This window comes from Crocosphaera sp. XPORK-15E (genome assembly GCF_034931425.1).
GTDB lineage: Bacteria > Cyanobacteriota > Cyanobacteriia > Cyanobacteriales > Microcystaceae > UHCC-0190.
The window spans coordinates 186,432-241,324 of sequence record NZ_JAYGHQ010000003.1 but is presented as its reverse complement, the minus strand read 5'-3'; the positions used below and the strand labels follow the sequence as shown (position 1 = coordinate 241,324).

The following is a 54,893-nucleotide window of genomic DNA, read 5'->3' as shown; positions in this document are numbered from 1 at the left end:
CTCTTGTTTCAATAGAGAACTTTTGGTTGTTTTATTTTCAAAATGAGAATTGCTGCCAGTCTGGGGGCAAGTATTACTGATGGAGGTAGTAATGGTGTAAGTATCACACCGGGTGCACCGGGTGGATTCACAAGTGTAACTACCCTCTATGACCAACTTGGTAATGCCTTGGCTAGCATGGGCGGCCCTAACAGTATTGGCCTTGGTGGTCCTTTTAGTGGGTCTGGTTCGGGTCCAGCAGCAACTTATACCTACGGCCCTTTCAACGCCTTCCCGCCTCTCATGGTAGACTGCTTCCAGTTTGGTTCTGAGTGTGGCGAAGTAAGAACCCGAGTCACCTTTACTGCTTCAGGTGGGTCGGATCGCTTTGCTTTTACTGGTGGTGCTGATATAACCGCTAAGGAAGCTACTCCTGAGCCCGTACCTGAACCTGGTACCACTGCTGCTCTAGTTGGTGTTGGTCTTTTAGGTTTGGCTTCTCGGAAACGTAAGGATTCATAGAAACTGTCAGTAACAGAATCAAAATCACTTAATATAATTGAATAAATCCGGTTCTATATCTAGGCTATGTGGCCAAGGTAATTATAGCAACCGGATTTTATATTATGAGATCTTGCACCTGAACCAAAAATCCGATTTTTTGCCTAAATTTCAAGAAAAAAATCAGGGTTTCACGGTTCAAAAATCGGATTTTTTGAGCTTTTCGGTGTTGGTGCAAGATCGGAGTTAATGAAAAATTGTGTCTAAGAGGCTGTTCACAATCCCATGACCACTATATTAGCAATTGAAACCAGTTGTGATGAAACCGCTGTCGCTATCGTCAATAATCGTGAGGTTTATAGTAGTGTGGTTGCCTCACAAATTGAACTTCATCGGATGTATGGGGGAGTAGTTCCCGAAGAAGCATCTCGTCAACATTTACTGACCATTAATCCTTGTATTGATCAAGCTTTAGAGGAAGCAAAATTAAGCTGGAATGAGATTGATGGCATTGCCGCAACCGTTGCCCCTGGCTTAGTTGGGGCTTTAATGGTAGGAGAAACTGCCGCGAAAACCCTTTCAATTGTACATCAAAAACCCTTTATTGGGGTGCATCATTTAGAAGGTCATATTTATGCGACTTATTTGAGTGAACCTAACTGGAAATCGCCTTTTTTATGTCTTTTAGTATCTGGGGGTCATACCAGTTTGATTTATGTGAAAGATTGCGGGATTTATGAACAATTAGGAACTACCCATGATGATGCTGCGGGGGAAGCTTTTGATAAGGTAGCAAGATTATTAAAATTAGGTTATCCAGGGGGGCCAATTATTGATAGTTTAGCCAAAACAGGCAACCCTGAAAGGTTTATTTTACCAGAGGGAAGGGTATCCTTACCAGAGGGAGGTTATCACCCTTATGATTCTAGTTTTAGTGGCTTAAAAACGGCAGTATTAAGATTAGTTGAACGGTTAAAAAAAGAGGGACATGAACCCTTACCTATTGCAGATTTAGCGGCAAGTTTTCAAGCAACTGTTGCTCGTTCATTAACTAAAAAAACCATTGCCTGTGCCTTAGATTATGGTATCACTCATATTGCGGTTGGGGGAGGAGTTGCGGCCAATAGTGGACTAAGAAAACAGTTACAAGAAGCAGCAAAAGAACACAATTTAATTGTGCATTTTCCGCCGATTAAACTATGTACAGATAATGCAGCAATGATCGGTTGTGCTGCCTGTGATCATTTTAACAAAGGTCATCTTTCTTCCCTCAAATTAGGGGTAAAATCTCGATTAGGAATTACTGAAGTAATGCAGCTTTATTCTGTCAATAATTAGTTAATGCCTGTTCCCTGTTTCCTAAAACTATTAAGTGTCAGTTAATGAGGAATGTTGGGAACAAGACGAAAAAGCAAAGTCAACAAAGCGGTTGCTACAGCCACAACAACAGGAACAATCAGGGAACGGAAGCCTTGTAAATCGGAAATAGCCTTAACCATCGTAGCTTGTTCATTTTCTACCTTTTCGAGTCGCTTGTCCATGCCACCGACTTTCTCGGTTAAAGTCGCCTGTCCTACTTCTAAATTGGTGAGGCGTTCGTTAATCTTGTCTAATTTCTGGTTAACTTCCTTAAACTTCTCATTAGTCTCTTTTTGGTTGCTGTCTAGCTTGTCGTCAATGCGTTTAAGGACTTCTGCTATTGAATAGGTGACGGTAGCAGGTTCATTCATAAGTTAAACTCCTAACCTAACCAGGAATAATTTTTCTGTTTAAGGCAATTTCTTGTTGCTGATTTGTCTATCTTAACTTGAGTCTTACACAAACATAAAATCCCCTGATCAAAGCGAATTTGTTACCCTAAAATAAGTAACTACCCTCTATCCCATCTAAAGCTCTCAGATGTTGTCAAAAACCGCGAAAATCTCATCCTCAGTTACCACCAAGATCACGCCCCTCTTAGTCTCTCCTGCTCAAATTATCAAAGGACATGGTATTCTATCCCAAGCAGGAAGTGGGATCGCTCGCTTAGGTAAGCGTCCCTTAGTCGTGGGCGGAAATAATACCCTTTCTGTGATTTCCCCCCATTTAGACCCTATTTTTCAACAATTTAAACTTATTGCTGCCCAAGCAACTTATAGCCCAGACTGTTCCGAAAATTCCCTAGAAAGCCTCACCACAGCCACCAGGGAACATCAAGCCGATTTTGTCATGGGAGTAGGGGGAGGAAAAGCTCTTGATACCGCTAAATTACTCGCTCATCAGCAACAAATTCCTATCGTTACTATTCCCACCTCTGGGGCAACTTGTGCCGCTTGGACAGCTTTATCTAATATTTATTCTAACGAGGGAGCCTTTCAATATGATGTTCCTTTATTGCGTTGTCCTGACTTATTAATTTTAGACTACAAGCTGATCAAAACCGCCCCCAAACGGACATTAATTGCCGGAATTGGAGATGCGATCGCAAAATGGTATGAAGCGTCTGTTAGTAGTGGTAATTCTACCGCAACATTAACTATTGCGGCAGTGCAACAGGCCAGAATTTTACGAGATATTTTATTGCAAAAATCAGCAGCGGCCTTAGAAAACCCTGGTGGGGAAGACTGGTGTGAAGTGGTAGATGCAACAGTATTATTAGCAGGAGTAATTGGAGGTTTAGGGGGTGCAAATTGTCGCACAGTAGCGGCCCATGCTGTCCATAATGGTTTAACCCATATTCCGGCGGCCCATGAAGCATTACATGGGGAAAAAGTAGCCTATGGTATTCTGGTTCAATTACGTTTAGAGGAGATGATACAAGGGAACCAATTAGCAGCATCTTCTCGACAACAATTATTGAAATTTTATGGAGAAATTGGCCTACCCAAAACCCTAGAAGATTTAGGGTTAGGTGAGGTAACATTAGCCCAATTACGTCAAGGGGCCAAAATTAGCTGTCATTCTAATTCAGATATTCATCGTTTACCCTTCTCTGTATCTCCCGAACAATTATTAGGGGCCATGGTGTCAACAAAGGCGGAAATTGTGGTGAATAAAACTCAAGTTAACTCTTGAGCCAAAAATTAGGGGTTAGGGGTTAGGGGTTAGGGGTTAGCTCCCCACTCCCTCACCCCATCACTGTCATTTAAGAGTAGCGTAACCCATAGTAGCATCAGCCATACGACACCAGATAACCACTGATTTAAAGCCTGAAGTTTGAATAGCACTAGGAATAGGATAACGTTGCGCTCCTTTTGCGCTGTGTAACTTCCCTAAATTGATAAAACGATTCATATTAGAGTTAGAGTAAGATTTAGGAGGGGTGGCATCGGGATCAAGTAGTACGTGCAGATCAGGAGCTTGATCGGTTGTACTGAAGGCTGAGTCTAGCTCCAAATAGGTTTGTCCATTTTCCCTGACAATTTTGGCCATTCCAGTTGTGGGAGCTTCAGCTTTAACGAAGGTTCCCATCTTAACGACGGGAGTGTTTTGAGCCATGAGGATAGGAAGATTAACTTGAAATTCTTCAGCCGCATTAACAGGCGTTGTGGTTGTAGATAAACTGCTGCCAAAGATCAAGGCAGAAACTAAACCAGTAGCGAGAAGAAGTTGAGTTTTTGGGGAGAAGATCATGACTTGAAATCCTGCTTTTGAGCTTTGAGTTGGTTTTCAATTCTAAGTATCTTTCTCTATCCTGAGAATTGAAGGGGAAAATTCTGAAAAACCCCTAAACTTTGGCTGATAAAACTGAGAATTTGTGAACTTGTACAGGAGGAAAAGGAAAAAGACTAACCCTTTACCCTTTCCCTGTTAATGTTTACAGCCTCGATAGCACTTCTTTTGCTGCCGTTAAGGTGCGTTCAATATCCTCATCTGTATGAGCTAAAGACGTAAATCCCGCCTCAAATTGAGAAGGAGCAAGATAAACACCCCTTTCTAACATTCCCCGATGGAAACGCCCAAATTTAGCGAGATCTGACTTTTTCGCATCGTCATAGTTACGAACCGGCCCTTCCGTAAAGAATAAGCCAAACATTGCCCCAAGATAGCCGCCACAAACTTTATGGCCAGTCTCCTTGGCAACCTTTAACAACCCTTCACTTAATTTCTGGGTAATGCGGTCTAAATAGTCATAAGTTCCTGGTTTTTGCAACAATTCCAGAGTTTTAATTCCTGCTGTCATGGCCAAAGGGTTTCCCGATAAGGTTCCCGCTTGATACATGGGGCCCGCAGGAGCCACCATAGACATAATATCTTTGCGTCCCCCATAAGCACCCACAGGCAACCCACCGCCGATCACTTTGCCGAGGGTAGTTAAATCAGGAGTAATGCCAAATTTTTGTTGGGCCCCACCATAAGCAAGACGAAAACCCGTCATCACTTCATCAAATACCAGTAAAGCTCCATATTCTTGGGTTAATTCCCGTAATCCTTCTAAAAAGCCCGCATCAGGGATGATAAAACCAGAATTACCGACAACAGGCTCTAAGATGACTCCAGCGATCTGATCTGGATTTTCAGCAAAGAGGGTTTTAACCGCTTCTAAATCATTATAGGGGGCGTTGAGGGTGTTGCTGGTAGTGCTTTTAGGAACCCCAGGAGAGTCCGGTAAACCGAGGGTTGCAACCCCTGAACCGGCCTTAACCAAAAACATATCAGCGTGGCCGTGATAACAGCCTTCAAACTTGATAATTTTATCCCGTCCCGTAAAGGCTCTAATCAAGCGCAGAACGGACATACAAGCTTCCGTACCTGAATTGACAAAACGCACCATTTCAATGCTCGGAACAGCATCTATGACCATTTCTGCTAGGACATTTTCTAACACAGAAGGGGCCCCGAAACTGGTTCCCTTTTCTAGTGCTTCATGTAGCGCAGTAATGACATCAGGATGAGCATGGCCACAAATGGCGGGGCCCCAGGTTCCTACATAATCAATGTACTGATTGCCGTCTACATCCCAAATATAAGCCCCTTTGACCCGATCAAAGACGATGGGTTGTCCACCGACAGACTTAAACGCTCTTACCGGAGAACTAACCCCTCCTGGCATTAATTTTTGAGCAGCGGCAAATATTTCTTCCGATTTTGTGGTTTTCAATGATGTTGTGCTAACCAATCTAATCTCCTTTACATCCTAGTAGAATTCTGTTTCGTGACAATTAGGATCTTTGTCTTCTGCTAAACATTGTCTGATTTTATCAGAAATTTTGGGTTTAAAACCCCGTCCCTTTGGCAAGCTCCCTTATGAATCCATCCCTGAGCAACGAACCGTTACACTCTTATCTTGACGGCAACGCCGGAAAAATCGATAGGATTCGCTGTAAGCACATACTGTAGATATTGAGACTATATTAATTTCATCGGATTTCTTACATTCACACTATAGTTTGTAGACTTATCTGGCTTTTTATTTTAGAGTTTTCTGCTGATGGAACAACACCAAAAAGCAGATAAGTTACAAAAAAACTTTGGTCAAGTAATTCGTAATCGCCGTCTAGCATTAGGCATTTCTCAAGAGAATTTAGCTGAAAACTGCGATTTACACCGAAATTACATCAGTGAGATTGAAAGAGGTATTAAATCCCCTTCACTAAAAACCATTACTTTACTGGCGATCGCTTTGGGGTGTCTTCCTCATATTTTGCTTCAAGAAGCAGAAGAATTATTAAATGATGATACTTTTACTTCTTAATTTTAATTAATGAGTAATTTAGATTAATAATGCCAAGAAGAAAACCTTATACCAAAGTCAAAAAATCTAATCAAATTAGAGAAAACCATGTTAAAAGAATGGGAGATGTTACTTTTAAAGGTTTTCAATGTCTTAATAGCAAATGTACTGAGTTTATTCTGGTTAAGAAAAGTGAGATTGGAATTGATTTTGAAATAAAATGTCCAAAATGTGAATATTTTCATGTCTCTGGAAACGAATCAAAATTTTATGACTATGAACTTCTAAGGCTTGATCAAGACAAAAATCCTATTGAAACCATAGAAACTGGAGAATTTACTATTCTTCATGATGATTATATCAATGAATCTCAAGACTATAAATATTGTATAGTCTGTAATACAATTAAGCCAGTTGTTCTTTTTGACCAACATCAAAGTCGTAATTCAAGTAGACAAGGTGAATGTAGATTATGCAAAAAAGTTTATAACAGTATCAAAAATCAAACTAGAATAAGCGATCAGCATCGAGAAGCATCTCAAAATCGTAGATTGTATTCAATAATTTCTGGTAGTCAAAAAATAAATAGTGAAGAAATTTTTGAAAAATATAAACATAAATGCTTTAATTGTGAAAAAGATTTACATAAAGTAGAATCTGAGAAAGAAAGACCCCTTGACCATTCTATTCCTGTTTATTATTTATATCCTTTAACCACAGAAACAGCAACTTTATTATGTCAAGAATGTAACAGCAAAAAAACGAATAAATGGCCTTCTGCTTTTTATTCAGATCAAAAACTTAAACAGCTATCTATTCAGACAGGTCTTAGTTATGAACTTTTATCAGGAGAGCCTCAATATAATTCTGATGCACTTGAGAAACTAAAAACACCTAAAAAGGTAGATGAACTATTAAATAAATATAGTAGATATATAGATAGAATAATAAAATTACGAAATAGAATCTTAAAAGATTGTGATTTCGATTTTTTGGAAAATTCTACAGCCATTTCTCAAGATTGGATAGATAAAGCAAATAAAGAATTTAATCAATCATAATAATCTTAAAGTTTAAAGTTTTTGAAAAAATAAATATTGATGTGATTGAGTTGCACCTTGAGCTTTAATCCCAAATTTTTCACTGCCGACAACATCTTCATCAAAAGAATATATTAATTCAAAGTATTGATCAGAACGTTTAATTAATTCTTCTGCCATATTACAAGATTTAGTTTTACCCACGTGCATAATCAATTTTCCTTGAGGTTTTAACCAGGTGGCACAACTTTTAAAAAAATCAAAATAAATATCCATTGATTTCTTTTGTTGATATTCTAAAAATTGTTCTTGACGAGATGTAAAATCGTCTTTTTCCCAACCAGCCAACCAAAGTCTCATCCAGTTAGTAATAAAAAATCTTGTTGAAGCTACAAAAGGAGGAGAAGTAATCACTACATCTACCTGATTTTTGTATAAATCATTTAACTTAGAAAATGGAAGTTGTGTCGCCATTCCACAAAGTAATTTTTGAGGATATTCTATTTCTAGCATTCTTTTTATTTTATCAGTAAGACGAGGTGCTAAAGGTCGATATTCAAAGCTTCCAGTCGGTTTAAAAGGTGTTACTGGATGTGATCGCCTAGAAAGGGCATAAGGACGATTACCATGAAGAATATGTAACAAACAAGAGTAAACCAACGCTTGACCCCAAGAAGTACAAGGATTTAATTTAAGATAATTACGAGCAGTTAATATTTCTTTAAAGGTTTCTTCATTAAAATATTCAGGAAGTTTACCATTGAAACCAAAATCTTCATAGATAGATAAGTCTTGATTATTTTTATTGGTTTCAATATACTTTAATAAATCATCAAGAATTAAATAAACTTCTTCATTTGCTCCTCTATCTATTTTTGTTTTAGTTAAAATATAACCAAGCTCTTGTAAATCATTCCCTAAAGGATAACGACCTTGTAAAAAAGCCTCTAAAGGAATAGTTCCACAGCCAGACATAGGATCTAATACTACATCTTTAGGTGAAGTAAATTGACTAATCAAAAAATGAGCAATCGCTGGTTTTAATTTACCTTGGTATGAACATAAAGAATGTAATTTATTTCCCCAATTTCTACTACTATATGGTTGCTCTAAATAAGGTAAAGATTTAGAAAAATTTTCTGCTTGGGTTTTATAGTCTTGAGCATTTTGACGATCATTTAAGCCAACAAAAAGAACATTTGTATTTGATTTTTCAAAAATCAGTAATACTTGCTTAAGTTCTGTTCCATCTTTTGATTTTCTTTCTCTTACTAATCTTTCTTCTATACAAACTAAACCAAGATTTGAAGCAAGTATTTTTAATATTTTATCGGTAGGTACATGAACACCAGCAAAACGAGAATCACCAATATCAACGACTAATCTACCTTCCATCCTTAAGATATCATAAGATTTTTTTAACCACATATATGAATCTGAGAAATAGCGTCTCACTAACTCAGGTATTCTAGAATCATACGCTACTTTATCTAAATCGGAAGCAATTAGTTCAACTTCAGGAATAACCATAGGTTGACGACCCTTATTAGAAATGTTATTAATTCCTGCTGCCATTGCTTGAGAACGAAACAAACTCAACTCTTTTTCATGTTTTAGAAAGCCTGTAAGCCATAGTTCTAATTTAGTATTTCTGAAATAATTAGTTCCATTTAGATAAGGCGGAGAGGTTAAAATAAAATCTAGTTTTGTATTTATAGACGATTCAAATAAAGCTGATTCTCCTAAACAAGAAACTTCTGGAAAATCAATGTTTATTTGAGATATATCTAAACATATTTGTTGTGATTTGTGCTTAAATTGTTGTAATACTGAAAATTTTGCTGGTAATTTTTCATTAGGTTTTCGACATCTTAAATCAGAAGCACGTTTCATTTCACTACATAAAACTGCAATTGCTCCTAAAGCTAACTTAGCAAAATCTTTAAATTTTAATACTGGTGTTTCACATTTTTCGATAGCTTCTTTTATAGCAATGATTTCAATTAACCTAGAATTAACAAAATAGTTACGATTTAAAAAACATTGATTAATTTTATTTTGTGCTTCTTCTAATGATCTTAGATTATTTTTTGCATATATGAATATTGATTCTAAATATTCTTTAAGCAAATCTAAATTATTATAGGCATCTTTTAAGTTGTTAGTCTTACACTCAATTACTAATCTCATGAAAGGGTTTATTTCTGAATAGTAACTAACCATGTTTTTATTGGTAGCTACAGTAACAGTCGTTCCCGTTCCAGCAAAAGGATCATAAATACAATTACCATCACAAAATTCTTCAATAATACTTTCAACAAATTCGCAAGAAAATCCCTCAATATATGGATACCAACGATGTACTAATTGTTTATGATTAGGAGAAAAAGTTCCATGTTTTCCTGATTTTATGTTTGTATCAGAATCAGAAAAGGATAGTTTATCTACATCAAAAAGAGAGAGTTGAGTAGATTTTTGAGGAGAGATAATGTAATTATTTTTAGGCACGACTAAGTTTAAACTTTTAACTTGGGTGGATATTTTAATTTTATCATTTACACTTCTCAGAAATCCCCAAAAATGATGATTCCTGATGCTTAAGGGCTAAGAAAACCTCCATATCTTTACTTTTGGAACTTTGATGACACTAATTTGCCCCCGATCCCAATTAATGTATCACTGTATAAGATAAGATGGAGAATAGGGGATTCGAACCCCTGACCTCTGCGGTGCGATCGCAGCACTCTACCAGCTGAGCTAATTCCCCATTCGTCTTCAGACCTCCTATTCTAACATTGAATGCTGCTGTTTGTAATTCTTTTTAACTTAGTTCTTACCCTGATCAATTTTTATCTGGTTTGGCAACTGGGAAAATTGAGTCATTTGTTGCAAAAAGTTACCTATCGATTAACAATACTAGAACAGCGAATTCATGTTATTTTTTATACTGCACCAGAGATTATTTTAAGGGGACAGGAAGGTACTAATCATCTGAGAAAAAGTTATCAATCCTTAAATATTCAACTGATCAAGTTACAACAAATTATAAGTTTACTAAATTTTTTATTGAGAATTTTGCCCCAAAAAAGATTTTATTTTAATCAAAAATAATCAATAGTTAAAATTAATCTAAAAAATATTATATTGTCTTTTTAATGATGAAGAATTATGATGAAATTAAAATTAATCGTCAACGAGAGGAAAGGGTTATGATTACAGTGCGTCCGTCACAAGAGCGAGGAATGGCTAATTTTGGCTGGTTAGATAGTCGTCATAGCTTCTCCTTTGGTCAATATTATGATCCAAATTATGTAGGGTTTGGGACGCTACGGGTGATCAATGAAGACAAAGTGACACCAGGGGCCGGATTTCCCACCCATCCCCATCACAACATGGAAATTATCACCTATATTATTGATGGGGCCTTAGAACACAAAGACAGTATGGGCAATGGCTCAATTATTCGTCCTGGGGATGTACAGCGAATGACCGCAGGTACAGGAATTAAACATAGTGAATTTAATCCTTCTCAGACAGATCCCGTTCATTTACTGCAAATTTGGATTATTCCAGATACAGAAGGTTTAACCCCTAGTTATGAACAAAAACACTTCCTACCCACCGAAAAAGAAGGAAAACTCTGTCTTATTGCTTCCCAAGATGGAAAAGAAGGCTCTGTTACCATTCATCAAGCTGTAGACTTATATACGACTCAGTTAAAGGAAGGCCAAACCGTTCAATCTTCGTTAAAAGAGGGGCGGAGTGCTTGGGTTCAAGTGGTTAAAGGATCAGTGCAATTAATCGATCGCCAATTAATTGCTGGAGATGGGGCCGCAATTATGCAAATGGCTGAAATTACCCTAACAGGGTTATCTGAGTTAGCTGAGGTATTATTATTTGATCTTCCTGAACCCATCAGCGTCTGAAATGGGTTTTAGTTTGCCATATAAACCCCAATTTTATTCGGTTCTTTTTTCCATAATCCTTGCAATTTTCCAGAGGATAACTGTTTGATTGTATCTTCTCGAACCACCATAAATTGTGTCTGGTTTAATTCCCCATAAAGTGCCTGAGTTACTTCGTTAATTGTCCACTCTTTTCCCTGATTTGATTGCAATAGTTTCTGAATCGCTTGTTGCTTGGATAACCCTCGATATTCTGGCAACATAGGAATAGCAGAAGACTTTAGGTTAGAACGATTACCCTTGGCTATTGTTAAAGAAATTTGCTTTAATTCCTGCAATTTTTCTATCCCTGTTTCTGACCAGAAATAATGCTTTTGAGGATTCTTAAAATAATCAACACCCTCTATCAATTGTTCCAGATATCTTGTCCGTAAATTTAAGATGAAATTTATGGTAACTGACAACAACTTGGCTACCTTAGCAGTGGGTAAAGCATCATCGGGAACCTCCCCTTTTTTCAGTTTTTTTTCGACCAAATCAGGAAAATCAGCTAAGTTTAACGTCCAACAATTAGGAGCATCAGGGACTTTCGCCCATTGCTCTTGCTTAGCTCCTTTTATTAACTGTTGTTCCATTAACGGCTTCACCTGTTGCTGCTCCTCCTCAGAAATCAGCCCATAAAAATGCCGTAAGATATAGTCAATTTGTAGCATTTTCCCGCGTTCCACCTCCAATAATTCTCGGATTTTTGGCGACGGTATCACGAAAAATTCATCCTCATCTTCTGTATCTTCATCTTCCATCTCCTCATCTTTTGTATCTTCATCTTCCCTATCTTCATCTTCCCTGTTGTCGGCGATAGTTTCATCAGGGACAGGGTTAGCATCATTGAGCAGCCAAGATTGAGCTTCCACCGATTCAGGGAGAGATGATTGATCTGATAATAGAGCTTGGACGTGTCCCAACTGCTGAGACGCGATGATTGCCGCCTGTTGATGATATTCAATCAGTTGACGATAATAATCAGCTAATTGGGCTAAATATTCGTTAACTGCTGCGGGGGGTGATGGTGGTTTCATCATGGCTTACTTTTGCTGTTCTTTGAAAAATCGTTTGCATTTCTTGGTGATGCCTTTGCATTCGTTGCCGTACTTGGGACAAGCAGTCGCGTAGGTTTCTCTCTCACAACTGTCATGGCAATAAGAACATAAGAACTTAAAAACGCGGGTGTGGATGACCCGATCATGCGCTCTGACTGTGTATTCGTTAACGTGAACCTTCTTACTTGGCATTTTGGGTATTAGAAAAAACAACTCTCTTTCTAGTGTGACCAATATTAGGACTCTTGTGCTACTTTCTCTGTAAAGATTTGCGGACTTTTCCCGACAGCTTGTACTCTAGTTTATTATGAGAAGACTAGGTTATTCAGTCAATTATAAGATAATAATTAATATGGATCAAAATCTTACGCGCCAACTTTTGCAACAAGATACGGAAGAAAAAGAAGCTCTTGCCTTACTTTTAGAACGTCATTTATCCCGTCAAGAGCAAATTTTTGTCCAGAAAACTCAGATGGGAAATACTCAAGGTTATCTTGGTTCTGTCTCTTTAGAATGGTTGGCTAGTCGCGTTCGTTTTGCGTCTCAACTGCCTTTGTTTCGGCGCAAATATGATCCCATTACTGATAATATTATCCGTGATGCTGAAACTGTTGAAGAATTACAACAACGTCCTTTAGACTGGTCACGACAAGCTCATTTGGCTCAATATTTAGCTGTTGTTAGAAACCATAAATTTCCTCCTGTTTTAGTGGTAATTAGTAGTGGCTGGGTTAATGATCCTCATGCCGTAGAATGGGGCGGTAATCGCCGCGCTTTAGTCAGTGTGGATGATTTTACCTCCTTAGATCAACAAGATAGAATAGGATTGATAAATATTGGAGAAGATTATTCTATTTTTGCTCTAGATGGACAGCATCGACTGATGGGAATACAAGGGTTAATGGAGTTATTAAAAACCGGAAAATTAGAGGTTTATAATAAGTATAAAAAAGCTACAGGCTCAATGATTACCATTGATGATTTAATTGAAGAATATCATCTAGATGTAGCATCTTTACAAAGTTTATCCCAAGAAAAAATTGGCATTGAAATTATTCCTGCTGTTATTCAAGGAGAAACCTATGAAGAAGCAAGAAGACGGGTAAGGTCAATTTTTGTTCATGTCAATCGTATGGCCATTTCCTTGAGTAAAGGACAGTTAGTTTTATTGAATGAAGATGATGGGTTTGCTATTATTTCTCGCCGACTTGCGATCACTCATTCTCTGTTAAAAGATCGAGATGAACATGACTGGAACCCTCGCGTAAATTGGGATAGTGCAACTATTTCTAATAAGTCAACAGTTTTGACAACTTTACAAGCATTACAAGACATGGCAGAAGGGTATTTAGGCGATAAATTTTCTCATTGGAAAAATAAAGATAAAAAGAATTTAATTGCTTTACGTCCTGATGATCAAGAAATAGAAGAAGGGTTAGAAGATTTACAGGAATTATTTGATTATTTGGCTTCTTTACCTAGTTATCGTCAATTAGAACAAGGGGTAAAAAGCTTTGAATTGCGACGTTTTAGTCATGAAACCGGGGGAGGTGAAGGAAATATGTTATTTCGTCCTGTGGGACAAATTGCCTTAATTCAAGCTTTGGGATTTTTGGTTTTTCGGAAAGAATTTGACCTAAAAACTATCTTTAAAAAATTAATTTATTTTGATGAAATTGGGGGATTTAGTAACATGGAAAACTCTCAATCTTTATGGTATGGGATACTTTATGATCCCATGAAAAAACGAATACAAGTATCTGGTAAAAAGTTGGCTAGTCGTCTGTTTATTTATTTATTGGGGGGCGTTAATGATGAATTTGAAAAAGCAGAAATTAGAAAGGCATTAGCAGAAGCAAGAACTATTAAAGATGCGGCAACTAATCAAGAAAAAACTATTGATTTTCAAGGAAAGTTTGTCAAACCAAGAAGTGTAGGATTACCTGATATTTTATGATAAAGTTTATCTTAATAAAATTTTGAGCAAAGTAGTACAATAAATGCGCTATACTTGGGATGAAGCTAAAAATGAGGCTAATCTGAGAAAACATGGGTTAAGTTTTTTTGATGCTGACTTAGTTTATGAGTCTTCTGTTAAACTAACATTACCTAGTCAGTATGATAGTTTTGAGACACGCTGGATAGACATAGCACAAGTACAAGAAGAAGTCTTGTTATTAGTTTATACGATCCGAGAAGACACGATTAGATGTATTTCTTTTAGAAAAGCGAGTAGAAAGGAACGGAGGTTATATTATGACAAGTTACAGCAGTGAAGAACTCAAAAAAAGACGACAAATTAAACAAAATAGCGACTGGAAAAAAGTTGCTGCCATGACTGATGATGAGATAGATTTTTCGGATGTTCCAGAATTAGACGAAAATGCCTTTAACTCAGCAGAAGTTATCCGAAAACCTGTTAAAGTAAACAAAACCGTTAATCTTGATGATGATTAATGGAATCAATTACATTGATTAAGCAATCGTAGGGGCATAATATATTATGCCCCTACTAACTGTTATTTGTTCTCAACCCACATTCCGCACTTCAAAAAGAATTATTATAAATACCTAAAATTTTGAGAAACCCTAGAACATTTATGGTATTAGTGAAAATACTCCTTTGAAAATGTATAGGAAGTTACGAATATGGTTCTTCAACTCGGAGACATTGTACCTGATTTTACCCAAGAAACTAGCCAAGGAACCATTTCCTTCCACGAATGGGCTGGAAATAGCTGGGTTGTGCTGTTTTCTCACCCTGCTGATTATACCCCCGTTTGCACCACTGAATTAGGGACAGTAGCTAGTCTCAAACCCGAATTTGACAAACGTAACGTTAAAGTTCTAGCCTTGAGTGTGGATAATGTTGATTCCCATAAAGGTTGGATTAGCGACATCAACGAAACCCAGAACACCACCGTTAACTATCCTATTATCGCCGATCCCGATCGCAAGGTAGCGGACTTATATGGGATGATTCACCCCAACTCCCTGAATAACCTAACCGTGCGTTCCGTCTTTATTATCGATCCTAACAAGAAATTACGCCTAACCTTGACCTATCCGGCTAGTACAGGACGTAATTTTGATGAAATTTTGCGGGTGATTGATTCTCTGCAATTAACCGATTATCATCAAGTTGCCACCCCTGCTAACTGGAAAGATGGAGATGATTGTGTCGTTGTTCCCTCCATTCCCACCGAAGAAGCAAAACAGAAGTTTCCCAAAGGTGTTACTGAAGTTAAACCCTATTTACGCATGACTCCCCAACCCAATAAATAGGAATAGTTTCATCATTAAAATCTAGTAGGGGTCAACGGCCGTTGACCCCTGTTTCCACAATGATATGGCTGAAAACCTTGCCAGAGTTTGCTAGGATTAGAGATCGGACTTCATTGCATCAAAAAGGAGGTTTCCTATGTCCCGTAAATGCCAGCTAACCGGAAAAAAGGCTAATAACGCCTTTGCTGTCTCTCACTCTCACCGTCGCACCAAAAAGCTACAAGAAGCTAATCTACAATGGAAACGAGTTTGGTGGCCAGAAGGCAACCGTTGGGTTAGATTACACATTTCTACCAAAGCCATTAAAACCCTACAAAGGAAAGGGTTAAACGCCATGGCCAAAGAAGCTGGAATTAACTTAAATAAAATGTAATCCCCGAAAATGTCAACAAATAGGGGTTGAACTGGGGATGAAATATAAAATATTCATCTCCCCTTTTCAATTTCTAGGAGTAAATGGGTTATATTATTAACAAAACTTAATCGATAACCCTTTAATAAATCCTCATGACGACATCAGAACTGATCAACCCTAACGCCTTAGAAAGTTACTTTTGGCATTGGCAGGGACACCGTATTAAATACACAGTTAAGGGACAAGGTGAACCAATTCTTTTAATTCATGGGTTTGGTGCATCTATCGGTCATTGGCGCAAAAATATCCCCGCTTTGTCCCAAGAAAACTATCGAGTATATGGGTTAGATTTGTTGGGATTTGGAGGATCAGATAAGCCTCAATTAGATTATACTGTAGACTTATGGCGAGATTTAATTAGAGATTTTTGGCAAGCACATATTAATAAACCGACGGTATTTGTGGGTAATTCCATTGGCGGATTATTAACCTTAATGATCTTGGCAAAATATCCTGAAATTAGCAAGGGTGGCGTGTTAATTAATTGTGCAGGTGGCTTAAATCATCGTCCTGATGAATTAAATTTGCCTCTCCGTTTCATTATGGGAACCTTTGCCAAATTAGTTAGTTCTCCCGTAACTGGAAAGTTTATTTTTAATACCATTCGTCAAAAACAACGCATTCGTCGCACTTTATATCAAGTATACTGCGATCGCAATGCTGTCACCGATGAGTTAGTAGATATTCTTTATCAACCTTCTTGTGATCCTGGGGCCCAAAAAGTCTTTGCTTCCGTATTAACTGCTCCTCCTGGCCCTCATCCTAGAGAATTATTGCCCCAAATAGAACAACCTTTATTAGTGTTATGGGGAACCGATGATCCTTGGACACCCATTACCGGGTCAAAAATGTATCAGGAACGAGCAGAAAACGTTCATCATACCGAGTTTTATCCTATCCCAAAAGCGGGCCATTGCCCTCATGATGAAAACCCCCATCAAGTCAATGAATTGATGTTAAATTGGTTAAATCGCCTGTGATATTAATACCCATCAAATTAGGGAAAAACGGCCCTTTGCCCTTACTTAATTGATGATATTAGGAGTTTGTAATTTGAAATATCAGCAACTTTCTATTTTTGAAGAACCAAGTAAGCCAGAGTTAAACTGTTTTCATCGTAATCTCAAAAAATCGGGCTTTAACTATCAAGAAATTGACATCGGTGATATTACTTTTAAGGGAGGACAAACAGAATTAGTCCATCGCTGGTATCGGTTGACTCCGAGTTATTCCCCTCATTTAGTCCGATTTTTCTTAAAAGATTTAGAGGTTACTCAAGACAATTTAGTTTGTGATCCCTTTAGTGGGAGAGGAACGACGATTATTGAATGTCAAAAAAAAGGCGTTAAAGCTTATGGTATTGAACTTAACCCCCTACTGCAAACAGTGGGTAATTATTCCTTAAGTTGGAAGATTGATCATCTTGAACTTTTTACAAATTATCTTAAAGAAATAGCAGAGATAATTCAAACTTATGACAATCAATCCCTAGACTTAGTTATTGAACAATTTAATACCCGAATTCCCATTATTCATAATGTTTTTCGTTGGTGGAAAGTAACAATTTTAAAAGATCTTATTATTGGTCGTGAAATTATTTGTAAAAAAAACTATTCATCGATCTATCCTTATCTATGGTTGGCCGTTAATAAAGCTGCTTTAGATTGTGCCAATATTCATAGAAACCACCCTACAATTACGTTTGATGATCATCATACAAGAGAGATTGATGTTTATGCTGAGATTCGCAAAAATCTCCAAATTATTGCTGATGATCTTTATAATTTAAACACAAATATTAGAAATCATTCAGAACTAAATTCTATTATTTTAGGAGATTCAACCCAGTCTTTTAAAGAGATAATTCCTGGTTCAGTTGATTTTATTATTACTTCACCCCCCTATCCTAATCGATATAGTTATGTTCATCAAACTAGACCTCAATTATATTTTATGGAGTTATTAGATACTGTTCAACAAGCGACTGCAATAGATTTACAGTCTATTGGGGGAACATGGGGGAAAGCAACATCAATATTACAGAATGACTTGTTAGAGGTTCCTGATGAAATAAAACCTTATCTTTCTTATTATGATGAATTAAAAGAAAAAAGCATTTTAATGTGTAATTATGCTACTAAATATTTTATAGATTTGTGGCAACATATTAAACATTTGAAAGAGATTGTATCAGAGCGGTTTCAAGGCGTTTATGTTGTTGGAAATTCACGCTTATCTAATGTTGAGATATTTACAGAGGTGATTTTGTCTCAACTTTTTGAACATGAAGGTTTTAAGGTCGAAAAAATAATTTCTTTTAGAAAGAGAGGAGGAAAAAAGCGATTATATGAAACCGCTATTTGTATTAAAAGTTAGCCAAAAATATATTATTGATTTCTTGCTTTATAACATCGGAGTTTCGTTGCAAAAAATCATAAAGATCAAACCTTGTAATAGAATGGACTATGTTAAAACTTTCTTCTCCTTGATATAGATTCCAACTTTTAGATAATCTAGCCAACGGACTTTTTAAGGAAGTATTACAAAAAACTATCATAACGGGTAATATGTTTTGTTCTTTTAATTTTAATGACATATCATAATCTGCTTGGATTCTTTTAGAATCACCAATTTGATAACAAGAACGAATTTCAAATCCGATACCTTCATATTGTGACCATTCTTGGGGAATATTTTGATTGAATTTATCTTTTTTAATTAATCCATCTGTTGATCTCATTTGAATACGATCCCCGATTTTAACTTCTACACTAAAATTAAGGTCTTCTTCTGTTAATTCAAAACGTTCCTTCAATAAATATCTAAATAAAGCCTCATACATATCACCAATTTTACGATGTAAGGAAGTAATAAGGTTTCCTCCTACTCTTGCGATAATATATCGTTCATCATCTAAACCAAGAACACCAAAAGCTGGATCACCAGCAATTAATTGCTGAAATTCCTGTCTATTCTTAATCCCTTTGTAACTTTTGTAGGGATTATATTCTAAGACAGTTCTGATGTTAGTAACAGCTAAATTAAGCAATTCAGTTTCATCAATCATAATTAAGATTTCTTAGATCCAGTCTTCATCCTCATCATCCTCAAATACTTCAACATCAGAATTGACCCTCATTTCCGGTTCAGGGGGTGGGGGTGGAATTTCGGGTTCTGGTAATAAGTCAGCAGGAGGAGTCCCATCTACTTCAATGACGATGATTTCCGCAGCAGGAAGCCAAAAAATTTCCCCCTGGCGATCGCAGACTGCCACCGTTGCAGGTAGCCAATTTTTCAGTAAACGAGAAGAAGGTAAAGCTTGATCAGTTCCTAACCCCGTCCCCACCAAGAGATAATGGTGGCCTGTTGTTTGATGTTTAACAATAATTGCCATTTTTGTCTTGATAGATGTCTATTATCAATGAATAATTATTCATTATTCATTATTCATTATTCATTGGTGAACATTCTCCTCACCCCCTTACACTAAGATTGAACCTGGGCCCCATGACTACGAGGATCACTAGAAGGAGTATTAACAGGGGTATTAAAGTCCGAGGTTTGGCCCGTAGAATAGGCATAGGGTAGGGTTTGATGGGCAATTAAAGCATCTAAATTTGCTTCCATCACCGAGGGAGGTTGTTCTCCAAGGGTTTGAGCGATCGCCTCTCCAGTATCATCAATAAAAACAAAGTGGGGAATACCATCAACCCGATAACGGAGAATTTCCGGCAACCATTTACTATTATCTACATTTAACATCACAAAATTAACTGATTTCTCATATTTTTGTTTTAGTTGGGCTAATTCTGGGGCCATAGCTTGGCAACTGGTACACCAATTAGCATAAAATTCCGTTAAAGTTGGTTTGCCGTTGTTTAAAGCGACTTCAATGGGGGTTGCTGCTTGTGCCTGTGCCTCTAAAGAAACAGAACCCGTTTGGGTTTGAAAGCCAAAAAAGATCGCTATACTGAGGGTAATAGCAGCAAAAGCAATTAAGATATTTCTGACGCGGTTAGCACTAACAAGTTCAGACATAAAAAATATTAAAAAGATGAGAGCTTTCACTAATTTAATATAATTGTTTGTCCCTGTGCCAACTTTTGTGAATTGCCCCAACTTAACTTATGAAAAAACGAGTCACCCTAACCTTTCCCAAACGAACGGTTCATATGCCCCTAACCTATCGTTTAGCCAAAGAGTTTAACATTGCAGCCAATATTATTCGGGCCCAAGTTGCCCCCAATCAAGTCGGAAAATTAGTCTTAGAATTATTAGGGGATATTGACGCGATCGAGGCTGCCCTAGAATGGATGCGATCGCAAGAAATCGGGGTATCCTTAGCCAGCAGGGAAATTGTCATTGATGAAGATAAATGTGTAGACTGTGGCTTATGTACGGGAGTATGTCCCACAGAAGCCCTAGTATTAGATCCAGAGACATTTAAGTTAGTCTTTAAGCGATCGCGTTGTGTGGTTTGCGAACAATGTATTCCCGCTTGTCCCGTTCAGGCCATTTCTACGAATTTTTGAGATTTGATGCCACAATAATAACTAATTTACCAGTGAGGAAAGGATGTGAACCCGATTCAAAGCGATCGCCTTGTCATCAAACATCTCGATAAAATTCTCTTTGGGGTTGCCAGTGCTTACTTAATCTTAGTGCTGGTGTGGTTAGTCAGCCAAGTCTCTAAACCCAAAGAGCAACCCATCACAAAGCCGCCTCTATCAACCGAAGATGCCCGATTTATCACCTATTTACAACAGTCCTTAAAAATGCTTGACCAAACATCAACTCAACGCACCTTAGTCAAGCCCACACAAGAGAATCTTTCAACAGTGGCCGTTACCCCGGCCGGAAAAACCCCTGAGAAGATCATTGAACGGATTTACGTGCCAATGTATCCCCCAAACTCCGCCCCTGCAAACCCTGGAACTGTGACACCTCCCTCTCCCCAAACTCCCATTAAGCTCAATAATATACCAGCCCCCCCACCCCTTCCCCTCCCCACTGCTGCTGCGCCCCCGGCAACGGTTCCAGTATTAGTACCTGGCCAAACTTCCTTATCTGTTCCCCCAGAAATTGCCTCAAACTCCCAACCCGTAACGAATGGGAATCATACCTTAGTTGGTGTTTTAGACGCTGGGGAAAGATCCTCAGTCTTATTTACCTTCAATGGGATTACCCGACGCTTTGAGATTGGAGAAGCTGTAGGCAATAGTGGGGGTGTTTTGATGGGGGTACAAAATCAAAAAGCGGTGATTTATGTAAATGGAAAAACACGATATCTGGAAGTCGGACAGGGTTTATAAAAGGCCACTCAAAAAAGGGACAGATTACGGTAAACTTGACTGGATAGTATTTGCCTATAACATAGCTATTATCAATTACTAATGCTCAATGAATCTTTATTGCCCGTTCCCACTGGCTTATTACAAATTCCTGAAATCCCAAAAACCTTAGAGATTTCTGATAATCATTCCCTGAAGTTTTCTTTAGTGCTTCCGACTTATAATGAGGCGGGTAATATTGCTGATATTGTCAAAATTTTAAGTGAATTACTCGATCACTCCATGCTTGGGGAATATGAATTGATCGTTGTGGATGATAATAGTCCCGATCAAACTTGGAAACTAGCCCTAGAATTAACCCCTGATTACCCTCAATTGCGGGTAATGCGTCGGGTGGAAGAAAAAGGCCTCTCAACGGCTGTTATTCGCGGTTGGCAAGCGGCCAGAGGGGAAGTTTTAGGGGTGATTGATGCGGATTTACAACATCCCCCCGAAGTCTTAGAACAACTGTTACAAGAAATGGAAAAAGGGGCTGATTTAGCCTTAGCAAGTCGTCACGTTGAAGGGGGTGGGGTCAGTGAATGGAGTATTATCCGCCGTTTCCTCTCCCGTGGGGCGCAAATGTTGGGGTTAATGATTCTTCCTGAAGTCATTGGCCGTTTGTCTGACCCCATGAGTGGTTATTTTATGGTACGTCGTAGTGCGATCGCGGGCAAAACTTTAAGTCCAGTTGGCTATAAAATTCTGATTGAAGTGACAGCAAGGGGTAAAATTCGTTGGCTGGCGGAAGCGGGTTATGTGTTTCGAGAACGTCAAGCAGGGGAAAGTAAAGTTACCTGGAAACAATATATCGAATATCTACAACATCTTGTCAGGTTACGTTTATCTTTATCCGCACGATTTCTTCAGTTTTGTTTGGTGGGTTTAAGTGGTGTTGTGGTTGATATGGGGTTTCTCTATTTATTAAGTGATGAAAATACCCTGGGATGGTCTTTAACTCGTAGTAAAATTATTGCGGCGGAATTAGCGATTATTAATAATTTTATTTGGAATGATTTCTGGACATTTAGAGATATTGCTCGTCTTCAACCTGGAAAGCGTCAGCGCGTGAAACGGTTAATTAAGTTTAATATTGTTTGTTTAGCGGGATTAGTTCTTAATGTTTTACTATTGAATATATTTTTTAATGTCTTTCAGTTGAATAGATATTTGGCTAATTTTTTGGCTATTGTCTGTGTCACCCTTTGGAATTTCTGGATTAACTTAAAGTTAAGTTGGCGAGTCACTGAAGTAGATAATTCACCAATGAATAATGAATAATGAATAATGAATGAGATTCGACGTAGCTATACGCCCCATATAGAGGGTGATATTCCTGCCATTGTCATCGAATTTGTTTCAGAAACAGAAGGGGGTGAATATTCGATTAACCCTCATTATCCCTTATTCAAGTTGATTTTCGCCTTTTTCCTGATAAACGACGTTGCGTATTTCGGAGTCTATCAGCATAACGTTGCTATGTATTTCATCCGCAATAAAATAAAGAGGGCGAACTTTGACCTCTTGGAGAAGTCGTGTTAGATACTCACAGAGGACAGAAATAACCAAAAAAAGAAGTCCGAACATGGTAGCAGTTTGAAAAGAAGTGGCCGCCCAACCTGGTTGAACCCAAGAAAAGAAAGCGCGCAGAAAAATCACATAAAATAAATAAGAAAAGTTCAAAAAACTGCTGAGTAAGGCAATAGCACTAGCGAGTCTTAAAGGTCGAACTGAATTGGATATAATCATTGAAACACAATCATCAAGGAGAAACAGAAAATTTCGATGTCTCTCTGGTTTCCGTCGTTGAAGTTGTTGGTATTTTAGGATTTTGATCGAAAATCCTGCATACAAACTCAGAACACGCAAATATCGATAAGTGTCTTTAATTCTCAGTAAACTATTCAGTGCAGTTCTAGTTAAGGCCATAAAGTGCGTAGAGCAGTAAATCGGCGGCCTTTCCAGCAGTAGTTGGCATAGTCCATAATAAGCTTTGTAGGTGAGTCGATAGAGTAGGGAACGCCGCTTAAACAAGTTGCGCTGACCAACTACAATACCTTTACAACTACGGGCCTCCTCAACAAATTCTGGAATTAACCCAGGAGGATCAGATTCGGGACGAAGAACAACAGCCACATCACCGATCGCCTGTTCTAAACCACAGGAAATAGCCACTTCTAGTCCAAACCTTCGGGAGAGTCTAAAGTATCGTAAACAATCCACTGTTTCCCGATACCCCTCAAATAAGCTTCTGGTGTGATCAAGAGAACCATCATCAACACAGATAATCTCGTAATTTTTGTAATTCTCCTTGAGGACTGTTGCCACTTCATCAATCACAGTCTCAAGAATATCCCCATCGTCAGAAAAGGGAATGACTAGAGACACAAAGACATCGTACCTCACTAGCTTACAGGCTCCCAATCATAGTTAATAGTGTTCCAAAAGTGCTTCATCGAGATCAAAGATATTGTCAATTTTGCCCCCCAAAACAGAAATAAAGCGGGGTACAGCAGAGTCTGTTTTAAACAAGATGGGACGACTATCATCACCATCACTTTGAGGAAGAATGGTTTTTACTTCCCAAAGAGAGTCTACATAGGAACAGTCGGAGAGAAGGGGCAAAAATCTAGCAGCATCCCGTACCATACGCTCAAAATTACTTTTTAAGGGAAATGGGGGACGATGCTGCTGGAAATTTTCAGCCGAGGGAATTTCCGACCATTGATAGTGAGGAGTATAGCTCACATGACTGAAAGAGAACAAGTTTTTGGCAGGGAAAGGCATTACAGAGAAGAAAGGGCCACACATGACCGTTAACCCCATGTTTTGCAAAGCATCAGGCATCTTGACTAAGGAAAGTTCTGTCGCTTCATGTCTGAGATAAAGTAGCTCAAGACCACTATTGAGGGGAAGGGTATTAAGGTTGGCATAAGTACAATTGTAGATATATTCGCTCTCTAATTCTTGGGTTTCCCCTGACAACAGATCTTTAAGCAGTAAGCCCAGTTTCCCTTTCCCTAGAGAATCTGAAGGTGGAATGACTTTGATCGCTTCTGTGTTCATCAGGAGCGAGACAGGGGTTTGAGCGAGACGTGAGGCCAGGAGATTTTTTAATTTCTCAGCATCAAAAGCATATTCCTTGACTTGGAATACTTCTTCAATAAAATCTCGATTAAATAATTTCTGAAAGTGAGATGACGCTGGTTTAATATCAGCCCCAATGCGCTGACAAAACAGACGAAATTGATTCGCTGTGACTTTGGAGCGATCAGTGCCGATCGCGTAAAGCTTCTCAAAATTATTGACCACACAATCAGGAAATTCCTCAATAAAGCGGGGAAAATTTAGCCGCGATCGCAATCCTGTCAATAAACTTCTGGGGTAGTGATAGCCATTATGAATGCGAGCCTGATTATTGTAGGAAGCCCGTTGTAGTAGATCAGGTTCCTTTTCAATCAGTAACACTTTGGCCCTGGGAGCAATTTCCATCAGTTTGAGTGCGAGGTAACAGCCGTAAACCCCTCCTCCAACAATAATATGAGTGTAATTCACGTCACCTCCTAGTCCCCAAGACCCTTTTTTTCTCCTGTCTAAGCCGTTCAATACCCTTAAGGTACTGTCGGATTAATTTTAGGATAGTGGCTGATGATTTAGAGTTGTTGGGATCATCGACCCAGTGAACAGGAAGATCTAAAATTTTAGCTCCCATCCATTCGGAGCGCACCGCTAGTTCAGTGGCAAAAAACCACTGATCCGTAAACTTAAATTGCTTAGCAAGTTGTTCATAAAACTGCTTTTCAATAAACTTAAAACCACACATCCCATCGGTGAACCCGACTTGTAAATTTAAGCGCAACCAAAAATTAAAGCCTCTTGAGGTAATCTCCCTCACTAGGGTTCGCTTCTCGACTTTCGCCCCTTTTTTTAATCTCGAACCCAGAATCAACGTATAAGGATCATCCTCTTGAATCAAATCGTAGACCTGTTTAAGATGTTTCAGGTCGGTTGAGAGGTCAAGATCCATATAGCCAACATAATCAGCTTGACACTGTGACCAGGCAGACTTTAACGCAAGACCCACACCTTTTTGGTTAAGCCGTAGATACTTTACAGTTTCAAAACGGGATTCTAGACCGCGGCCAATAGATTCGGTGCCATCCGTAGACCCATTATCGGCAATCCAAAATTCAACATTGTTGATCTGATGATCTTCACAGAATTTTAGGGTTTTGAGAATCGAGTCTTCTAGTTGTGCTTCCTCATTCAAAACGGGAAAGGTGACATGGACTTTTTTCTGATGATTCATGGCATGATTATTTAATATTTAATAGCAACTTTAATCACAGTTTCGGGTTGTGTAGCAATGGTTTCTACGGCCTTCTCGGCATCCTTAAACTCATAAATAGGACGCAGCAAACCCTCTACTGTGATGCGTTTTGCTTGGAAATCTTGGATCACTAACTGTTGCAGTTCCGAAGCATAAAGGGGTCGGGGGCCTCGTACCGGATTATTCCAACTGAAGGCGGGTAAAGAAGCGAGTAAGGTAATGCGATTATGAAAAAACTCTTCCCCTAGATTTAGGGCCGTCGCTCCTCCACTATAAAAGCCCACACAAACCACGCGACCACATTGGCGGGTTGCTCGTACAGCTTGATGTAATTTGGGGTAGCGTCCAGAACATTCGAGGACAAGATCCACCCCTCCCTTGCTTAACCTCTTGATTTCCACTCCCAAATCTTCAACCTGATTACTGTCAAGTACCACATCCGCACCATACTCAAGAGCCAACTGACGACGGAGGGCAAAACTAGAGGCTGCATAAACCGTCGCGCCCGATAATTTACAGTATTGAACGGCCAGCAGTCCAATGGCACCTAATCCTGTAATGAGGACTTTTTCCCCATAACGAATCTCTCCATCCAAAACGCCCCCCAGGGCAAAATTTCCAGGATCAATACATAAAGCTTGTTCAGGGGTTAGCTCCCCCAATGATTGAATTTTATTAGCAGAGATAACATGGTAATTAGCGACAGGAAGCCATCCAAACACCTTTTCTCCCACTGTAACTGACTGAACCTCTTTCCCTACTGCTTCTACAATACCAACGGTCATGTTGCCTAAAGGACGGGGGTAAAAGTGACGTTGGACTTCGTCGCTATTATCTACAAATACCCGCAACTCCGAATCGAGTTTCTTCTTGAGAAAGGGACTAGAGCCATCATAGGTCATCATCTCAGTTCCATGTTTAAAGGCTGACAAAACTGAGCGCACAAGGACTTGATCCGGCTTTAATTCCTCTAGCGTCTCTTCGTGAATGTTGGCTTTTCCGGGGGACTGAACAATTAGAGACTTTTTGGTGTGCATTGTTCTTGAAAAACGGCTGCCCTTCATTAGGGATTTAAACACATCAATCCTACCAGAAAAGGACGGGAGGCTCTCACCTCCTCCTCGCTAACTTGGGATGTCTGCCCAATAGGAATAAAACAATTACGCTTAAAATGCTTAAAATTGCTCCCCCAATTAAAGCAGGAGTCCATTGATAGCGCAATTCAACTTCATAAAAGCCAGGCTCTAGTTTAAATTCCATTGTGCCATCATCAGACATAATGATTGGATGACTTTCCTGATTAATATAGAGATGCCAAGCAGGATAATAATATGTCCGAATTCTGATAGTTGAAGGAGCTTGGGCTGTCACCTTAAATATTCTTTGATAGCTGTCCCATAGTAGGATCTTAACATTGGCTTGACCCCTAAGAACAGACACCTTGGGTTGTCCTATGATAGGTGTAGGAGGGGAGGGACGACCATTTTTTAAGGCAGGACGATATCCTGTGTAATCTCTTAATTTATCCGTATAGGGATCATTAAAAATTTCCAGAATATATTGAAGGTGGTCGATATTAGCCTTACCTGGGTTACGAAGACCAATAAATTGACGAGATAACTTATATGAGTAGGTAAAATTTGCCAGAAGAATAGCAACAACAATTAACGAGAAGACAAGTCTAAAAGATCGGGGGAGTTTCAGAATTTCACGAACGGTTAAGGCACATAAAGCAGCACCAACAAACGAAAATATTTGTAATATTCTCCAAGGAAACTGAACACTTTGTAATGTTTGACTAGCTTGCCAAATTGGTTCAGAAAGGGAACTCATTAGAAAAGCAAGCAGTAGTGCAAAGATTAACCAATACCAGATTTCCTGTTTAGTGGAACCATTGGCTACAGAATAACGAAAACAGACAACAGCAAGAATGGTTAAAATAATAATGGCTACAGATTGATGGAAAAAAATATAGGTAATCCGATTAAAAGGGAAAAGGGGCATTCCCCATCCAATTAGATTCGCAGGAATCCCACCAACTTGTTGTTTAATATACTCAAGATCAAGAAAAGATTTCTCTACCATAGCTGGCAATAAGAAAATAGAGGCCATTCCTAAACCAATTCCAGCAAAGACGATGGTTGAGACGACAGCTTTCCAGGATCTACTAAGTAGAAAAAATAAGGTATAGGGCAACCAAATTACCCAACATAATAGAAAGCCTGGACCATGAGTTAAAGCGAGTATGGCCCAAGCAATGGCTAAACCCCTTCGGCGTTGTCCATAGAATAAAGATTGTTCAGTGAGCCACCAGATTAAAGGAATCCATGCCTGAGCAAACATGGAAGGAAGACCCCCTCTCCAGTACATATCAAAAGCGAGATAAGGAGCCGTCATGTAAGCTAAGGCACCGCTAAAACTAGCAACCATTCCCCATTTCTTTCGACCATAAATATAAAAATTCAAACCCGATAAAAAAAGTGCCAGAGAAAAGAGAATAATGACAGTATCTTGCACATCAAATCCACTGAATTTGAGCAATGAACCCAAATAAAAAACTAAAGGTGGTTGGAAGACAAAACTCGGACTACCATAGCCATAATTAGTACCAGCTAACCATCGAGGATACCAAATTCCCTCAAAAAGTTGTTTAGAAAAATGTTGAATCCAAGTTGTATGCCATTTGAGATCGACTTGTCCATTAAGTCCATCACGAATCATCTTTAAATTAATGATTAAGGTGGCTAAAATTAACAGAAAAATGATAACCCCTTCCCATAAATAGGGTAATCGTAAGACCTGATGGGAAATTTTCGAGGTTTTAGACACAACTTTGTTCCATTGGGTTTTGGGTTTCATGAGTGGTTTCTCGAAGACTAAAACATCTTACTATTATGCACTAAGCTGTTCATCATCTCAATTAACAATTTAGATCATGTTGGACAAATCTGCCCTGCTTTGTCAAAAGATTGGATGCAAAAATTCTTGTATTCTTAACCATACTTGTTCCAAAAGATCAGCAGATAAAACATCAAACCATTCAATATTTGGATCAGCACGAAACCAAGTCCGTTGACGTTTAGCAAATTGACGGGTATGTAAAATAATCTCGTCTTTTGCTTCTTCTAAAGATATCTTATTATTTAAGTAATCTCTAATTTCACTATAACCTAATGTATTTAATAAGGGTAACTCCCATCCGTATTTTTTGATAATATTTTCAACTTCTTGAACTAAACCAATTTCTATCATTTTTTCTGTTCTTTGTTCAATTCTCATCTGCAAATTTTCAGGGGAACAATCTAAACCTATTTGCAGAATAGGATAATTAGGGGGGTTTTCTCCTTGTTGTTGAGAAATGGGCATTCCTGTCACATAAAATACTTCTAAAGCACGCAGGGTTCTAACTTCATCATTAGGATGAATTTTCTGAGTAGAAATTGGATCAACTTGCTTTAAAATTTCATAGCATTGTGATTGTCCTAACCCTTGTAATTGTAATCTTAATTCAGGATGAGGTGACACTCTTGGTATTTTTAATCCCTTAATAATAGACTTAATATATAATCCTGTACCGCCAACTAATAGGGGAGTTGAGCTTGAATTATTGATTAAAAATTGAGCTTTTTCTTGATATTCTGCTAGGGTTAATGTCTCAATTGGATCACAAATATCAATTAAATAATGAGGGATTAATGTTTGTTCAGATAAGGTAGGTTTTGCCGTTCCAACGTCAAATTCCCGATAAACTTGACGAGAATCTGCACTAATAATTATCGTTTGCAAACGCTGTGCTAATTCTAAACCTAATCCTGATTTACCCGTTGCTGTTGCCCCACAAATAACAATTAAAGATGTCTTCACTTGTACATTTATAAATTTAGTTTTGTAGTTGTTGCATGGCCTTAACAACGGTTTGAGAAATAAAGGGAATTATTGCCTGATTATTACTATTATGTTTTCCTTCTGTAAACACAACTAAAAGATAGGGTTTTTGCTCAGGTATTTCGATATAAGCAGCATCATGACGAACTTGCGTTGTCCACCCTGCTTTTGACCAAAATTCAGCGTCAGAGGGTAAACTTTCGCCAATAAAACCTATCACTTGATCTTCTTCTTCTGGACTAAGATCCATTGGGGTAAGACTACGTTTTAATAAAGCCATCATCTCTTGCGATCGCTGGGAAGAAACAGCAATTCCCCCAATAATACTATGTAATAATCTCCCTACTGAATTAGTAGTCAACATATTACGATTTTCCATCATTTCCCCCAAAAATATTCGTTCTCTCCCATAGGGGCCATCACACCAAGTCTTTTGATTAACATTAATATTGTTTAATTCTTCCCAACCTAAACCACTAAAATAACGATTCACAATATTACGTTGATTTTGCCAGGTTTCAAAAGGTCCTTGAGGTAATTCTGGCCCGCTAGTTGTTCCCGTTAAAACATCAACAACTAAACTTGTGGCATCATTACTAGAATCGACAATCATATCCCGAATTCCACGGCTTAATTCTGCCGACTCAGGAATCATTTCTCGTTCTAACCATTCATGAATGGCTACTAAATAAAAGAGTTTAACAATACTTGCGGGATAAATGCGTTCAATTCCCCGATAACTAAAGCCTCTAACCGGATATTTCCAAAATTCTTCTGCTGAAATTGCTCCTCCCGTATTGACTATTATAGGGGGATCGTAAACAATCCAAGTTAAGGCTAATTGATCCCTAGCTAATTCGGGAAATTCTGCCCAAGTCGTCTCAAGAATTTGGGTGCCGAGGTGTTGTAATGTGTCATCTTGATGGAAAAAGGTCATGGCGATCGCTGATTGAGCATTATTTTTAATATATCATTTACTTCGCTTTGACATCCTCCGAACTCCGTTCGGCTGAGCTCACGGCCGAAGCCTAACACCGAACTCAGGTAAGTGATATGATGAATAGTCCGACACTCAGATAGATTAAGCTGACTCACGAAGAACGAATATGGTTGCTGTCCCCCCTTCTCCTGATGACATTCTTAATGCCCTAGAAACCCCTGTAGACTTTAATTTTAAGTTACCTGATCCTGAAGATGAAGAGATTCAAGAGATAGACTTTCAGCAACAGTTAGATGCAGTGTGGAAGGTTTGCGATCGCTTTGATCTACAAACTGATATTTGGCGCGGTAGAATTTTACGGGCGATCCGCGATCGGGAAAAACAAGGGGGAGACGGGAGAGGGACAGGTTTTCTCAATTGGTTAAAACAACGAGAAATCACCAAAAGTCAGGCTTATGCTTTGATTCAACTGGCTAATAGTGCAGATACTTTATTAGCGGAAGGACAATTAGACCCTGATTCTATCAACAATTTTAGTAAACGGGCCTTTGTCGAAACGGCTAAATCTGCCCCAGAGGTGCAAAGATTAGTCAGTGAGGCGGCCCAAAAAGGCGATCGCATTACCCGTAGAGAAGTTAAACAGCTATCGGATGAATGGACGGCTATGAGTTCGGATTTATTGCCCCCAGAAGTGAAGGAAAAGGCATCTGAGGGGACGTTACCCCCCCGTCATCTGGCCCCTTTGGTTAAGGAGATGGAAAAATTACCTGATAGTCATCTCGAAGCGATCCAAAAAGAAATGACGGAAAATCCTGATGTGGATACAGTAAAAATGTTAACCACTGAGGCGAGAAATTTGTCCAAATACCTCGATGCAGCGGCCCAAGTTCAAACCTTGAGAAAAACGCCCTTAGATTTAGAAATGGCCTTAGAAGAAGCCTTAAGGTTAGATTGTTTGAATACTGCTGCTGATTTAGTCAAACAAGCGACCCAATTAGAACAAATGGTCGGGAAACTATACACCACCTGGAAACGGTTAGGCAGTCTTTCTGATCGGTTATATGTGGATACAGGGGCCAGTAATCCTCATTTACGAATGATGTTAACGTCTTTGGAATCTTTGAGTAGTGAAGTGATTGAAGTCCAACTTGACGAAGCAGGGGAAAAAGTTGTCCGTTTACGGGTGATGACGGAAGGGGATGATTAACGAAGTCAGAAGTCGGAAGTCAGAAGTCGGAAGTTGTTTTTGTGAAATGTGTTTTATAATTACTATCTTTAAATGCAAAAAGAGGACTCCCGCTACACCGCCCAAGCGGTTAGCGGTGGGATGAATTTTTGCCAATAAATAAACCGACTGAAAGGAGACGATTTACGAGAGTTGACATTCTGCGTAGAATTAGTTACGATAGAAAAGTATTCAAATTTTACACAGAAATGTTAACCCTGACTTACGAGTACAAACTAATTCCAGATAGGCGGCAAATTGAGGTCATTGAAAATACCTTGGATGTTTGCCGTTCGGTCTGGAATTATGCTTTGAGAGAACGTAAAGATTGGTTAAATTCTCGTAAATCTCCCGTGAATGCTTGCTCTCTAAAACAAGAGTATATTATTCCTGTTGATACTCCTTATCCTAATTGTAATAACCAATCGAAAGCCCTTACAGAAGCCAAGAAAACTAATGACAGATTGAAATCAGTTAATGCCCAAGTTCTACAGCAAGTCTTAAGAACTTTGGATAGAGCGTTTGCTGATATGCAATCTAAGAAAATGGGCTTTCCACGCTTTAAGAACAAGTATCGACTACGTTCTTATGTGTATCCTCAAATGCTTAAAGATTGTGTTTCGGCTTCGCTCAACACAGGTGTTAAAGGCAATCAAATTAAGTTACCACAATTAGGATTAGTTAAGTTTAGGAAGTCAAGAGATATTCCCAACGGATTTGAAGTTAAACAAGCTAGGATAGTGAGGAGAGCATCTGGTTATTTTGTAATGCTCTCGCTTCAATTAGATGTCAATATTCCTGATGTACCCTTTCATGGGCATCCATTAGGGATTGACTTAGGCTTAGATAAATTTCTGGCGACTTCAGATGGTGAACTTGTAGCTAGACCCCGATTTTTAAATCAACTACACCGCAAGTTGAAGCTTCGGCTCCGCTCAGCTTCAACACCGAGCGTAGTCGAGGTGTTGAAATTACTGCAACGTAGGTTAAGGAATAAAATAAAAGGGTCTAATAATCGTCACAAATTAAACCAGAAAATAGCTAGATTACACCAACGTATTTCTGATACTAGGAAAGATTGGCATTTTAAGTTAGCCCATTCCCTTTGTGACCAAGCTCAATCAATATTTATTGAGGATATTAATTTCATATCTTGGGCAAAGGGAATGCTAAGAAAACATACTTTAGATGCTTCTTTTGGACAATTTGTTACCATTCTCAACTGGGTAGCTTGGAAACGTGATGTTTTTGTTGCAAAAGTTGACAAGAATTATACATCACAAATTTGTCCTAATTGTGGCTTTCATACAGGGAAAAAACTGTTATCTGAAAGAGAACATAATTGTCCTGAATGTGGTTATCGTACCCATCGAGATGTAGCAGCAGCACAAGTTATCAGAAATCGTGGTGTAGAAGAATATGCGCTGCATCAAGACGCGCTAGGGCATAGCGTATCCGAAAATGTCTGTGGAGACGGTCTAGCGGGGGCAGCGATGCCTAGCCAAGAGTCTGTGAAGCAGAAACTCTTGAATGCGAATTTAAGAATCCCCCGCTACATTGCTCTGAGCAATTAGCGGTGGGAGTGTCAAAAGTCAGGAAAAATTTGGATTATTCCCCTATACAATGGGATGCCTGTAATTATGCGACGCGATCGCGGCCCTAAACCCAAATGGAACACCAAAAGAGTTCCGGCTAAAAGCATTATTCATGTCAACCGCGATCTTATTAAACATAACGCCAATTTACTTAAACAAGACAAAAACCGAACGGATCTTGATCCTGTGATTGCGGTTAAGCATCGTCAACAAAATATGTATGGTCATGAGATAGCGATTAATGGCCCCTGTCGCATTACTTATCGCCCTGATGCCCCTAAATGTTTTGGAGCTACGGTTTGGATTGAAACCCTGTCTTCTGTTGATATCATTAGGGATAATGCAGTCTAAGATTAGCAACCATCACAGAAGTTTTCTTAATCATAATCTAGGACAACATAAGACCTTAAATCCAAGGTAAAAAGTTGGGCTTTTTCTTGCGACCAACTGGCAATTAATACACTAAATTCTTCAAATCCAGTTATGGCTGTAATAGGCAAACCCAATTCAATTTGACTTAATTTGTGTCCATCTCTATCTAATAATAATAAAATTCCTTCTGCCTTGGCTAAACCATAACCCCAACTTTGAGCAACAATAAATTTAGGCATAAATTCTAAGGCAATTCGTGTTACTTTTAATGGTTTTAATTTAATTAAAATTCCATAATAAGGCTCTATTTGTTCAATACCAAATAATTCATAACGATTACTAGGATTAGGAGTTAGAGAAAATAATAATAACGGTAGAGAAAAGCCTTTAAGAAAACGACCTCTACGATTAAATAAATATAAAAAAGTACGTTTTTTGTCTTGAGAATTACGAGGAAATAGGGCTAAACCATGACGATGATCCAAGGTAATTAATTGAGACGGAATCGGGCAAATACTTGGAGAATGAAGCACAGATAAATTAGGTAGATTAAATACTTGAAATTGCCCGATCATTTTGTGATTATTTGTTGTCGAAATAACTGCTAACCATTTTCCTTGTATATCCAAAGAACTCAAAAATTGATTGGCTTCAAATCGGGGCAAAATTTGAGAAACTAAATTAGATTTGATAACATCCTGATTAGGATAATGGTAAAGAGAATACTCAGAAGTTTCTGTCCTTTGTCTATAGGTTAAAATAAAACAACCTTGAGGGTTAATTTCAAAGGTTTTAATGGGTTGATTAAGAGATGTTTCTTGTTGATGATTGGGACTACCTATTAAACTTGAATCATGATAACTTAAGCAAGTTAATTTATTATTTATTCCTACATAAATCTGGTTATTATTTACCCCTAAATGAGAGACAACTTGAGAAAAAGAGAATTGATTTAGGGATTTAATTTCAGGAGTAATAGAAGGAAAATCAATGGGTAAAGCTTTCAAGCAATAGACAGGAGAAGGACATAATTTTTCTTTAGTTAATTCAACCATATTTAACATTTCTTTGGCAGAAGAAAACCGCCTTTGTGGTAACTTTTCTAAAGCTTTAATCAGAATGGCTTTTAATGGTTCAGCTATCCGTTCCGGTACAACAATTCTCTGATTCAGATGAGCTAACATTAAGTCACTTGGGAGGCCAGAAAATGGTCTTTCCCCTAAGATTAATTCATACAAAATAATGCCAACAGAATACAAATCACATCCATAGGAATATTTACCATAAAATCTCTCAGGAGCCATATAAGCTGGCGAACCAGTATAACCACTCCCTGGGGGAAGATTAAGACTTTCTTGACTTAATTTGGCAATACCAAAATCAGTTATTTTTGCTGTCCATCCTTGCTCTGTCAAACTTAGTAAAATATTCTCAGGTTTAATATCACAATGAATAATTTTGTGTTGATGAGCCTGTTCTAATCCTGCTAAGATATCAATGATTAATTTAAGAGACATTTCTAAACTTAATTGACCAGAGGATTCCATTAAATTTCGTAACGTTCCTCCTTCACAATAATCCATTACTAAATATCGTCCCTTTGCATGATATTCGATGGCCTGACAAGCAACAATATTGGGATGACGTAAACTAACTAAATAGGCAAATTCTCGCAAAAATCGATTAGTCGGAAACCCCGGCCCCAGACTTTTTAGGGCCACAAAGTCTCCCCTATGACGACGCAGGGCAAAATAAACCTGACCAAATTGCCCTTGGCCAATTTTTCCTAAAATACGATAATTCGAGCGATAAGGAACAATAGGGTTCATATTCAGGTCAGAAATAAGGTGAGATTCGGGGGTGTTACCAATTGTCTAAAAAATGAGCTAAGCAACCAGAAAAGACGTAGAATGGGTAACGATTGGACATAGGCATTGATCGGAGTCGGTCTATTCGTTAAACGTTAAAAGTTAATGTTAAGTTGTTATTACCTTAATTCTGAGAACTTTTCCATGATGATAGACTTCTCCTTAAGATAGGGAACGCTAAAGTGACAGAGAATCTTGGTGACATTATGTATAATCAACTAATGCTATCAGAAATTATTTTTCTGATAGGCAACCCCTGCGATCAGCTTAATATTTTGTCTGCGCTGTTAACGGAGTATGGTTATCAAGTCCGTAGCGGAAATTATGAGACACAAACAATTAATTTACTAGAATCGATTAATCCTGACTTAATTTTACTTCATTACACGCAAAATCCTAATAGTTATTCCCTCTGTAGTGATCTCAAAGCGCAAGCATTCATTAAAGAAATTCCGATTCTCTTTGTGACTGATTCGGCCGATAGTTCTTTTGATCCCATTCAGGGGTTTCATGTCGGTGGTTCAGACTATTTGAGTTATCCTTTCCGACGGGAAGAAATTATGACTCGCATTGAGCATCAATTAACGATAGTTCGTCTCCGCAAACAACTTAATGAAAAAAACCATCAATTGCAGCAAGCGATTCAAACTTGTTATCGTTTAAATGATGCTTTAAAAAAAGCTAATCATCAGTTAGAAGAAGTTTCCATTGTTGATCATTTAACCGAATTAGCTAACCGTCGTTATTTTAAAACTTATTTTCTCCAAGAATGGCGACGTTGCACCCGTGAACGTATTCTTTGGGGCGATAGTTCCCAAAGCAGTTTATCGTTAATTGTGATTAGAATTGATCACTTTTCTCCCAATAAACTGAATAGTCAACAAGAAGCTGATTTACAAAAAATTGCTCGAATTATTGCAGGTGTTCCTAAACGTCCGGCGGATTTAGTTTGTCGTTATAGTAAAATACAGTTAGCTGTTTTATTACCCCAAACCGATGAATATGGGGTCTTACAAGTCGCTAAGGACATTTATAAATGTGTCAAAAATTTTCATGAAAATTCAACTCGAAAAAGGACTATTAGTTTAGGAGTTGCTACTGAAATTCCCTCCCAAGCTATCTCCCCAGATATTTTACTGAAAAGGGCTTTTCAAGCCTTACATCGTGCCGTACAAAGAGGTGGCGATCGCTTAGTCACAGAATCCTCAGAAGATGATAGACCATAAACAAAGGTTGCGTAGGCAACTTTTATCATAACTACTCTGAGAGAGCCTTACTTATTACTTATTACTTGAGTCTCGAAAGGCTTTGGTAAGTCATGTTAAACTTTGACTGAGGGATTACTAGGACTTGGTAAATAATTGCTCATATCTTCAAATTTTCGCAATTCCACCTGTTCAATGGTTAAAATCTGAGGGTCTTTTTCCATCCATTGATCATTAAATGATAAAAGAATGGATTCTAAAGAATTACGCTCTAATTCTAGGGGAATTTCCGCAAAATATCCCAAGGTAATATGAGCCGTAAAATGATACTGCTGCTCAATTCCCAAAGCGATTAAATCTTCATTTTGATAAATGGCCCGTCTTAGCTCAAAAATCTTATTGTAGGATAATTCATCACAAGGAACTAACCCCACCCCTAAGGCCCTAGGAAACAATAATAATCCCACAATTTGCCATTCAATTTTTATAGGATCTGGGTTAGATTTTTGATAATTATTAAAGCTTTCGGCAATCCGTTGTTGAATTTTTTGATCAAATTCCCCATCCGTTTGAACGGCTAATCGATAACTATCATCCCAGATTAAATCAGCCACAGTGAGATGAAAACTTTCTGGCGGAACGGGAATCAGTATTTTTGGCTCAATTTGTGCCAATAATTCCTGTTGTACCAGGGTCAATTGATGATAAAATTCTTCGTTGACCGAATCATCTTGATAGGGAGGCGTTAGGATAGTATAACCAGGAAAAGCAATGGGTTGTCCCTCTTGAAATTTCGGTGATTTTTGGATATTCTTCAGTTGGGTTTGGTAGGTCGCGGGTAAAGTGAGGGAGGCTACCCGATTTACATAAATTTGATAGGTCTCGTCCAAGCTAATTTCCTCTAATCATGTAACGACTCTCATCTTCTTATTTTCTCTGATTTTGTCGCATTTTTTTATGAAGATTTATTGATAATACAAAAAGGCAAAGATGGGCATTTATTTATTTTGGGGTGAAGATGATTTTGCGATCGCCCAAGGGGTCAAAAAACTACAAGATCGGGTTCTCGATCCCAGTTGGATTCAATTTAATTATCACACAATTCCTGGAGATCAGCCCCAAGCAACCGTTGACGCATTAAATCAAGCCATGACCCCTGTATTTGGTCTGGGAGGGCGACTGGTTTGGGTGGTAGAATCTACCCTCTGTCAACATTGCCCTGAAGATATCCTAACGCAACTTCAGCGCATTTTACCAGCCCTTCCTGAAACGGCTCATTTGTTATTTACATCCAGTAAAAAACCGGATCGACGGCTGAAATCAACAAAATTATTGGAAAAATATGCTGAAATTAAAGAATATTCTCCTATTTCTCCTTGGAAAACTGAAGAATTAGTGAATCAAGTCAAACAAGTGGCCCAAGAAATTGGGGTCAAGTTAACCCCCAGAGCTATAGAATTAGTCGCTGAGTCAGTGGGTAATAATAGCCGACAATTATGGAATGATTTAGAAAAATTACGCCTTTATGGAGAAGGAGAAAAAAACCCTTTAGATCTTGATATTATTGAACTTTTAGTTAATAGTAATACTCAGAATAGTTTACAGTTAGCTCAAGGTATTCGCAACGGAAATCAAGCCCAAGTATTACAACTTATTTCTGAGTTAATTTCTCGCAATGAACCGGCCTTAAGAATTGTGGCTACGTTGGTGGGACAATTTCGGACTTGGGCGATTATTAAATTACAGATTGAAGCTGGAGAAAAGGATAATAAAGTGATTGCTAGTGCGGCGGATATTTCTAATCCTAATCGCCTCTATTTTTTACGTCAAGAATTACAAAATTTATCCGGTAAACAGCTATTAGCAACCCTCCCAATTCTTTTAGAATTAGAAAGTAGTTTAAAACGGGGAGGTGAAGCGGTGGCTACTTTGCAAACCAAAGCGATTGAACTTTGTCAACTTTTTCGTTAAGATTTAATTTGCTGAGTCATGGTTGTTTCAAGTTCTTGTATTAAACTATCTAAATCCTGTTTTTTTTCATCAAAACACTGGGGAGGAAAGGGATCAGATTTATAATGAATTAACTTAATTTGTCCTTGACTAATAACAAGAATGGCTACTTCTTCTTGAGGGTTATAACCATCTAAAATCCCTAAGATTTCTTGAATTTTTCGATCAACTTTTCGATTCAATTCTTCAACAGCTTGTCGTGAGCAACGAACAAAATGGGGTTGGGGTTGTAAATCAATGCCTAGGGCATCTTGACTGTCTCCCCATTCTGCTAAAAGTCCCCAGGATAAGGCCGCTAAACTGGCTGAATTTTCTTGCACAAAGCGATCTAATTGATATCGCCATTGATTTGCTAAATCATCCGGTGGAGAATCGCCAAATTGAATCATTGTTTGCCTCAAACTAATTGACACTCTCACCGTTAAGGCTACGCCTGTAACGGGAGATTCTTGTTTCATTGGGTTTGTCTAGTCCCAAGTCATCACTGACTCAAAACCCCGTCCAGATTCCCCTCCACAAGCATCTGTTTAACGTCCACTGACTGCCCGACAGCAGACAACAAAAAACTTGGATATATGTTTCGATTTCTCCTTCACAAACTATGTCGCCCCTGCTCTCAGGTATTTTACTTTGGTCAAGCATTTTGTCTGGCGAGAACCACCAATTTTGCTACTCTAGGCACACGTGGGTGCGTTGGCTTCTCAATTTTAGCACAAATCTTGATTCAGCAGATGGTTAAATCAGGGGTAAATTCTAATCTGCTCGAACCAACATAATGCTATTTTAGCCTATTTGATTCTTCAGAAAATAAGTTAGATTTCTTCAACTTCTAATTTAGCTGCGGCGATGGCATCAAAGGCGAAGGCAAAAACAATGGGCATGGGACTCTTAAAAAAATAGGTCAACGCAACTGATACCACTGATAGGGTAACGGCCCACAATAACCAGGTTCTCTCTTCTTCACAAAACCCTTTTGTGGCTTTAATTAGGCGCAATACCTCTGCGGGAATGGGTTCTGGCATTACAGCACCAGGGGGAAAAGCCCAATAATTGTCATAGCGTTCTCTGACTAAATCTGTCCATCCATTGTCTTCACACCATTCTTGAATCCAGTCATCGCAGAAATGTTTCATAGTCGGTTCGATAATCTAATTGTTGTCAGTTCTTGTCCAAAGCAAGTCTAAATTCCATCATCTTGAACCCTATGTTAGCAAAATTAGTTTGAGTTTATCAGTAAGTTAATGAATCTTAATCAATCAAATCTTAGGCATATATACTTAACAGTTTCGTTTCGGTACAAATTGCGGTTAATTTTTGATCCCAAGAGTCAACAGGAAGTTGAGAAAGTAAGGCAAATTCAAAGATAATTCCCATAGTAGGAATATTCTGCCATTGGGGGGAACTTAAGAGACGATCATAGTATCCTCCACCATATCCTAGTCTATAACCTTGATAATCACAGGCAACTGCTGGAATAAGGATTAAGTCAACTTCAGTAGCCGTTAAAATTGGAGCAGTAGAAACAGGTTCTAATATGCCATATTTTCCGCTAATTAAGGGGTCTTTGTCCGTCCAAGAATGCCAAATTAAACCTTGATCAAGACAACGAGAAAATCCCCAATTACGCTCAGCAGTAAAGAGGGGAGTTAGATCCGGTTCACGACGAATCGGAAAGTAAGCAAGAATGGTTTTTGCTTGTTGAAATAAGAGAGATGATTGCAGGGTTTGACAAAGGCGATCGCTGGTTGCTTTCCAGACTGATTCTGATAAATTTTTACGTTGTTTAATTATAGTTGTTCTGAGTTGTTTTTTATTCATTATTTTTGATCTATTACTGTTAGTATGATCATTATAAAAATCGACTTAAATCAAACTCCTCATCCGAGGAATTTTGCGGAAATCTTTCTATATTTAAGAGCAATAAAATATGTTCTGAATAGTCAACAACGCCTTTTAATTCTTGTTGTAACATCTCCAAACCACCATTGGCATATTCTTCAAAAATTTGTACCCGTTCATTTTCTGCTTCTGTATCGTAGACTGAGAGAATTTTCGGGTTGTTGGTTTCAGCGATCGCTAAAAGTTTAATCACCGCATCATAGCCTCTAGAAACAAAAATTTCTAAACTAATCGGGGCCGGTTCTTTTGAGATAACATGAAGGGGAACCCGTCGCTGAGATTTTGCGCCCAAGGTTGCGGCAAAGATCATCACATCAGCGTAAGTTTGGAAAGGGCCGACCCCGCCATTAAAATCCACTAAAGATTGCACTAATTCTGCTTTATCTTTACCAATTCTCACCCGATTTACTGCCATAGTGAACCTTTCAGAGAAATTAAATTAACTAAATATAGCAAGAGGCCCAATAATATATTAAGCTTGTGTACTGACTATAATTGTAAGGCAAGCCGAACCCAGTAATCCCCAGGTCAATCTTAGATTGCCTAGAGGCTCATGATGGGGGGATGCTTCTCAGATAGGGGTTGTATCTTTCACTCTGATGGTTTTTTGGAAACGATTGTTTAATAATCCTGACCTATCGACGACTGACCAAACTTCCGAGTTCAATCATGAACTGGTAGAAGTTAAGGGCCAAAGTGCGGGCCAATCTCGCATTTTTTTTAGTAGAGAACGAGAAATTGATCTCTATGAGTTAGAAGAACTTTGTGATGCTGTTGGTTGGGCCCGTCGTCCCCTACGCAAAGTTAAACTTGCGCTTACCTACAGTTTTATGGTGGTTTCCGCCTGGGAAGTCAAGGGAAAAAAACGACAGTTGATTGGGTTTGCCCGTGCGACCTCTGATCATGCGTTTAATGCGACAATCTGGGATGTGGTCATTCATCCCAGGTTTCAAAGTAAAGGGCTAGGAAAAGCGATGATGAAGTATATGATTCGTCAACTCAGAGGGGAAGATATTAGCAACATCACCCTATTTGCCGATCCCCATGTGATTGACTTTTATCGTCGTTTAGGGTTTGTGCTAGATCCTGAAGGCATTAAAGGAATGTTTTGGTATCCTGATTAATGATCCTCTGCGAATATTGAAAATTTGGGTTATAATGGACTAGCACGTTACGGGATGTAGCGCAGCTTGGTAGCGCGCCTGCTTTGGGAGCAGGATGTCGCAGGTTCGAATCCTGTCATCCCGATTGATCCCTTGACTCGAAGTCAGAAGTTGATTTTAGTTAATTTTCACGGTTTCTCCTAATCGAGCAGACTGTAACGCGGCTTCGGCAATTTTTAAGGCATAAAGACTTGATTCTGGTTGAATATAAAGGGGTTTCCCTTCAAATAAATGGTCTAAAACTAGGGTTGTATCTTTAGCAAATAATCCCCGACGACTCTCTAATTCAATGGGTTTTGTGCCATCTTTGGTAATTAAGTTACCTTCCATTCCACTGAAGATTATTTTACCTTGATCACCGTATAATTCAAAAATGCGATCGCTTGTTACAAAATTCTCCCCTTTGCCATAAATTAGATCAACAATTACCCCATTTTTAAATTGCAATTGAGCATCACATAAACAGGCTTTATAATAGCCTGATTCTTCCGCTTCCCAATAGCGATCATGACAAGTAATTGTGTTAACTTCCCCCAATAAGTCTGTAAAGCGATGAATTCTCGGTAAGGCAGCTTTGAAGGGAAAGCCAAACATAAGATGATCAAAAGTCCAATGATGGGGGGCGGGATTTTTAGAATCAATTGTGGTATAGCGACCAAAAAATACTGTTCCTATTTCTGGTAAATATTGACGAATAGCTTGGTGCATTCCCCCTAAAATTTCGATATGCTCAATATGTAATAATGTTCCGTTTTCTTTGGCGAGTTTTAATAATTCTAATCCTTCTGCTACATCTAATGACAAAGGATATTCAATAACAATATGTTTGCCAGCTTTTAAAGCAGCTTTGGCAATTTTTCCGTGATCTCTATTAATGGTACAAATAACCACTAAATCGATGTTTTTATCGGTGACTAATTCTTCCCAAGTCTCACAAGCAGAAATACTATATAATTGACAAAAATTGCTTAACTTCTCAGGGGTATGACCTGTCACTAAGCATAACTGCGATCGCTCATCTTGTAAAAATGTTTCTGCACGTCTTTGAGCAGCGTATCCGGTTCCGACGATACCCACCTTTAGGGGACATGACTGAGAAATTTGAGGAGTCAAGGACATTTTATGTTAGGGAGAGGTCATTATCCATTGTCCATTATCCATTATCCATTGTTGAACCTATCCCGCTCTAAGTACAAATCATCAATTATAGGTATAAACATAACTAATACTAATAGATGAAGCCATAAGGGGCAAAATTATTAAATCTTGAAGTTGCTTAAAGGACTATCTATCATAGGTTAGACTCAATACATCCTCACAAAATTAGAGAATCCTTAATTGTCCATCAAACATAAGAAAAACTTATTTTAAGTTTGTTTAAGAATCTCATTACTAATCCCTTCTTTACACAGGCTATTTTTCCCGTAGTATCAGAGATGAGACTTACTGATGAAGTTAATTTGCTTATTTAGCTTCATCGTAAGGAAAAACGACTGTTTCATCTAAGAAGAGGACACAAATTCATGGCAACCTATAAAGTTACTTTAGTTAACGAGACAGAAGGCTTAAACACCACCATTGAAGTACCCGATGATGAGTACATCCTAGACGTAGCCGAGGAGCAAGGTTTAGATTTACCCTACTCCTGTCGCGCTGGTGCTTGTTCTACTTGTGCTGGTAAACTGGTTTCCGGTACAGCACCTGATCAATCTGATCAATCTTTCTTAGATGATGATCAAATGGAAGCTGGATTTATTTTAACTTGTGTTGCTCGTCCTGCTGGAGACTGCACCATTACGACTCACCAAGAAGAAGAGCTTTACTAATTTCAGCCATCCTAATTAAACGGCTGAAATTTCCAGGGAATTAATGCAGGGGCGTTGTTTAGGAGTCCCTGCTTTACTGTTTTTATTATAAGTTATTTAAAGGTTTGATGTGAGTCAGGGCAATATTTTGTAATGTTTGATAGTTTAACTTACCTTGTTGATTTCGCGGTAAGTTGTCTAGTTTAATCCAATATTTAGGTTGCTTAAAGTAACTTAATTGGTTACGGATAGCTGTTTGAATGTCTTGTAAATTGAGAGAATTGGTTTGAGCGACATAAACCGCTGTTACCGCTTCTCCCCACTGAGAATGAGGAATTCCAATCACACTGACATCTTTAACTAATCCTGTCTCTAGTATAGCATTTTCAACTTCTTTGGGAAAGACATTTTCTCCCCCTGTAATAATTTTTTGGCTGTTTCTTCCCATAATATATAAATAATGCTCGTGATCACAATAACCTAAATCATCTGTGACGAATATTGATTGTTTTTTGAAGTTAGGATAATAACCGAAAAACAAAGATTTTGCTTGAATATTAATGACTTTTGTGGGTTCATTTATGTAAATTTTTACATGGGGTAATATTTGTCCCGTGCTTTGATTTCCTTGTAAAAAATCCTGGGGTTTTAGGGTGAAAATTTGTGATGCTGTTTCTGTCATTCCATAGGTGGGAGATAAGTTAAGCTGATAGTTTCTAGCGGTTTCTAATAAGGAATTCCAAGGGGGTGCGCCTCCTAGTAAAATAGTTTTAAAGTTTCTTAACCAATGGGGATCAATTTCTAATAATCTTTGTAATTGTGTGGGAACTAAAGAAATAAAATAATCACGGATATCTGTGGATGGTTTAAGTCCTTTTTTTAGCTCTGAGTAACCATGAATGATTATACTACCTTGGGTTAAAAAAGAGCGCATAAACTGCATTAAACCACTGACATGATATAAGGGAAGTACCGAAAAAGAGTTAACTTGATTAACTGTAAAAAATTGAGTAAACCCTTTAACTGAAGCTGATAAGGTTTCCCAAGTATGAATGGCAAACTTAATATTTCCTGAGCTTCCTCCGGTGGGAATCATAATTAAAGCTGTCTCAGGTAATAAGTAATTTTGTTGATTATTATCGGGTTGAAATTGGGGATAATTATCAATACCTAAGATTAAGTTTGGTTGGGTTAAATTAACAACCTGTCCCCATTCTTTTTTTGTCCATTGAGGATCACATAAAAAGAGATGACAATGGGTGATGATGGCTGCCAAAAAAGCTGATAAAAAATGATCGGGTTTTGGCTGTGCTAAAATAATTTTAGGACAAGAATAATTGGATTTTATTTGTGTAAATTTATCAATATAAAATTGAGTTAACTGATAAAATTTATGGCTATTATATCCCATAAGCCATGATTCATTTAAACGAGTTTGTAGAAGGGTTAAAATTTCGGACACAAGCTTTTATTCCTTGATTATTTTATCCTTAAACCAGTCATTAATTCCGAACCCAACTGCGCGATCGCCCTTCATTAATTCGGCGGCTAATTTTAACCCATGATGACGGCCAATTGAGGTTTCAAATACAGAAGAAAATACTAAATCCATGGGATAATTTTGACAGAGTTGACGCAGACGACTGGGAAAGCCCATAATTGCTGGTTTAATCACAAAAATTCCCCGCCAACCTTGTTGATAACAGCTATCTAATTGAGTTAAATTAGCGACTGATTCATCTAGGGCTAAAGCTGTTTTATGATCTTGATTTAATTGTATCATATTATCCAATTGAGCGGGGGGTAAGGGTTGCTCAATAAATTCAATATTGTTTAATTCATCGGTTATTTTTAACCAAGTTTGTGCTGCTTGTAAATTTAATCCTCCATTGGCATCTAATCTTAATTTTGTGTCTTGGGGTAATTCATTAATTAACTGTTGTAATAGGTTGATTTCTTCCTCATATAAACTTACCCCAATTTTCCATTTAAAGGTTTTATATCCTTGTTGATAACCAATTTTTACTTGAGATAATGCTTCTTTACCTGTTGGCAATAAATAACTAAATTTTGATTTTTTGTTTTCTTTCAAAATATGAGAATTAAACCCTTCTAAGGCAGATTCAAAGGCAAATTGACAGGCCGGTAAATTATCAGGAATCAGCTTAATTTGTTCTAAATAAACTTTCGTGCCAAGTTGTTGACAAAATGATAGAGATTGTGCTAATGTTTCCGAACCAAACCAAGGCAAAGGCGTAATTTCTCCCCAAGTAATTTTACCAAGATCATTGGTCAATTTTAAGATGATTCCTTCTCGAATTTTCCAAATACCATGATGGGTTTTGAGGGGTTTAATAAAAGAACGTTGATAGATTGAAAAATTAAAATTATAACTCATAAAAATCATAAAATTATTACTTATTCCTGAAACCAACTAATATCAAGATAATTAATTTTAGCATAGGGTTCAAGAGCCGTTAAAATCAGATTACCATAACTGCGATAATTGACACGATTATCTAATAAAGCGACAATTCCCCGGGACTCTCTGAGGGGCATTACTGCTCGTTGTAATTCCTGTAAAGCGGTGGGTAAAAGATAGAGACGAAACCAATCTTTACGACGTTTTTTATAATTAGAAACCAGGGCAGATACTAAAGGATTTTCTAAGGAAGGAATCGGTAAAGTCGCAATAATTAATAATTGAGGAATCGGCAATTTTTCTTGATTTTCATGCCAAAACTTCCAACCACTGACTAAAATACCATTAGCATCAAGTCCAGTGTTTTCTACCTGTACTCGTGACCCAAATTCAGCCGCTAATTTTGTAGCAACTTGTGCTTTTAACGGCACATCATCCACAATAATAATAATTGACTTTGAGCGTTGATAACAGAGCATAACAAGATGGTTTACTTCCTCAATTAACACCCCTTGAAATTCCGGTGTATTAGGCATCGGTAAACGGTCACGAATATATAATTTAATCAGTTCATTTTGTCGATGAGGGGCAAACTTTAAACAAAGAATATCATCCGTTAAGCCAATGGTATCACGATAAATCGGAGCCGCTTTATCACTATCTAAAAATCCCCCCATCAAAACAACAGGAGAACTTTGCCAAATAGGGGCTAAAATAGAAGCAACTTCTAAGGGACTGACATGAAGTGAAAAAGTTTGATTTTGACGCTCAATAGATGCCCACAAAAGTTGGTTTTCTCCTTGAATTTGCTCTCCAAACTTACGCAACCAATCTTCAGGTATTACGTCGCAAAGATGTTGTAAACTAGCCTTTTCTTCAGGCTCAAGCAAACAATGTTCATAGGGACTAAGAGGATGACTTAAAATTGACTTTTGAAGATACAGACGAACCTCTTGAATCAGATTACCATAAGCAGGATAATTGATTTGTAATTGTTGCCAATCATCAGGAGAAATTGTCAAAGTTAAAGCGTCTCTTGTCCACTCCTCTAAATAATCAGCCTGTTCAATTAAAGTGGGAATATTCAGAGGTAAAAGCCCTTTATTCTCCAGGCGATCGCGTAACCAAACTTGAGGCGAAACCATCAATAATCCCGTAAAATTATCAAAACAGACCTCATTAATATCTGTCTTAGTCAAAATCACTTTATCGGTGTTTAACCATTGCTGAAGATGGGGAATTTCTTGTTGTTTTAAATGGGTTTGAACAGTTAAAGGGGCCACCAATAAAATCGGGCGATCGCTGAGTAAGGATGGCATTAAATAACTTAACCCATAACGCTCAAAAGTGCTTCCCGTTTGAATGATAGCAGAGCGATCGAGACGTAAGGCGCGGGACACCAAACGGGCCATGGTTAAATGATGATCCCACAACGGTTGTCCCTGTTGTCGTAAAAAGTCCCGTAATGAGGTATGAACTTCCGCTTCAAGTATTGTCATAAAGGATGATCCCTAACCTAGAAAAGTAATGGCCCTCGCAGAGTAAAGTCCTCCTTCCCGTGATTTCCTGTTCCCTCAAACCAGAAAATGATAAATTGAGGATCATGTAAATTTAATTTAAGGATAACAAACAAGCATGGCTGAAATTCAGTTTTCTCGTGGTGTGTCAGAAACTGTCGCTCCTCAAGTCCGCTTAACTCGCGGCAAAAGTGGTAATAGTGGAACCGCAATCTTTCACTTTGAATCCCCCAATATTCTCCTTTCAGAAAGTACCGAGGACATTACCGGAATGTATCTGGTAGACGAAGAAGGAGAAATTGTCACCCGCGAAGTTAAGGGAAAATTCATTAATGGAAAACCCACTTCTGTCGAAGCTATTTTAATTATGAACTCCTCAGAGGAATGGGAACGTTTTATGCGGTTTATGGAACGTTATGCTAAAGAAAATGACCTCGGATTTTCTCAAGCTTAAATCTCTCATGGGATATGGGGCAAAGTTCGGTAGATGTGAACCGTTTGCCCCTATAACCACCCCTTTAACCGCCGAAATTATGTCAACCCCTCATCCTGACCAAGAAACGATTATCATCCGTTGTGGCATCATTACAGTTAGTGATACCCGCACTCCTGAAAGCGATCGCAGTGGCCAACTTATTCAACAACGCTTGACGGATGCTGGCCATCAAATTACTCACTATTGTCTTCTTAAAGATGAACCGGAAGCCATTAAAGCCCAGATTAAGCAATTAACCCAACATTCTGAACTAGATGTCATAATTATCAATGGAGGGACGGGAATTGCCCCCAGAGATACTACTTATGATGCTTTAGCAGGGTTATTAGAGAAGACTTTACCAGGGTTTGGGGAATTATTTCGTTATTTAAGTTATCAAGAAATAGGTTCCCGGGCCATGGCTTCACGGGCGATCGCCGGAGTTTATCAAAACACCTTAATTTTTTCTCTGCCTGGGTCTTCTAATGCCGTAAAATTAGCTTTAGATCAGCTAATTTTACCTGAATTAATTCATCTTACCCAACAGTTACAAGGGCGTTAGAAAGGAAGACGAGGGACTTTACTGATGAACCCTTGAATATCTTGATATATTTCGGCCAAGCGATCGCCATCTACATGAATTTCTGAGGTAGGATAATTTTCAAAGATTTCAATCACGCGAATATTTTTATCTGATAAAGCAGAGGTGACTAATGCACCTCTTAATGATTCCCGACTGGCGCGTTTTGAAGGGGTTTGAATCACTTCTCCCACAGGATCAAGCACTAAATTTCCTGCAAAACTATTTAAAACTTTCGACAAAAAAACCGGATCAACATCTACATTATTATTTAACAAACGACGTAAATCTTCTGGTTGTTTATTAGCTAATTTTAGATAGGATTTTAGAGAACTTGAGGTTTCTCCTTTATTCGCTAAGGTACTTAATTCCGCAACGGATACCGACTCCCGGAGAATACTATATTTTAAGACCACTTTTTCCGCAGCTTGGGCCGGAATGATGGCGGAAAATACTCCAAACATAGTAGCAATTAAGCTTAACCCAATTTGAGCAGACTTAAAAAGGGTTTGATTGTGTTTCATGGTAATTAACAATACCTCTAGGCTTTCTCTCTATTCTAGATTAAAGAAAACGAAATCATCTATAATACAAGTAAGACCCATAATGAGGACGGCATCTTATGACTCTTCAGCCTGAAATTATGAAATCCGTTGAACAACTTGGCTACCGTGTCACCGTTGGAGATGTGGCAGCACAAGCGGGGCTTAATGTTAATTTAGCACAACAGGGATTATTAGCTTTAGCGTCTGATGCGGCTGGCCATTTACAAGTCGCAGAGTCGGGAGAAATAGTTTATCTTTTCCCTCAAGATTTTCGGACAATTCTTCGTAATAAATATTGGAAACTACGTCTTAAAGAAACCTGGGACAAAATTTGGAAAGTTTTATTTTATTTAATTCGGATTTCCTTTGGTATTATTTTAATCGCTTCAATCATTTTAATGGTGATTGCTATTGCTGTTATTATTATTGGTATTAATTCCAGTAAAGAAGGCAATGATCGAGATTCTAGTGGTAGTCGCGGTGGTGGTTTTGGCGGTGGGGGAATCTTTTTCTTACCTAATTTTTCAAATTTGTTTTTAATCTTTTCTCCTGATTATCGTTATCAACGTTACGGTTATTCATCCAGTTCAAGATCTCAAACTTCTAAACCTTCAAGTGATCTGAACTTTTTAGAAGCTATTTTTTCCTTTTTATTTGGAGATGGCGATCCTAATTATAATTTAGAAGAACGTCGCTGGCAAGCGATAGGCACAGTAATTCGTAATAATAAAGGTTCTATTGTTGCTGAACAAGTTGCCCCCTATCTCGATAATATTAATCAATCTAATAGAGAGACAGAAGATTATATTTTACCTGTTTTAACTCGCTTTAATGGTACTCCAGAAGTGTCACCAGAAGGGGAAATTATTTACTATTTTCCTGAATTACAAGTCACAGTTCAAGAACAAACTCAAAAATCTTTGGCTAGTTATTTACGGGAAAAATTATATCGATTTAGTGAAGCAAGTAGTAGCCAAATTATGCTTGGCATTGGCTTAGGTGCATTGAATTTTATTTTAGCTTTAGTGTTAGGTTCATTTCTCAAAAGTCCTGAGTTAGTTGCTCAATTTGGTGGTTTTATTGCTTTTATTAATTCTATTTATTGGGTATTATTAGGTTATGCGATCGCCTTTTTAGGAGTTCCGTTAATTCGTTATTTTTGGGTACAAGGAAAAAACAGTAAAATTGAAGACAGAAATAAACAACGACAAGAAAGAAATAAATTATTAGAAGAAAAGGACAAAACTCTCAAACAAAAATTAGCTTATGCTCGTCAATTTGCTACTCAAAAACTGATTACTGAATCTGACATTACTTATACCACAGAAAAAGATGTAATTGAACAAGAAATTGAACAATCTGATAGAATTGATCAAGAATGGCAAAGACGTTTAGATTCTGAACAGTAGTAAACTTTAGAGTGAATTTCTCTTTAGCTTTGCTATGACAAAAGAGGAATTAGATAACATTTTTCGTTCTTAGTAAACTAATTGCCAATAAGCTGTTGTGCATTTAAACTGCTTATTTGTTAAATTGAAGGAAACAGCTAAAACCCTCTTTCCTTTTGCTTTTTGCTTTTTGCCTTTTGCCTTGCTAATACGCATTTTAAATGCGTATTAGCTTACGGAGTTTTATGTAGAGGCAATTCATGAATTGCCCCTACATAGATTTATTTTAGGCTTCTGAGGGTTTTGTTACTTCTTGGAGTTTTTTCCGGTCAAACTTGAGGACTAAAACCGCTAAGGGAGGCAAACATAAATCCAAGGAATAAGGAAGATTATGGAATGACCATTCATCCGTCCATTTACCCCCTAAATTCCCCATATTACTACCGCCATATTGTTTAGCATCACTATTGAATAATTCGGTGTAATATCCCGCTTCAGGAACCCCAATACGGTAATGACTATGGGGTTGAGGGGTGAAATTACAGACCACGATCAAAAAGTCTTCAGGCTCTTTACTCCGACGGATAAAAGATACCACACTATGACGATTATCGTTACAATCGATCCAGCTAAACCCTTCCTGTTCAAAATCGCGGTTATATAAAGCAGGTTCCTGTTTATAAAGGGCATTAACATCAGTAAAAAACTGTTTTAGTTGGTGATGGGGTTCATACTGCAATAAATGCCATTCTAAATCTCCCCAAACATTCCATTCACTCCACTGGCCAAATTCCATGCTCATAAACATAGTCTTTTTGCCAGGATGAGTAAACATATAGGTAAATAAACTGCGGACATTGGCGTACTTTTGCCATTCATCCCCTGGCATTTTACCAATGATATTACTCTTGCCGTGTACCACCTCATCATGGGAAAGGGCTAACATAAAATTCTCGTTGTAGTTATACCACATACTGAAAGTTACGTTATTTTGATGGTATTGACGGAACCAAGGGTCCATACTGAAATAATCTAGGATATCGTGCATCCATCCCATATTCCATTTCAGATTAAAGCCTAAACCTCCCGTATAGGTAGGCCAAGAAACCATAGGCCAGTCCGTAGACTCTTCAGCGATAGACAAGGCCCCTGGAAAATAACTAAACAGTACACTATTAACTTGACGCAAGAAATCAGCCGCTTCGAGGTTTTCCCGTCCTCCATATTGGTTGGCTATCCATTCCCCATCTTCACGACAATAATCGAGGTAGATCATGGAAGCAACTGCATCAACCCGAATTCCATCAATGTGATATTTGTCAAACCAAAATAACACATTAGCCACTAAGAAATTACGGACTTCATTGCGACCATAATTAAATACAAGTGTTCCCCATTCCTTATGTTCTCCCTGACGGGGGTCAGCGTGTTCATATAAGTGAGTACCATCAAAAAAGGCTAACCCATGACCATCTTTAGGAAAGTGACCAGGAACCCAGTCTACAATCACTCCAATACCGTTTTCGTGGCATTTATCCACAAAATACATAAAATCTTCAGGACGGCCATAACGGGACGTAGGGGCGTAATATCCTGTCACCTGGTATCCCCAAGATCCATCAAAAGGATGTTCAGCGATGGGTAATAATTCAATATGGGTGTACCCTAATTCTTTGACGTATGAGATTAACTTATCCGCTAATTCATAGTAACTGAGGAAACGGGCCCCGGTATTCCATTCAGACACTTGAACGGGTTCACATTCCCCATTAAGTAAGGGGGTTTTTTCCGCTGAGGAAGCGTGTAACCATGATCCTATATGAACTTCATAAACAGAAATCGGTTGAGAGAGGGGATCAGTATTCCGTCGCTTTTTCATCCACTCCCCATCATTCCATTTATAGGTGTCTAAATCAGCTACGATAGAGGCAGTTTTGGGGCGAACTTCTTGATAGAATCCGTAGGGATCAGATTTTTCATAGATATGACCTTCCCAGTTTTTCACTTCATATTTATAGGAAGTTCCTGGGCCAAGTTCAGGAATAAACAGTTCCCAAAGGATATTACTGCGCTTCCGCATTTGGTGTTCTCGGCCATCCCAATAATTAAAATCTCCAATAATAGAGACATTCCGCGCATTGGGGGCCCACAGTGCAAAATAGACCCCTTTTACTCCATCTACTTCCGCCAGATGGGCCCCTAATTTTTCATAAATACGGTGGTGGTTGCCTTCGGAAAATATGTGTATATCAAAGTCAGTAATATAGGGAGAACGAAAAGCGTAGGGATCATAAATAACTTTTTCTTGTTCCCCTTCTTTAACCCGTAATTGATAATTATTAAGTTCTGGGGTTTCAATAATACATTCAAAAAAGTTCGGATGATGAACCGACTGCATTTGATATTCTTGGCGTTCCGTGGGACATAATACCCAGGCCGCTTGTGCTTTGGGTAAATAGGCGCGGACAACCCATTTCGTGGGGTTGCCATTCTCTTCCAAGGGATGACAACCTAGAATTTCAAAGGGGTCATGATGGAGGTTGGAAACAATCTGATTAACTTGATCTGGGGATATGGTTGTGGTCATTCGGCTAGCAATCTCAACAAACTGAAGGAGGAAGGCTTGTATCTGCCCTAGTGCATCTTACTACCTACTTTACACATTTTGAATGATTTGCTGCTGAGAAACCTAACACAATGTAATGTTAGGGGGAATGAGGCTAGGATCTAGATTGGTTTAAGATTTTAGGGGTTGTAGGAGTTTTTCTAACCATTTTTCTACTTTTTGGTAATAGCGATCGCTTTCGGGTAAGTGAGACAAGGCGCGGTAATAATCAGCGATCGCACAATTCCAGTCTCCTCTAACATAATAAGTATAGCCTCGCTCGGCATAGATTCGCCCTTGATATTGATCTCCCATAATTAAAGCAATTTCTAAGGTTTCAATGGCTAATTCATATTCATCGAGTTCCCTTAAGGTAATGCCTTGGTTAATCCAAACTCTTTGATTATAGGGGTTGATATCTAAGGCCGCTTCGTAATCTGCGATCGCCTTGATCAGATCACCTTGAATGGCATAACAGTTAGCACGATTATTATAGGCCCTATCTAAACGAGGATTAAAGGCGATCGCTTCATTAAAATCTTTCAGGGCCGCCTCATATTGACCTATTTTGAGATACATCAACCCGCGATTATTGTAATCAATGGCACTGTCGGGCTGACGGTTAATTAGTTGGTTGAGCAAACTAATGGCTCCTTGATAATCTTTTTGATGAGCTTTTTCTTTAATTTTGATTCTTAACTGTAGACTAGAAAGGGAAGCAGGGGGGTTTTGACACATTAACCTCATGGCAGACCAGTCCTTCTGCTGTAACGAGGTTGCAGGTTTGGGGGATCTTTTTGACTGGAAATACTCAAGAGCGTTTTGGTTCATGGCGGCCTTTCTCAGTTTCTTAAAAATACTGTACTCAATAGTTTGATTGTTAATGGTGCAAAATGTGTCACTCATATAACTGTCTTGAAAACTTTTTTGGATAATTAGCTTTCCGAATGGGACTACAGATGCGTCTTTAGCCATTCCGTAAAATTTTCCTTAAATTTTTCTTAAATTCCTGCATCATTATCATTATCATAGATAAATATCAATTTTTAATTCATTGATGGATATAGGGTTACAGATAGCTGATAAGATCGGGTTAAACGCTTCAAATCATGATTAATTCAGAGAGTTGACCTCAGCTTATGTCTACTGCTACTTTACTGCCTAATACCCCCGATGTTTCCGCTGATGATTATTGTGTCTTTGGGTTAGCCACCTGCTTTTTGAAAGAGGATGGAGAGTTTCATCAAGTTCGGGTGATTGAACCTATTCCTTCTGCTGCTTTAGAAGCAATTTTTAAAGGAATTACTACCTCTTATGAATTAGCTTGTGCTAAATCTCTTGGGGAAATTTTAGGTCATGAAAGTTTAATGAAACCTGCTGAATTTCCTGAAGATGCCCAATTTTGTGATGATTTTACTGAGCGAACTATTGCGGCGGTGAGAACCTATCAAAATCGTCTCGAAGCCAAGTCTCTAATGCCTTTGGGAACTATCAAGAATGACTTTAATTTTTCTTTAGAGAAAAAGCGGATACTCAATGCGGTTAATGTTGTTAAGACAGAAGATAATGTTAAGCAGCATTCCCATACTCATAAGGTTCTTTAATCGGTTCATCCGGTGGGCAATGCCCACCCTACTTCTTTTCGTCTAAGATAGCAGGAATGTATGACAATATTTGTAAATTTATCGCTGAAACTTTTGCCAAAGACTTGGCACAATGGTTATTAGGACAACCCATAGAATTAACTGTCCTCGAACCTACTGAATTACAAGTTGCACCGATCAGAGCCGATAGCTTAATCTTTCTTCAGTCAGAAGACTTAATACTACATATTGAGTTTCAGACTGACCCTAAAG

56 protein-coding genes, 2 tRNA genes and 1 pseudogene are annotated in these 54,893 nt (G+C 38.3%); 30 read left to right on the top strand and 29 right to left on the bottom strand.

The genetic code is table 11. From position 1 onward, the window contains the following. Positions 1 to 42: 42 nt before the first annotated feature. Together VB691_RS25795 and tsaD are read left to right on the top strand one after the other, a co-directional pair. Complete coding sequence (locus VB691_RS25795; RefSeq protein ID WP_416244658.1) at positions 43 to 501, top strand: PEP-CTERM sorting domain-containing protein; 459 nt, start codon at positions 43 to 45, stop codon at positions 499 to 501. Between the two features lie 264 nt (positions 502 to 765). Next, positions 766 to 1,818 carry a tRNA (adenosine(37)-N6)-threonylcarbamoyltransferase complex transferase subunit TsaD gene (gene tsaD, locus VB691_RS04020; RefSeq protein WP_323290167.1) on the top strand — a complete coding sequence of 351 codons (1,053 nt, stop codon included), beginning with the start codon at positions 766 to 768 and terminating at the stop codon, positions 1,816 to 1,818. A 41-nt stretch (positions 1,819 to 1,859) separates the two neighbouring features. Here the strand turns inward: tsaD and VB691_RS04015 are convergent, their stop codons facing one another. Further along, complete coding sequence (locus VB691_RS04015; protein ID WP_323290166.1) at positions 1,860 to 2,210, bottom strand: shikimate dehydrogenase; 351 nt, start codon at positions 2,208 to 2,210, stop codon at positions 1,860 to 1,862. A 169-nt stretch (positions 2,211 to 2,379) separates the two neighbouring features. Between VB691_RS04015 and VB691_RS04010 the strand changes: the two genes are divergently transcribed. After that, positions 2,380 to 3,534, top strand: a complete 1,155-nt coding sequence (locus VB691_RS04010; protein ID WP_323290165.1) for an iron-containing alcohol dehydrogenase family protein — start codon at positions 2,380 to 2,382, stop codon at positions 3,532 to 3,534. Between the two features lie 66 nt (positions 3,535 to 3,600). Here VB691_RS04010 and VB691_RS04005 read toward each other — a convergent pair whose 3' ends face one another. Both VB691_RS04005 and hemL read right to left on the bottom strand, forming a co-directional pair. Then, positions 3,601 to 4,092 (bottom strand): DM13 domain-containing protein, encoded by a 492-nt coding sequence (locus VB691_RS04005; protein WP_323290164.1) that lies wholly within the window; start codon positions 4,090 to 4,092, stop codon positions 3,601 to 3,603. A gap of 184 nt (positions 4,093 to 4,276) precedes the next feature. After that, a complete protein-coding gene (gene hemL, locus VB691_RS04000) occupies positions 4,277 to 5,578 on the bottom strand; it encodes a glutamate-1-semialdehyde 2,1-aminomutase (protein WP_323290163.1) in 1,302 nt (433 codons plus the stop codon). A 312-nt stretch (positions 5,579 to 5,890) separates the two neighbouring features. Here hemL and VB691_RS03995 point away from each other — a divergent pair, with 312 nt between their 5' ends. Beyond that, positions 5,891 to 6,154 (top strand): helix-turn-helix transcriptional regulator, encoded by a 264-nt coding sequence (locus tag VB691_RS03995; protein WP_323290162.1) that lies wholly within the window; start codon positions 5,891 to 5,893, stop codon positions 6,152 to 6,154. Between the two features lie 29 nt (positions 6,155 to 6,183). Then, positions 6,184 to 7,194 carry a hypothetical protein gene (locus VB691_RS03990; protein ID WP_323290161.1) on the top strand — a complete coding sequence of 337 codons (1,011 nt, stop codon included), beginning with the start codon at positions 6,184 to 6,186 and terminating at the stop codon, positions 7,192 to 7,194. A 12-nt stretch (positions 7,195 to 7,206) separates the two neighbouring features. On the opposite strand, the gene VB691_RS03985 is transcribed toward VB691_RS03990, so the two are convergent. Both VB691_RS03985 and VB691_RS03980 read right to left on the bottom strand, forming a co-directional pair. Continuing rightward, on the bottom strand, positions 7,207 to 9,681 hold the full coding sequence (locus VB691_RS03985) for a DNA methyltransferase (RefSeq protein ID WP_323290160.1): 2,475 nt from the start codon (positions 9,679 to 9,681) through the stop codon (positions 7,207 to 7,209). 186 nt (positions 9,682 to 9,867) lie between these two features. Continuing rightward, a tRNA-Ala gene (locus VB691_RS03980) sits at positions 9,868 to 9,940 on the bottom strand. Positions 9,941 to 9,972: 32 nt separating this feature from the next. On the opposite strand from VB691_RS03980, the gene VB691_RS03975 reads away from it, so the two are divergent. Together VB691_RS03975 and VB691_RS03970 are read left to right on the top strand one after the other, a co-directional pair. After that, positions 9,973 to 10,284, top strand: coding sequence for a hypothetical protein (locus VB691_RS03975; protein WP_323290159.1), 312 nt, complete (start codon positions 9,973 to 9,975; stop codon positions 10,282 to 10,284). A gap of 98 nt (positions 10,285 to 10,382) precedes the next feature. Then, positions 10,383 to 11,099 (top strand): pirin family protein, encoded by a 717-nt coding sequence (locus tag VB691_RS03970; RefSeq protein WP_323290181.1) that lies wholly within the window; start codon positions 10,383 to 10,385, stop codon positions 11,097 to 11,099. Between the two features lie 8 nt (positions 11,100 to 11,107). Here the strand turns inward: VB691_RS03970 and VB691_RS03965 are convergent, their stop codons facing one another. Further along, positions 11,108 to 12,160, bottom strand: a complete 1,053-nt coding sequence (locus VB691_RS03965; protein WP_323290158.1) for a hypothetical protein — start codon at positions 12,158 to 12,160, stop codon at positions 11,108 to 11,110. Between the two features lie 370 nt (positions 12,161 to 12,530). Here VB691_RS03965 and VB691_RS03960 point away from each other — a divergent pair, with 370 nt between their 5' ends. The 7 genes from VB691_RS03960 to VB691_RS03930 all read left to right on the top strand — a co-directional run bounded on the left by VB691_RS03960 (position 12,531) and on the right by VB691_RS03930 (position 18,254). After that, positions 12,531 to 14,135 carry a DGQHR domain-containing protein gene (locus VB691_RS03960; RefSeq protein WP_323290157.1) on the top strand — a complete coding sequence of 535 codons (1,605 nt, stop codon included), beginning with the start codon at positions 12,531 to 12,533 and terminating at the stop codon, positions 14,133 to 14,135. Positions 14,136 to 14,178: 43 nt separating this feature from the next. Beyond that, positions 14,179 to 14,454, top strand: coding sequence for a BrnT family toxin (locus tag VB691_RS03955; protein ID WP_323290156.1), 276 nt, complete (start codon positions 14,179 to 14,181; stop codon positions 14,452 to 14,454). Further along, on the top strand, positions 14,435 to 14,635 hold the full coding sequence (locus tag VB691_RS03950; protein ID WP_323290155.1) for a hypothetical protein: 201 nt from the start codon (positions 14,435 to 14,437) through the stop codon (positions 14,633 to 14,635). Before VB691_RS03955 ends, VB691_RS03950 begins: the two co-directional genes overlap by 20 nt. A gap of 192 nt (positions 14,636 to 14,827) precedes the next feature. Next, positions 14,828 to 15,463, top strand: a complete 636-nt coding sequence (locus VB691_RS03945) for a peroxiredoxin (protein ID WP_323290154.1) — start codon at positions 14,828 to 14,830, stop codon at positions 15,461 to 15,463. A 136-nt stretch (positions 15,464 to 15,599) separates the two neighbouring features. Beyond that, positions 15,600 to 15,836, top strand: coding sequence for a 50S ribosomal protein L28 (gene rpmB, locus VB691_RS03940; protein WP_323290153.1), 237 nt, complete (start codon positions 15,600 to 15,602; stop codon positions 15,834 to 15,836). Between the two features lie 134 nt (positions 15,837 to 15,970). After that, positions 15,971 to 16,858: an alpha/beta fold hydrolase gene (locus VB691_RS03935; RefSeq protein ID WP_323290152.1), complete on the top strand. Its 888-nt coding sequence runs from the start codon at positions 15,971 to 15,973 to the stop codon at positions 16,856 to 16,858. Between the two features lie 73 nt (positions 16,859 to 16,931). Beyond that, on the top strand, positions 16,932 to 18,254 hold the full coding sequence (locus VB691_RS03930; RefSeq protein WP_323290151.1) for a site-specific DNA-methyltransferase: 1,323 nt from the start codon (positions 16,932 to 16,934) through the stop codon (positions 18,252 to 18,254). Here VB691_RS03930 and VB691_RS03925 read toward each other — a convergent pair. The 3 genes from VB691_RS03925 to VB691_RS03915 form a co-directional block, all read right to left on the bottom strand. Beyond that, positions 18,244 to 18,945, bottom strand: a complete 702-nt coding sequence (locus tag VB691_RS03925) for a type I restriction endonuclease (protein WP_323290150.1) — start codon at positions 18,943 to 18,945, stop codon at positions 18,244 to 18,246. The two genes, VB691_RS03930 and VB691_RS03925, sit on opposite strands and share 11 nt — an antisense overlap. Before the next feature lie 12 nt (positions 18,946 to 18,957). Further along, positions 18,958 to 19,272 carry a hypothetical protein gene (locus tag VB691_RS03920; RefSeq protein WP_323290149.1) on the bottom strand — a complete coding sequence of 105 codons (315 nt, stop codon included), beginning with the start codon at positions 19,270 to 19,272 and terminating at the stop codon, positions 18,958 to 18,960. A gap of 92 nt (positions 19,273 to 19,364) precedes the next feature. Next, a complete protein-coding gene (locus VB691_RS03915; protein WP_323290148.1) occupies positions 19,365 to 19,916 on the bottom strand; it encodes a thioredoxin family protein in 552 nt (183 codons plus the stop codon). Between the two features lie 89 nt (positions 19,917 to 20,005). On the opposite strand from VB691_RS03915, the gene VB691_RS03910 reads away from it, so the two are divergent. From VB691_RS03910 to VB691_RS03900, 3 genes are all read left to right on the top strand, one after another. Continuing rightward, the gene (locus VB691_RS03910) at positions 20,006 to 20,410 is read left to right on the top strand and encodes an NIL domain-containing protein (RefSeq protein WP_323290147.1); all 405 of its coding nucleotides are present in this window, start codon (positions 20,006 to 20,008) and stop codon (positions 20,408 to 20,410) included. A 45-nt stretch (positions 20,411 to 20,455) separates the two neighbouring features. After that, positions 20,456 to 21,190: a hypothetical protein gene (locus tag VB691_RS03905; RefSeq protein ID WP_323290146.1), complete on the top strand. Its 735-nt coding sequence runs from the start codon at positions 20,456 to 20,458 to the stop codon at positions 21,188 to 21,190. 81 nt (positions 21,191 to 21,271) lie between these two features. After that, positions 21,272 to 22,489, top strand: coding sequence for a glycosyltransferase (locus VB691_RS03900; protein WP_323290145.1), 1,218 nt, complete (start codon positions 21,272 to 21,274; stop codon positions 22,487 to 22,489). Between the two features lie 123 nt (positions 22,490 to 22,612). Here the strand turns inward: VB691_RS03900 and VB691_RS03895 are convergent, their stop codons facing one another. The 7 genes from VB691_RS03895 to VB691_RS03865 all read right to left on the bottom strand — a co-directional run bounded on the left by VB691_RS03895 (position 22,613) and on the right by VB691_RS03865 (position 30,360). Next, positions 22,613 to 23,596, bottom strand: coding sequence for a glycosyltransferase (locus tag VB691_RS03895; RefSeq protein WP_323290144.1), 984 nt, complete (start codon positions 23,594 to 23,596; stop codon positions 22,613 to 22,615). 42 nt (positions 23,597 to 23,638) lie between these two features. Continuing rightward, positions 23,639 to 24,763 (bottom strand): FAD-dependent oxidoreductase, encoded by a 1,125-nt coding sequence (locus tag VB691_RS03890; protein ID WP_323290143.1) that lies wholly within the window; start codon positions 24,761 to 24,763, stop codon positions 23,639 to 23,641. Between the two features lies 1 nt (position 24,764). Beyond that, positions 24,765 to 25,517: a glycosyltransferase gene (locus VB691_RS03885; RefSeq protein WP_323290142.1), complete on the bottom strand. Its 753-nt coding sequence runs from the start codon at positions 25,515 to 25,517 to the stop codon at positions 24,765 to 24,767. Positions 25,518 to 25,528: 11 nt separating this feature from the next. Continuing rightward, positions 25,529 to 26,575, bottom strand: a complete 1,047-nt coding sequence (locus tag VB691_RS03880; RefSeq protein WP_323290141.1) for a zinc-binding dehydrogenase — start codon at positions 26,573 to 26,575, stop codon at positions 25,529 to 25,531. 73 nt (positions 26,576 to 26,648) lie between these two features. After that, positions 26,649 to 28,397, bottom strand: coding sequence for a 6-pyruvoyl-tetrahydropterin synthase-related protein (locus VB691_RS03875; RefSeq protein ID WP_323290140.1), 1,749 nt, complete (start codon positions 28,395 to 28,397; stop codon positions 26,649 to 26,651). 102 nt (positions 28,398 to 28,499) lie between these two features. Further along, positions 28,500 to 29,402 carry a tRNA (adenosine(37)-N6)-dimethylallyltransferase MiaA gene (gene miaA / locus VB691_RS03870; RefSeq protein ID WP_323290139.1) on the bottom strand — a complete coding sequence of 301 codons (903 nt, stop codon included), beginning with the start codon at positions 29,400 to 29,402 and terminating at the stop codon, positions 28,500 to 28,502. A gap of 16 nt (positions 29,403 to 29,418) precedes the next feature. Continuing rightward, positions 29,419 to 30,360, bottom strand: a complete 942-nt coding sequence (locus VB691_RS03865; RefSeq protein WP_323290138.1) for a serine hydrolase — start codon at positions 30,358 to 30,360, stop codon at positions 29,419 to 29,421. A gap of 169 nt (positions 30,361 to 30,529) precedes the next feature. Here VB691_RS03865 and VB691_RS03860 point away from each other — a divergent pair, with 169 nt between their 5' ends. The 3 genes from VB691_RS03860 (at position 30,530) to VB691_RS03850 (ending at position 33,534) form a co-directional block, all read left to right on the top strand. Beyond that, positions 30,530 to 31,570: a hypothetical protein gene (locus tag VB691_RS03860; RefSeq protein WP_323290137.1), complete on the top strand. Its 1,041-nt coding sequence runs from the start codon at positions 30,530 to 30,532 to the stop codon at positions 31,568 to 31,570. A gap of 227 nt (positions 31,571 to 31,797) precedes the next feature. Beyond that, complete coding sequence (locus VB691_RS03855; RefSeq protein ID WP_323290136.1) at positions 31,798 to 33,162, top strand: transposase; 1,365 nt, start codon at positions 31,798 to 31,800, stop codon at positions 33,160 to 33,162. A 54-nt stretch (positions 33,163 to 33,216) separates the two neighbouring features. Continuing rightward, positions 33,217 to 33,534: a hypothetical protein gene (locus tag VB691_RS03850; protein ID WP_323290135.1), complete on the top strand. Its 318-nt coding sequence runs from the start codon at positions 33,217 to 33,219 to the stop codon at positions 33,532 to 33,534. Between the two features lie 26 nt (positions 33,535 to 33,560). Here VB691_RS03850 and VB691_RS03845 read toward each other — a convergent pair whose 3' ends face one another. Continuing rightward, positions 33,561 to 35,384 carry a serine/threonine-protein kinase gene (locus tag VB691_RS03845; protein WP_323290134.1) on the bottom strand — a complete coding sequence of 608 codons (1,824 nt, stop codon included), beginning with the start codon at positions 35,382 to 35,384 and terminating at the stop codon, positions 33,561 to 33,563. Positions 35,385 to 35,629: 245 nt separating this feature from the next. Here VB691_RS03845 and VB691_RS03840 point away from each other — a divergent pair, with 245 nt between their 5' ends. Continuing rightward, a complete protein-coding gene (locus VB691_RS03840) occupies positions 35,630 to 36,649 on the top strand; it encodes a diguanylate cyclase domain-containing protein (RefSeq protein ID WP_323290133.1) in 1,020 nt (339 codons plus the stop codon). Between the two features lie 95 nt (positions 36,650 to 36,744). On the opposite strand, the gene VB691_RS03835 is transcribed toward VB691_RS03840, so the two are convergent. Then, on the bottom strand, positions 36,745 to 37,518 hold the full coding sequence (locus VB691_RS03835; RefSeq protein ID WP_323290132.1) for a DUF1868 domain-containing protein: 774 nt from the start codon (positions 37,516 to 37,518) through the stop codon (positions 36,745 to 36,747). Positions 37,519 to 37,618: 100 nt separating this feature from the next. Between VB691_RS03835 and holA the strand changes: the two genes are divergently transcribed. Further along, a complete protein-coding gene (holA, locus tag VB691_RS03830; RefSeq protein WP_323290131.1) occupies positions 37,619 to 38,599 on the top strand; it encodes a DNA polymerase III subunit delta in 981 nt (326 codons plus the stop codon). On the opposite strand, the gene VB691_RS03825 is transcribed toward holA, so the two are convergent. The 4 genes from VB691_RS03825 to VB691_RS03810 all read right to left on the bottom strand — a co-directional run bounded on the left by VB691_RS03825 (position 38,596) and on the right by VB691_RS03810 (position 40,952). Next, entirely contained in the window at positions 38,596 to 39,027 is a 432-nt protein-coding gene (locus VB691_RS03825; RefSeq protein WP_323290180.1) for a hypothetical protein, read from the bottom strand. The genes holA and VB691_RS03825 overlap by 4 nt on opposite strands. 423 nt (positions 39,028 to 39,450) lie before the next feature. Continuing rightward, the gene (locus tag VB691_RS03820) at positions 39,451 to 39,771 is read right to left on the bottom strand and encodes a hypothetical protein (RefSeq protein WP_323290130.1); all 321 of its coding nucleotides are present in this window, start codon (positions 39,769 to 39,771) and stop codon (positions 39,451 to 39,453) included. Between the two features lie 130 nt (positions 39,772 to 39,901). After that, the gene (locus VB691_RS03815; RefSeq protein ID WP_323290129.1) at positions 39,902 to 40,456 is read right to left on the bottom strand and encodes a 5-formyltetrahydrofolate cyclo-ligase; all 555 of its coding nucleotides are present in this window, start codon (positions 40,454 to 40,456) and stop codon (positions 39,902 to 39,904) included. A 31-nt stretch (positions 40,457 to 40,487) separates the two neighbouring features. Further along, positions 40,488 to 40,952 (bottom strand): DNA phosphorothioation-associated protein 4, encoded by a 465-nt coding sequence (locus VB691_RS03810; protein ID WP_323290128.1) that lies wholly within the window; start codon positions 40,950 to 40,952, stop codon positions 40,488 to 40,490. Positions 40,953 to 41,136: 184 nt separating this feature from the next. Here VB691_RS03810 and VB691_RS03805 point away from each other — a divergent pair, with 184 nt between their 5' ends. Further along, positions 41,137 to 41,661, top strand: a complete 525-nt coding sequence (locus VB691_RS03805) for a GNAT family N-acetyltransferase (protein WP_323290127.1) — start codon at positions 41,137 to 41,139, stop codon at positions 41,659 to 41,661. 50 nt (positions 41,662 to 41,711) lie between these two features. Continuing rightward, positions 41,712 to 41,785, top strand: a tRNA-Pro gene (locus VB691_RS03800). Positions 41,786 to 41,817: 32 nt separating this feature from the next. Here VB691_RS03800 and VB691_RS03795 read toward each other — a convergent pair. Further along, a complete protein-coding gene (locus tag VB691_RS03795; RefSeq protein ID WP_323290126.1) occupies positions 41,818 to 42,819 on the bottom strand; it encodes a Gfo/Idh/MocA family oxidoreductase in 1,002 nt (333 codons plus the stop codon). Positions 42,820 to 43,223: 404 nt separating this feature from the next. Between VB691_RS03795 and VB691_RS03790 the strand changes: the two genes are divergently transcribed. Next, positions 43,224 to 43,526, top strand: a complete 303-nt coding sequence (locus VB691_RS03790; RefSeq protein ID WP_323290125.1) for a ferredoxin — start codon at positions 43,224 to 43,226, stop codon at positions 43,524 to 43,526. An 85-nt stretch (positions 43,527 to 43,611) separates the two neighbouring features. Here VB691_RS03790 and VB691_RS03785 read toward each other — a convergent pair whose 3' ends face one another. From VB691_RS03785 to VB691_RS03775, 3 genes are read right to left on the bottom strand one after another with little or no spacing between them, the layout of a single operon-like run. Continuing rightward, a complete protein-coding gene (locus VB691_RS03785) occupies positions 43,612 to 44,967 on the bottom strand; it encodes a 2-succinylbenzoate--CoA ligase (protein WP_323290124.1) in 1,356 nt (451 codons plus the stop codon). 6 nt (positions 44,968 to 44,973) lie between these two features. Next, entirely contained in the window at positions 44,974 to 45,903 is a 930-nt protein-coding gene (locus VB691_RS03780; protein WP_323290123.1) for an o-succinylbenzoate synthase, read from the bottom strand. Positions 45,904 to 45,923: 20 nt separating this feature from the next. Continuing rightward, positions 45,924 to 47,426: an ATP-dependent DNA helicase gene (locus tag VB691_RS03775; RefSeq protein ID WP_323290122.1), complete on the bottom strand. Its 1,503-nt coding sequence runs from the start codon at positions 47,424 to 47,426 to the stop codon at positions 45,924 to 45,926. A gap of 136 nt (positions 47,427 to 47,562) precedes the next feature. Here VB691_RS03775 and psb28 point away from each other — a divergent pair, with 136 nt between their 5' ends. Then, entirely contained in the window at positions 47,563 to 47,898 is a 336-nt protein-coding gene (psb28, locus tag VB691_RS03770) for a photosystem II reaction center protein Psb28 (RefSeq protein ID WP_323290121.1), read from the top strand. A gap of 79 nt (positions 47,899 to 47,977) precedes the next feature. Further along, complete coding sequence (locus VB691_RS03765) at positions 47,978 to 48,481, top strand: MogA/MoaB family molybdenum cofactor biosynthesis protein (RefSeq protein ID WP_323290179.1); 504 nt, start codon at positions 47,978 to 47,980, stop codon at positions 48,479 to 48,481. Here VB691_RS03765 and VB691_RS03760 read toward each other — a convergent pair. Next, positions 48,478 to 49,023 (bottom strand): alpha/beta hydrolase, encoded by a 546-nt coding sequence (locus tag VB691_RS03760; protein ID WP_416244645.1) that lies wholly within the window; start codon positions 49,021 to 49,023, stop codon positions 48,478 to 48,480. The two genes, VB691_RS03765 and VB691_RS03760, sit on opposite strands and share 4 nt — an antisense overlap. A gap of 98 nt (positions 49,024 to 49,121) precedes the next feature. On the opposite strand from VB691_RS03760, the gene VB691_RS03755 reads away from it, so the two are divergent. Next, complete coding sequence (locus VB691_RS03755) at positions 49,122 to 50,453, top strand: hypothetical protein (protein ID WP_323290120.1); 1,332 nt, start codon at positions 49,122 to 49,124, stop codon at positions 50,451 to 50,453. 265 nt (positions 50,454 to 50,718) lie between these two features. Here the strand turns inward: VB691_RS03755 and glgB are convergent, their stop codons facing one another. Together glgB and VB691_RS03745 are read right to left on the bottom strand one after the other, a co-directional pair. After that, entirely contained in the window at positions 50,719 to 53,019 is a 2,301-nt protein-coding gene (glgB, locus tag VB691_RS03750) for a 1,4-alpha-glucan branching enzyme (RefSeq protein WP_323290119.1), read from the bottom strand. A 150-nt stretch (positions 53,020 to 53,169) separates the two neighbouring features. Continuing rightward, a complete protein-coding gene (locus tag VB691_RS03745; protein ID WP_323290118.1) occupies positions 53,170 to 54,012 on the bottom strand; it encodes a tetratricopeptide repeat protein in 843 nt (280 codons plus the stop codon). Between the two features lie 164 nt (positions 54,013 to 54,176). On the opposite strand from VB691_RS03745, the gene VB691_RS03740 reads away from it, so the two are divergent. After that, positions 54,177 to 54,641, top strand: coding sequence for a hypothetical protein (locus tag VB691_RS03740; protein WP_323290117.1), 465 nt, complete (start codon positions 54,177 to 54,179; stop codon positions 54,639 to 54,641). A gap of 56 nt (positions 54,642 to 54,697) precedes the next feature. Beyond that, positions 54,698 to 54,893, top strand: a pseudogene (locus VB691_RS03735) (hypothetical protein); the annotation flags it as partial.

Excerpts from the sequence above, each read along its gene's own strand:
- VB691_RS03845 (WP_323290134.1), bottom strand. The coding sequence starts at position 35,384 with ATGAACCCTATTGTTCCTTATCGCTCGAATTATCGTATTTTAGGAAAA.
- VB691_RS03910 (WP_323290147.1), top strand. The coding sequence starts at position 20,006 with ATGAAAAAACGAGTCACCCTAACCTTTCCCAAACGAACGGTTCATATG.
- VB691_RS25795 (WP_416244658.1), top strand. The coding sequence starts at position 43 with ATGAGAATTGCTGCCAGTCTGGGGGCAAGTATTACTGATGGAGGTAGT.
- VB691_RS03855 (WP_323290136.1), top strand. The coding sequence starts at position 31,798 with ATGTTAACCCTGACTTACGAGTACAAACTAATTCCAGATAGGCGGCAA.
- VB691_RS03925 (WP_323290150.1), bottom strand. The coding sequence starts at position 18,945 with ATGATTGATGAAACTGAATTGCTTAATTTAGCTGTTACTAACATCAGA.
- holA (WP_323290131.1), top strand. The coding sequence starts at position 37,619 with ATGGGCATTTATTTATTTTGGGGTGAAGATGATTTTGCGATCGCCCAA.
- VB691_RS03975 (WP_323290159.1), top strand. The coding sequence starts at position 9,973 with ATGCTGCTGTTTGTAATTCTTTTTAACTTAGTTCTTACCCTGATCAAT.
- psb28 (WP_323290121.1), top strand. The coding sequence starts at position 47,563 with ATGGCTGAAATTCAGTTTTCTCGTGGTGTGTCAGAAACTGTCGCTCCT.
- VB691_RS03880 (WP_323290141.1), bottom strand. The coding sequence starts at position 26,575 with ATGCACACCAAAAAGTCTCTAATTGTTCAGTCCCCCGGAAAAGCCAAC.
- VB691_RS03775 (WP_323290122.1), bottom strand. The coding sequence starts at position 47,426 with ATGACAATACTTGAAGCGGAAGTTCATACCTCATTACGGGACTTTTTA.
- VB691_RS03795 (WP_323290126.1), bottom strand. The coding sequence starts at position 42,819 with ATGTCCTTGACTCCTCAAATTTCTCAGTCATGTCCCCTAAAGGTGGGT.
- VB691_RS03960 (WP_323290157.1), top strand. The coding sequence starts at position 12,531 with ATGGATCAAAATCTTACGCGCCAACTTTTGCAACAAGATACGGAAGAA.
- tsaD (WP_323290167.1), top strand. The coding sequence starts at position 766 with ATGACCACTATATTAGCAATTGAAACCAGTTGTGATGAAACCGCTGTC.
- VB691_RS03820 (WP_323290130.1), bottom strand. The coding sequence starts at position 39,771 with ATGAAACATTTCTGCGATGACTGGATTCAAGAATGGTGTGAAGACAAT.
- VB691_RS03755 (WP_323290120.1), top strand. The coding sequence starts at position 49,122 with ATGACTCTTCAGCCTGAAATTATGAAATCCGTTGAACAACTTGGCTAC.
- VB691_RS03825 (WP_323290180.1), bottom strand. The coding sequence starts at position 39,027 with ATGATTCAATTTGGCGATTCTCCACCGGATGATTTAGCAAATCAATGG.
- VB691_RS04005 (WP_323290164.1), bottom strand. The coding sequence starts at position 4,092 with ATGATCTTCTCCCCAAAAACTCAACTTCTTCTCGCTACTGGTTTAGTT.
- VB691_RS03970 (WP_323290181.1), top strand. The coding sequence starts at position 10,383 with ATGATTACAGTGCGTCCGTCACAAGAGCGAGGAATGGCTAATTTTGGC.
- VB691_RS03955 (WP_323290156.1), top strand. The coding sequence starts at position 14,179 with ATGCGCTATACTTGGGATGAAGCTAAAAATGAGGCTAATCTGAGAAAA.
- VB691_RS03945 (WP_323290154.1), top strand. The coding sequence starts at position 14,828 with ATGGTTCTTCAACTCGGAGACATTGTACCTGATTTTACCCAAGAAACT.
- VB691_RS03780 (WP_323290123.1), bottom strand. The coding sequence starts at position 45,903 with ATGAGTTATAATTTTAATTTTTCAATCTATCAACGTTCTTTTATTAAA.
- VB691_RS03865 (WP_323290138.1), bottom strand. The coding sequence starts at position 30,360 with ATGACCTTTTTCCATCAAGATGACACATTACAACACCTCGGCACCCAA.
- VB691_RS03760 (WP_416244645.1), bottom strand. The coding sequence starts at position 49,023 with ATGAAACACAATCAAACCCTTTTTAAGTCTGCTCAAATTGGGTTAAGC.
- VB691_RS03790 (WP_323290125.1), top strand. The coding sequence starts at position 43,224 with ATGGCAACCTATAAAGTTACTTTAGTTAACGAGACAGAAGGCTTAAAC.
- VB691_RS03875 (WP_323290140.1), bottom strand. The coding sequence starts at position 28,397 with ATGAAACCCAAAACCCAATGGAACAAAGTTGTGTCTAAAACCTCGAAA.
- VB691_RS03935 (WP_323290152.1), top strand. The coding sequence starts at position 15,971 with ATGACGACATCAGAACTGATCAACCCTAACGCCTTAGAAAGTTACTTT.
- VB691_RS03765 (WP_323290179.1), top strand. The coding sequence starts at position 47,978 with ATGTCAACCCCTCATCCTGACCAAGAAACGATTATCATCCGTTGTGGC.
- VB691_RS03810 (WP_323290128.1), bottom strand. The coding sequence starts at position 40,952 with ATGGCAGTAAATCGGGTGAGAATTGGTAAAGATAAAGCAGAATTAGTG.
- glgB (WP_323290119.1), bottom strand. The coding sequence starts at position 53,019 with ATGACCACAACCATATCCCCAGATCAAGTTAATCAGATTGTTTCCAAC.
- VB691_RS03745 (WP_323290118.1), bottom strand. The coding sequence starts at position 54,012 with ATGGCTAAAGACGCATCTGTAGTCCCATTCGGAAAGCTAATTATCCAA.
- VB691_RS03805 (WP_323290127.1), top strand. The coding sequence starts at position 41,137 with ATGGTTTTTTGGAAACGATTGTTTAATAATCCTGACCTATCGACGACT.
- VB691_RS03815 (WP_323290129.1), bottom strand. The coding sequence starts at position 40,456 with ATGAATAAAAAACAACTCAGAACAACTATAATTAAACAACGTAAAAAT.
- VB691_RS03990 (WP_323290161.1), top strand. The coding sequence starts at position 6,184 with ATGCCAAGAAGAAAACCTTATACCAAAGTCAAAAAATCTAATCAAATT.
- VB691_RS03740 (WP_323290117.1), top strand. The coding sequence starts at position 54,177 with ATGTCTACTGCTACTTTACTGCCTAATACCCCCGATGTTTCCGCTGAT.
- VB691_RS03860 (WP_323290137.1), top strand. The coding sequence starts at position 30,530 with ATGGTTGCTGTCCCCCCTTCTCCTGATGACATTCTTAATGCCCTAGAA.
- VB691_RS04010 (WP_323290165.1), top strand. The coding sequence starts at position 2,380 with ATGTTGTCAAAAACCGCGAAAATCTCATCCTCAGTTACCACCAAGATC.
- VB691_RS04015 (WP_323290166.1), bottom strand. The coding sequence starts at position 2,210 with ATGAATGAACCTGCTACCGTCACCTATTCAATAGCAGAAGTCCTTAAA.
- rpmB (WP_323290153.1), top strand. The coding sequence starts at position 15,600 with ATGTCCCGTAAATGCCAGCTAACCGGAAAAAAGGCTAATAACGCCTTT.
- VB691_RS03885 (WP_323290142.1), bottom strand. The coding sequence starts at position 25,517 with ATGAATCATCAGAAAAAAGTCCATGTCACCTTTCCCGTTTTGAATGAG.
- VB691_RS03900 (WP_323290145.1), top strand. The coding sequence starts at position 21,272 with ATGCTCAATGAATCTTTATTGCCCGTTCCCACTGGCTTATTACAAATT.
- VB691_RS03840 (WP_323290133.1), top strand. The coding sequence starts at position 35,630 with ATGTATAATCAACTAATGCTATCAGAAATTATTTTTCTGATAGGCAAC.
- VB691_RS03965 (WP_323290158.1), bottom strand. The coding sequence starts at position 12,160 with ATGATGAAACCACCATCACCCCCCGCAGCAGTTAACGAATATTTAGCC.
- VB691_RS03920 (WP_323290149.1), bottom strand. The coding sequence starts at position 19,272 with ATGGCAATTATTGTTAAACATCAAACAACAGGCCACCATTATCTCTTG.
- VB691_RS03850 (WP_323290135.1), top strand. The coding sequence starts at position 33,217 with ATGCCTGTAATTATGCGACGCGATCGCGGCCCTAAACCCAAATGGAAC.
- VB691_RS03915 (WP_323290148.1), bottom strand. The coding sequence starts at position 19,916 with ATGTCTGAACTTGTTAGTGCTAACCGCGTCAGAAATATCTTAATTGCT.
- VB691_RS03995 (WP_323290162.1), top strand. The coding sequence starts at position 5,891 with ATGGAACAACACCAAAAAGCAGATAAGTTACAAAAAAACTTTGGTCAA.
- VB691_RS03950 (WP_323290155.1), top strand. The coding sequence starts at position 14,435 with ATGACAAGTTACAGCAGTGAAGAACTCAAAAAAAGACGACAAATTAAA.